The sequence below is a fragment of the Dysgonomonas sp. HDW5A genome (assembly GCF_011299555.1).
Taxonomy (GTDB): Bacteria; Bacteroidota; Bacteroidia; order Bacteroidales; family Dysgonomonadaceae; genus Dysgonomonas_A.
In genome coordinates, this window is record NZ_CP049857.1 from 3,171,933 (window position 1) to 3,229,603 (window position 57,671).

Annotated in this window: 50 protein-coding genes and 1 tRNA gene (2 of these 51 cut by a window edge); 32 read left to right on the forward strand and 19 right to left on the reverse strand. The window is 36.2% G+C overall.

Annotation, left to right across the window (positions count from 1 at the left end; genetic code table 11):
• Both dnaJ and G7050_RS13305 read right to left on the reverse strand, forming a co-directional pair.
• Positions 1-165: the 5' end (the start) of a molecular chaperone DnaJ gene (dnaJ, locus tag G7050_RS13300; protein ID WP_166116215.1), read on the reverse strand. 978 nt of this gene lie to the left of the window's left edge; 165 of the gene's 1,143 nt are visible here — the first part of the coding sequence; its start codon is at positions 163-165; its stop codon lies beyond the left edge, outside the window.
• A 27-nt stretch (positions 166-192) separates the two neighbouring features.
• Positions 193-738 carry a nucleotide exchange factor GrpE gene (locus G7050_RS13305; protein WP_166116218.1) on the reverse strand — a complete coding sequence of 182 codons (546 nt, stop codon included), beginning with the start codon at positions 736-738 and terminating at the stop codon, positions 193-195.
• Between the two features lie 438 nt (positions 739-1,176).
• On the opposite strand from G7050_RS13305, the gene G7050_RS13310 reads away from it, so the two are divergent.
• Positions 1,177-3,006, forward strand: a complete 1,830-nt coding sequence (locus tag G7050_RS13310) for an SLC13 family permease (protein ID WP_166117727.1) — start codon at positions 1,177-1,179, stop codon at positions 3,004-3,006.
• Between the two features lie 49 nt (positions 3,007-3,055).
• Here G7050_RS13310 and G7050_RS13315 read toward each other — a convergent pair whose 3' ends face one another.
• Positions 3,056-4,591: a TlpA family protein disulfide reductase gene (locus tag G7050_RS13315; protein WP_166116220.1), complete on the reverse strand. Its 1,536-nt coding sequence runs from the start codon at positions 4,589-4,591 to the stop codon at positions 3,056-3,058.
• Positions 4,592-4,754: 163 nt separating this feature from the next.
• Between G7050_RS13315 and G7050_RS13320 the strand changes: the two genes are divergently transcribed.
• From G7050_RS13320 to G7050_RS13330, 3 genes are read left to right on the forward strand one after another with little or no spacing between them, the layout of a single operon-like run.
• Entirely contained in the window at positions 4,755-6,119 is a 1,365-nt protein-coding gene (locus tag G7050_RS13320; protein ID WP_166116222.1) for a nucleobase:cation symporter-2 family protein, read from the forward strand.
• Between the two features lie 50 nt (positions 6,120-6,169).
• Positions 6,170-6,739, forward strand: coding sequence for a xanthine phosphoribosyltransferase (xpt, locus tag G7050_RS13325; protein ID WP_166116224.1), 570 nt, complete (start codon positions 6,170-6,172; stop codon positions 6,737-6,739).
• A gap of 16 nt (positions 6,740-6,755) precedes the next feature.
• A complete protein-coding gene (locus G7050_RS13330; RefSeq protein WP_166116226.1) occupies positions 6,756-8,153 on the forward strand; it encodes a DUF6056 family protein in 1,398 nt (465 codons plus the stop codon).
• Between the two features lie 81 nt (positions 8,154-8,234).
• Here the strand turns inward: G7050_RS13330 and menA are convergent, their stop codons facing one another.
• Both menA and G7050_RS13340 read right to left on the reverse strand, forming a co-directional pair.
• A complete protein-coding gene (menA, locus tag G7050_RS13335) occupies positions 8,235-9,140 on the reverse strand; it encodes a 1,4-dihydroxy-2-naphthoate octaprenyltransferase (protein ID WP_166116228.1) in 906 nt (301 codons plus the stop codon).
• Between the two features lie 48 nt (positions 9,141-9,188).
• Entirely contained in the window at positions 9,189-11,624 is a 2,436-nt protein-coding gene (locus G7050_RS13340) for a DUF5686 and carboxypeptidase regulatory-like domain-containing protein (RefSeq protein ID WP_255499148.1), read from the reverse strand.
• Between the two features lie 478 nt (positions 11,625-12,102).
• On the opposite strand from G7050_RS13340, the gene G7050_RS13345 reads away from it, so the two are divergent.
• From G7050_RS13345 to G7050_RS13400, 12 genes are all read left to right on the forward strand, one after another.
• Positions 12,103-13,488, forward strand: a complete 1,386-nt coding sequence (locus tag G7050_RS13345) for an aspartate kinase (RefSeq protein ID WP_166116233.1) — start codon at positions 12,103-12,105, stop codon at positions 13,486-13,488.
• A 498-nt stretch (positions 13,489-13,986) separates the two neighbouring features.
• Positions 13,987-14,793 carry a MotA/TolQ/ExbB proton channel family protein gene (locus G7050_RS13350; protein WP_166116235.1) on the forward strand — a complete coding sequence of 269 codons (807 nt, stop codon included), beginning with the start codon at positions 13,987-13,989 and terminating at the stop codon, positions 14,791-14,793.
• 75 nt (positions 14,794-14,868) lie between these two features.
• Positions 14,869-15,486: a biopolymer transporter ExbD gene (locus G7050_RS13355; RefSeq protein WP_166116238.1), complete on the forward strand. Its 618-nt coding sequence runs from the start codon at positions 14,869-14,871 to the stop codon at positions 15,484-15,486.
• Positions 15,487-15,515: 29 nt separating this feature from the next.
• Complete coding sequence (locus G7050_RS13360; RefSeq protein WP_370521976.1) at positions 15,516-16,169, forward strand: ExbD/TolR family protein; 654 nt, start codon at positions 15,516-15,518, stop codon at positions 16,167-16,169.
• 23 nt (positions 16,170-16,192) lie between these two features.
• Positions 16,193-17,023, forward strand: a complete 831-nt coding sequence (locus G7050_RS13365) for an energy transducer TonB (protein ID WP_166116243.1) — start codon at positions 16,193-16,195, stop codon at positions 17,021-17,023.
• Between the two features lie 104 nt (positions 17,024-17,127).
• On the forward strand, positions 17,128-17,364 hold the full coding sequence (locus tag G7050_RS13370) for a hypothetical protein (RefSeq protein WP_166116245.1): 237 nt from the start codon (positions 17,128-17,130) through the stop codon (positions 17,362-17,364).
• A 37-nt stretch (positions 17,365-17,401) separates the two neighbouring features.
• Positions 17,402-18,349 (forward strand): PstS family phosphate ABC transporter substrate-binding protein, encoded by a 948-nt coding sequence (locus tag G7050_RS13375; protein ID WP_166116247.1) that lies wholly within the window; start codon positions 17,402-17,404, stop codon positions 18,347-18,349.
• 78 nt (positions 18,350-18,427) lie between these two features.
• Positions 18,428-20,059, forward strand: coding sequence for a lipopolysaccharide assembly protein LapB (locus tag G7050_RS13380; protein WP_166116258.1), 1,632 nt, complete (start codon positions 18,428-18,430; stop codon positions 20,057-20,059).
• A 216-nt stretch (positions 20,060-20,275) separates the two neighbouring features.
• Entirely contained in the window at positions 20,276-21,544 is a 1,269-nt protein-coding gene (metK, locus tag G7050_RS13385) for a methionine adenosyltransferase (RefSeq protein ID WP_166116260.1), read from the forward strand.
• 134 nt (positions 21,545-21,678) lie between these two features.
• Complete coding sequence (locus G7050_RS13390) at positions 21,679-22,572, forward strand: DUF4271 domain-containing protein (protein WP_166116262.1); 894 nt, start codon at positions 21,679-21,681, stop codon at positions 22,570-22,572.
• Positions 22,569-23,321, forward strand: coding sequence for a uroporphyrinogen-III synthase (locus tag G7050_RS13395; protein ID WP_185154964.1), 753 nt, complete (start codon positions 22,569-22,571; stop codon positions 23,319-23,321). Before G7050_RS13390 ends, G7050_RS13395 begins: the two co-directional genes overlap by 4 nt.
• 157 nt (positions 23,322-23,478) lie before the next feature.
• Positions 23,479-24,174 carry a M48 family metallopeptidase gene (locus G7050_RS13400; RefSeq protein WP_166116266.1) on the forward strand — a complete coding sequence of 232 codons (696 nt, stop codon included), beginning with the start codon at positions 23,479-23,481 and terminating at the stop codon, positions 24,172-24,174.
• Between the two features lie 76 nt (positions 24,175-24,250).
• Here G7050_RS13400 and cdd read toward each other — a convergent pair whose 3' ends face one another.
• Entirely contained in the window at positions 24,251-24,733 is a 483-nt protein-coding gene (gene cdd, locus G7050_RS13405) for a cytidine deaminase (protein ID WP_166116268.1), read from the reverse strand.
• A 141-nt stretch (positions 24,734-24,874) separates the two neighbouring features.
• On the opposite strand from cdd, the gene G7050_RS13410 reads away from it, so the two are divergent.
• The 6 genes from G7050_RS13410 to G7050_RS13435 all read left to right on the forward strand — a co-directional run bounded on the left by G7050_RS13410 (position 24,875) and on the right by G7050_RS13435 (position 32,968).
• Positions 24,875-25,822, forward strand: a complete 948-nt coding sequence (locus tag G7050_RS13410) for a glucosaminidase domain-containing protein (RefSeq protein WP_166116271.1) — start codon at positions 24,875-24,877, stop codon at positions 25,820-25,822.
• A 223-nt stretch (positions 25,823-26,045) separates the two neighbouring features.
• Positions 26,046-26,759: a hypothetical protein gene (locus tag G7050_RS13415; RefSeq protein WP_166116274.1), complete on the forward strand. Its 714-nt coding sequence runs from the start codon at positions 26,046-26,048 to the stop codon at positions 26,757-26,759.
• Positions 26,760-26,800: 41 nt separating this feature from the next.
• A complete protein-coding gene (gene ettA / locus G7050_RS13420; RefSeq protein WP_166116276.1) occupies positions 26,801-28,486 on the forward strand; it encodes an energy-dependent translational throttle protein EttA in 1,686 nt (561 codons plus the stop codon).
• A gap of 241 nt (positions 28,487-28,727) precedes the next feature.
• The gene (locus tag G7050_RS13425) at positions 28,728-31,247 is read left to right on the forward strand and encodes a DUF5686 and carboxypeptidase-like regulatory domain-containing protein (protein WP_166116278.1); all 2,520 of its coding nucleotides are present in this window, start codon (positions 28,728-28,730) and stop codon (positions 31,245-31,247) included.
• A 375-nt stretch (positions 31,248-31,622) separates the two neighbouring features.
• Complete coding sequence (locus G7050_RS13430; protein WP_166116280.1) at positions 31,623-32,432, forward strand: threonine/serine exporter ThrE family protein; 810 nt, start codon at positions 31,623-31,625, stop codon at positions 32,430-32,432.
• Positions 32,433-32,443: 11 nt separating this feature from the next.
• Complete coding sequence (locus G7050_RS13435) at positions 32,444-32,968, forward strand: threonine/serine exporter family protein (RefSeq protein WP_166116282.1); 525 nt, start codon at positions 32,444-32,446, stop codon at positions 32,966-32,968.
• 83 nt (positions 32,969-33,051) lie between these two features.
• Here the strand turns inward: G7050_RS13435 and G7050_RS13440 are convergent, their stop codons facing one another.
• The 13 genes from G7050_RS13440 to lon form a co-directional block, all read right to left on the reverse strand.
• Positions 33,052-34,428, reverse strand: a complete 1,377-nt coding sequence (locus G7050_RS13440) for an aminopeptidase C (RefSeq protein WP_166116284.1) — start codon at positions 34,426-34,428, stop codon at positions 33,052-33,054.
• Positions 34,425-35,474 (reverse strand): acyltransferase, encoded by a 1,050-nt coding sequence (locus tag G7050_RS13445; protein ID WP_166116286.1) that lies wholly within the window; start codon positions 35,472-35,474, stop codon positions 34,425-34,427. The genes G7050_RS13440 and G7050_RS13445 overlap by 4 nt, the downstream gene beginning before the upstream one ends.
• A gap of 17 nt (positions 35,475-35,491) precedes the next feature.
• Positions 35,492-37,288, reverse strand: a complete 1,797-nt coding sequence (locus tag G7050_RS13450) for a hypothetical protein (RefSeq protein ID WP_166116288.1) — start codon at positions 37,286-37,288, stop codon at positions 35,492-35,494.
• Positions 37,289-37,416: 128 nt separating this feature from the next.
• Positions 37,417-38,139: a DNA repair protein RecO gene (recO, locus tag G7050_RS13455; protein ID WP_166116290.1), complete on the reverse strand. Its 723-nt coding sequence runs from the start codon at positions 38,137-38,139 to the stop codon at positions 37,417-37,419.
• A 108-nt stretch (positions 38,140-38,247) separates the two neighbouring features.
• Positions 38,248-38,919: an OmpA family protein gene (locus G7050_RS13460; protein WP_166116293.1), complete on the reverse strand. Its 672-nt coding sequence runs from the start codon at positions 38,917-38,919 to the stop codon at positions 38,248-38,250.
• Positions 38,920-38,945: 26 nt separating this feature from the next.
• Positions 38,946-39,275, reverse strand: a complete 330-nt coding sequence (locus G7050_RS13465) for a hypothetical protein (RefSeq protein WP_166116296.1) — start codon at positions 39,273-39,275, stop codon at positions 38,946-38,948.
• A gap of 96 nt (positions 39,276-39,371) precedes the next feature.
• The gene (topA, locus tag G7050_RS13470; RefSeq protein WP_166116298.1) at positions 39,372-41,810 is read right to left on the reverse strand and encodes a type I DNA topoisomerase; all 2,439 of its coding nucleotides are present in this window, start codon (positions 41,808-41,810) and stop codon (positions 39,372-39,374) included.
• Positions 41,811-42,082: 272 nt separating this feature from the next.
• Positions 42,083-43,033 (reverse strand): glycosyltransferase family 2 protein, encoded by a 951-nt coding sequence (locus tag G7050_RS13475; protein ID WP_166116300.1) that lies wholly within the window; start codon positions 43,031-43,033, stop codon positions 42,083-42,085.
• 3 nt (positions 43,034-43,036) lie between these two features.
• Positions 43,037-43,555, reverse strand: a complete 519-nt coding sequence (locus G7050_RS13480) for a DUF4199 domain-containing protein (protein ID WP_166116303.1) — start codon at positions 43,553-43,555, stop codon at positions 43,037-43,039.
• A gap of 140 nt (positions 43,556-43,695) precedes the next feature.
• Positions 43,696-44,784 carry a GyrI-like domain-containing protein gene (locus G7050_RS13485; protein WP_255499149.1) on the reverse strand — a complete coding sequence of 363 codons (1,089 nt, stop codon included), beginning with the start codon at positions 44,782-44,784 and terminating at the stop codon, positions 43,696-43,698.
• Between the two features lie 99 nt (positions 44,785-44,883).
• Complete coding sequence (locus G7050_RS13490) at positions 44,884-45,153, reverse strand: zinc ribbon domain-containing protein (RefSeq protein ID WP_166116305.1); 270 nt, start codon at positions 45,151-45,153, stop codon at positions 44,884-44,886.
• Between the two features lie 131 nt (positions 45,154-45,284).
• On the reverse strand, positions 45,285-45,737 hold the full coding sequence (locus G7050_RS13495) for a GNAT family N-acetyltransferase (RefSeq protein ID WP_166116308.1): 453 nt from the start codon (positions 45,735-45,737) through the stop codon (positions 45,285-45,287).
• 71 nt (positions 45,738-45,808) lie between these two features.
• Positions 45,809-48,292, reverse strand: a complete 2,484-nt coding sequence (gene lon, locus G7050_RS13500) for an endopeptidase La (RefSeq protein WP_166116310.1) — start codon at positions 48,290-48,292, stop codon at positions 45,809-45,811.
• Positions 48,293-48,466: 174 nt separating this feature from the next.
• Here lon and G7050_RS13505 point away from each other — a divergent pair, with 174 nt between their 5' ends.
• The 10 genes from G7050_RS13505 to G7050_RS13550 form a co-directional block, all read left to right on the forward strand.
• Positions 48,467-49,180: a tRNA1(Val) (adenine(37)-N6)-methyltransferase gene (locus G7050_RS13505; RefSeq protein WP_166116312.1), complete on the forward strand. Its 714-nt coding sequence runs from the start codon at positions 48,467-48,469 to the stop codon at positions 49,178-49,180.
• 91 nt (positions 49,181-49,271) lie between these two features.
• A complete protein-coding gene (gene uraH, locus G7050_RS13510) occupies positions 49,272-49,691 on the forward strand; it encodes a hydroxyisourate hydrolase (RefSeq protein WP_166116314.1) in 420 nt (139 codons plus the stop codon).
• Between the two features lie 276 nt (positions 49,692-49,967).
• Positions 49,968-50,726, forward strand: coding sequence for an SDR family NAD(P)-dependent oxidoreductase (locus G7050_RS13515; RefSeq protein ID WP_166116316.1), 759 nt, complete (start codon positions 49,968-49,970; stop codon positions 50,724-50,726).
• An 89-nt stretch (positions 50,727-50,815) separates the two neighbouring features.
• Positions 50,816-52,324, forward strand: a complete 1,509-nt coding sequence (locus G7050_RS13520) for an NAD(P)H-hydrate dehydratase (RefSeq protein WP_166116318.1) — start codon at positions 50,816-50,818, stop codon at positions 52,322-52,324.
• 173 nt (positions 52,325-52,497) lie between these two features.
• Positions 52,498-52,569: transfer RNA gene (locus G7050_RS13525), tRNA-Glu, on the forward strand.
• A 42-nt stretch (positions 52,570-52,611) separates the two neighbouring features.
• The gene (gene rpsT / locus G7050_RS13530) at positions 52,612-52,863 is read left to right on the forward strand and encodes a 30S ribosomal protein S20 (RefSeq protein WP_166116320.1); all 252 of its coding nucleotides are present in this window, start codon (positions 52,612-52,614) and stop codon (positions 52,861-52,863) included.
• A gap of 234 nt (positions 52,864-53,097) precedes the next feature.
• Positions 53,098-53,316, forward strand: coding sequence for a hypothetical protein (locus G7050_RS13535; protein ID WP_166116322.1), 219 nt, complete (start codon positions 53,098-53,100; stop codon positions 53,314-53,316).
• A 233-nt stretch (positions 53,317-53,549) separates the two neighbouring features.
• Entirely contained in the window at positions 53,550-55,508 is a 1,959-nt protein-coding gene (gene gyrB / locus G7050_RS13540; protein WP_166116324.1) for a DNA topoisomerase (ATP-hydrolyzing) subunit B, read from the forward strand.
• Positions 55,509-55,647: 139 nt separating this feature from the next.
• Positions 55,648-56,556 carry an LD-carboxypeptidase gene (locus tag G7050_RS13545; RefSeq protein WP_166116327.1) on the forward strand — a complete coding sequence of 303 codons (909 nt, stop codon included), beginning with the start codon at positions 55,648-55,650 and terminating at the stop codon, positions 56,554-56,556.
• Positions 56,553-57,671, forward strand: partial view of a potassium/proton antiporter gene (locus tag G7050_RS13550; RefSeq protein WP_166116329.1) — the 5' portion only. Its footprint extends 381 nt past the window's final position; the window shows 1,119 of its 1,500 coding nt (coding positions 1-1,119); it begins with the start codon at positions 56,553-56,555; its stop codon lies off the right edge, out of view. The genes G7050_RS13545 and G7050_RS13550 overlap by 4 nt, the downstream gene beginning before the upstream one ends.

Genomic DNA, 57,671 nt, shown 5'->3' on the forward strand with positions numbered 1-57,671 from the left:
ATAAGCTTCGGCTGCCTCTTTAAATTTGTCTTCAGCTGTAGTATCTCCCGGATTTTTATCAGGGTGATATTGAATTGCTTTCTTTTTATACGCTTTTTTAATTTCCGTTATTGTCGCAGTTCGGGAAACTTCTAGTACTTCGTAATAATCTCTTTTCTTAGCCATCTTTTTAGTTTTCTAAGGTATTCAACCTTATTTTGCAACAATTACTTTAGGGAAACGAATTACTTTGTCGTTCAGTGTGTACCCTTTCTGTATGCAGTCTATTACTTTGTCTTTTTGATCTTCGCTTTGAGCCGGTACAGTAGTAATCGCTTCGTGCTTCTCTGTATCAAATGTTTCTCCTAAAGCATCTATTTCTTTTACGCCGTTTTGAGCTAAAAAATTCAAGAATTTGCTGTAGATAAGCTCTACACCTTCTCTTGCATCATCAGGTATATTAGGTAGTGCTCTTTCGAAATCATCTACAATTGTAAGAACCCCTAAAATGGCTTTTTCATTGCCCGTCTTCAGCAGATCGGCTTTCTCTTTCATGGTTCGTCTGCGATAATTGTCAAACTCGGCATGCAGACGCAAGTATGAATCATTTAAATCTTCAAACTTTTTTTCGAAGTCTTCCGCCAGATTGGCACTCTCTTTCTCTTGATCTATGTCATTAATCTGTTCATTTGTCACATCCTCAATGTTTAAATCATTTTCTAGTGACTCTAGCTCTTCGTTTCTATTAGTATCCTTCATATCTTAATTACTTTCTGTTTGCTGTTATATAAATAAGTTTACATATCTATCTGTTGCAGTGGTAACCAAAACAAAAATAGATGGTTACATGTGTTGACTGTTTTATTAAATACTTCGTTTTATTTAAGTGAGACACATATCTTCTTATAAACAGATCGTGTCTTTTATATCATTCAGTATATACTCTTACAAAATCTTTGCCAAAGATAGGAAATTTAGCGAATTTTAAAGATTAGAGGGTTTCTAAGACAAATACAAAGTTGTTATCTTTGTGTACTTCTCGATCTGTAAAGAGTTGTTTAGGGAAATTTATGTTGGAGACCTCTTTGTCTTAACCAACAATTTTAATTAAGCTCTGTTATTATTAAAATAATATAGCAGTATTTACAAGATATAATATATATAGTTGATATGGCATTGAATGAGATTTTTACACCAATGAGTATTACGTTGATAATACTTTTTGTTTCATCGGCATTCTTTATGAGCGGTAAAGTGAGGTCAGATCTGGTTGCGATGTGTGCGCTTCTGGCATTGGTGCTTACGAATATAATAACACCGGCGGAAGCATTGTCGGGCTTTTCGAGTTCTATTGTCCTCATGATGGTGGGACTGTTTATTGTCGGAGGAGGTATCTTTCGTACCGGGCTTGCAAAACTGATAAGTTCCAAGATACTTCGTTTGGCAGGGGAAAGCGAAACCAAGCTGTTTGTATTAGTGATGTTGGTGACTGCTTCGATAGGTGCTTTTGTTAGTAATACAGGTACTGTAGCTGTGATGATGCCTATTGTTGTGAGTATTGCTGTGAGTGCTAATATCAGCCCCCGACGATTTTTGATGCCTTTGGCTTTTGCTAGTAGTATGGGTATATTGACCTTAATTGCAACTCCTCCTAACTTAATTATCAGTGAAGAATTGCAGAAAAACGGATTCGAAGCTTTGAGTTTCTTTTCGTTTACCCCTGTAGGTTTAATCTGTTTGGGGATAGGAATTATTGTCTTATACTTTTTAAGCAAAATTTTCCTGTCAAAAGATGATAGAGTAGATGATGATAAAAGTAAAGGTAAAACACTCGATGATCTGGCAGATGAATATCAGTTGCATAAATTAACGCATTTGAGTATTCCCGAACATTCGGATATGATTGGAAAAACTTTGAGAGATTTGAGTATACCTAGTTTTTACAACATAAGTGTAGTAACTGTTGAAAAGATTGTAAACGCATCCCGATTCAATAAGAGTGTGAGTGAAGTTGTGGCAGGGCCTAATACCGTTATCGAAAAGGGTGATATACTTGTCTGTTACGGTAAAAAAAGCAACCTGACTCGTTTTATCGAAGAAAAAGAATTGTCATTGGTTGAAAAAGAGGGGACTGGCAAAGATATCTTTGACTTTAAAGACATCGGTATTGCCGAGGTTTTCATTATGCCTAATTCGAAGCTTGTAAATCGCACAATTATAGATGCTCACTTCAGAGACGAGTTTAATGTGAATATACTCGGTATTCAACGAAATAATGAGTACAAAATGAGCGATCTACAGAAAGAAAAACTTCATTCGGGCGATGCTCTACTTATACAAGGTACATGGGGCGATATTGCGAGTCTGGGAAATCGTCAGGAAGATCTGGTACTCGTAGGTCAGCCTTTGGAAGAAGCTGCAAAAGTTACCTTGGATCATAAAGCACCCGTGGCAGCTATTATAATGATACTTATGGTAATTGCTATGGTGAGTAATATTGTAGCTCCCGTAATTGCTGTATTGACGGCTGCCGTGATGATGGTTATAACCGGTTGCCTTCGTAATATGGAAGAAGCATATAAAAATATAAATTGGGAGAGTGTTGTACTTATTGCAGGGATGATGCCTATGGCAGTTGCTTTTGAGCAGACAGGAGCGGCAGGTATTATATCGGGTACTCTTGTTAATGGGCTGGGACCTTATGGCCCTTATGCTTTGTTAGCCGGAATCTACTTTGGAACTTCTACTTTAACTATGTTTATAAGTAATACGGCAACCGCTTTGCTTTTTGCTCCTATTGGTATGCAGGCGGCGGTAAATATGGGTGTAAGCCCTTATCCATTTATGTTTGCGGTAGCAGTAGCGGCTAGTATGTGTTTTGCTTCGCCATTCTCCACAGCCCCCAATGCTTTGGTGATGTCGGCAGGTAAATATAAGTTTATGGATTATATCAGGGTTGGATTGCCTTTGCAAATAATTATGGGAATAGTTATGATTCTGGTATTGCCATTATTATTCCCGTTTTAAAATAAAACCAAAAAGGCTATTACGAAAATAGCCTTTTTGGTTTTGTAAATTATTTCTTTGGAAGTATTTCATCTATTATTTGTTGCATCTTAATATTTCCTGGATAACCTGTAATTTGATCTTTCAAAATACCGTTCGCATCATAGAGTTGGTAAGTCGGTATTCCACTAAAATCGAAACTATCTAGCAAATAATCCCATTGCTCACCTGATAGATAGTATTGCTCTCCTCCTATGCCTTTTATTTTTTCTTCCCAAAGTTTTAGAGGCGATGAAGTATTGGTTGTATATACAAATACGATGTCTTTATTTTTATAATTTCTTTTTACTTCTCTGAATTCTTTCATTGCCGATAAGCAAGGTCCGCACCATGTAGCCCAGAAATCAACAAAAACAGCTTTTCCTTTATATTGGGAGATAATAGTATTCATCAGTTCTTTATTTTCGACGCTAGGTGTATTCCTTATGATAGGGCTTGTTGTTTGCTCTGCTAATCTTATAATCTCTTCATTTCTTTTTAATAGAATCTTTGAGAAGTCTTTGTTCTTGAAATAGTTCTTAATATTTGCTATTTGTTTTTCGGATAAAGGCTTTAACTCATTTTCGAACTGGGAGATATAGGTATTAACAGCTAGCATATCATAAAATAAGCCGTTGTCAGAACCTATTAGTGTTGCTAGTATAGTTTTTACTCCTTTAAGCCATTCGTCTATCGGGGTATCTTCGATTTTGGGTATATTTAAAGTATTGTCAAAAAGTATTTTTTGAAATACTTCGGAATAGGTTGTATTATATATATACTGAGGGTTGTTGAGGTCAAAATACTGAAGAAAGCTATAATATGATATATCTGGTTTTTGCGGAGTGAAGTTATCCGGTTCTTCTTTTGTTTTGAAGTTCTGATAATTTAATTCTATATAGCCTGCATAATCAAGGAGACATCCGGATAGGTAATATAATTTATACTCATTCTTAACGAAATTTTTTGTGCTTAGGGATAAGGTTGTATCATTGGCTGCTATATTTAAAATTTTCTCCATATTTTTAATGGCAACAGATGCAAAATCTTTTGGAGCCATTTTATAGTAAGTGGAGTCGGCTGAAGGTGTAGTGTACATTTGAGTCAAAACTTCTCCCAGATTTAATGCATCTTCCGTAGTTAATCCTATTGGATTAGAGAGGATAATACCAATATTCCCATTTTTATTATCAATTATTGTAAGCTTTGTTTCTTTAGCTGTGCCTAATCCGATGATTAAATTTTTATTAAGAGCTTCTATATTGATAATGCCAATCATATAATCCGCTTCCAGCGGAACATCGAATTCAAAACTGCCATCTTTGTTTAAAGATGTTTCCAGTCTAAAAGGGACACCACTAACAGGATTGGGTACAAACAGTTTAACTATAGCTTTTTCTTCTCCCTCTTTAAATTCAAAATTCTCAATTATACCACTAACTTTAGTTGTACCCGATTTTATTTTAGGTTCGGGAAATGTATTTTTGTCTGTAGATACACACGAGAGAATGAGTAGATTCATTAGTATAATGAACATTATTCCAAGATAAAGAGGTTTGTTTTTCATGAGCTATTAGTTTTAATAAGTAAGTTAATTTCTTGAAAATAGTGAAAAATTATCATAAACTGTATTTTTAGTGATGAAATAGAGAAATAAACCTTTAACAATACGGAAACTACTTAGAAAAATATTTATTTTAGTTATCTTTAGCAAATTTTTCAAATCAACTATGTCTGCAATCACCGAAGAAGGGTTAGATGAAACGATTCTACCTATCCAGAAAACTGATCTGATTTATCAGATCGAAGACCGTCCGCCTTTTAAAGAAGCTGTCTTTATAGCCTTCCAGCATTTACTTGCTATTTTTGTCGCTATTGTGACCCCCCCATTGATAATTGCTGCCAGTTTGGGACTGGATAAGGAGACGACGAGCTTTTTGGTGTCTATGGCTCTTTTAGCATCGGGAATCTCCACCTTTATTCAATGTAGACGTATAGGACCTTTTGGTTGTGGCTTGCTCTGTGTACAAGGGACAAGCTTTTCTTTTATAGGTGCGTTAACTGCCAGTTTTCATGGTATGGGTATAGCAGCCCTGCCTGTTATATTCGGTGTGTGCATTGCAGGGGCTCCGGTGGAAATGATTGTCAGTAGAATATTAAAGTACACACAAAAAATTATTACTCCGCTAGTATCGGGTATCGTTGTTACAATGATCGGACTGAGTCTTATTAAAGTAGGTATTACAGCTTGTGGAGGTGGATTCGGAGCTATTCAAGACGGTACATTCGGCAGTTATCGTAATTTAGGATTAGCCGGTATGGTTTTGGTTTCTATTTTGATTTTCAATAGTTTCAGAAATAAATATATACGTATGTGTTCCATCGTATTGGGACTTTTGATAGGATACGTTGTTTCGTATTTTATGGGATTGATCGATTTTTCTCAGCTAGGAACTCTCGGAATGGTTAATATACCTACGCCGTTTAAATATGGATTGGGTTTTGATCTTTCGGCATTTATAGCCGTAGCACTCATTTATTTTATAACTTCTATCGAAGCGATGGGCGATATTACGGCTAACTCTATGATCGGTGGAGAACCTATCAAAGGAGAGAAATTTGTAAAACGTGTTCAAGGAGGAGTTATGGCCGATGGATTCAATTCCATGCTGGCAGGAGTTTTCAACTCGTTTCCTAATTCTATATTTGCTCAGAATAACGGATTAATTCAACTGACAGGAGTAGCCAGCCGTTATGTTGGTTATTATATTGCAGGATTCCTGATTTTGCTGAGTGCCTTTCCTTTTATCGGAGGACTTTTCTCATTGATGCCCGAACCGGTTCTGGGAGGTGCTACCTTGTTGATGTTTGGAACTGTTGCCGCATCGGGAGTGCGTATTATTGCATCTCAGAATATAGACAGAAAAGCAATATTGGTACTGGCTGTAAGCTTTGCTTGTGGGTTAGGCGTGGAACTTGCTCCTGACATTTTAATCCAGATGCCCGATTGGGTGAAGGGTATATTCTCTTCGGGAATTACTACGGGCGGACTCGTGGCTATTACAGCAAATATTGTTATCAGAATAAAGGAATAAGGTATCAGACCTATTTATAAAATACTTTCATTAAATATAGAGGAAAGACCATGAAATTATTAAAAGACAGAATACTCAAAGACGGAAAAAGCTTTGATGGAGGAATATTAAAAGTAGATAGCTTTATAAACCATCAGATGGATCCTATATTGATGAAGTCGATAGGTGTGGAGTTTGTACGCCGTTTCGGTAATCTTCCGATCAATAAAGTAATTACTATCGAAGCCAGTGGAATTGCTCCGGCTATCATGCTAGGTTATTTGCTCGAATTACCGGTTGTTTTTGTAAAGAAAGCAAAGCCAAAGACAATGGAAAAGATGATTACTTCGCAAGTATACTCATTTACTAAAGATATAACTTATGATGTCTGTGTGAGTAGCGATTTTTTGACTCCCGATGATACTGTTGTTTTTATTGACGACTTCCTTGCAAACGGACATGCTGCTGTTGGGGTGAAAGATTTGGTTGAAAAATCGGGTGCAACATTAGCAGGAATGGGCTTTATTATCGAAAAAAGCTTTCAGGATGGAGGCAAACGCCTTCGTGAGCAGAATATTCATGTAGAATCATTAGTCAGAATAAAAAGCTTAGGTGATAATAAAATAGAGTTCGAAGAGTAAAAATAGTACTGAATAGATGAAAAGTATAATGAATAATGTATCCTCTTTTTTATCACGAAAAGGTGTCCAAAAGATATTGCTATATCTTGCTGTTACATTATTCTTTGGTTTGGTTTACATCCTTAACATTCTGTTTCCCTTACAGGCTGATGATTGGGGGTATTCCTTTATTGTTGATGCAGCTAATAACAGCACTGTAAGAGTACATAGTATATTTGATATTTTTGTATCTCAATACAATCATTATTTCGAATGGGGCGGTAGATCTGTTGTTCATTTTATAGCACAGTTTCTCCTCTTTATTGATATACGTATCGCTAAGCTATTAAACAGCTTTGTTTACATAGGCTTATTTTTTATGATATATGCCATTATAAATAAAGGGAAAAAGCCAAATGCAGGTTTGTTCATTTTCCTGAATATTATTATGTGGCTCATACAGCCGGCCTTTTCTATTGTTATTTTATGGCTAACCGGTAGTGCCAACTATCTATGGGGTGCCTTATTACTTATCTTATTTATTTATCCGTATTATTTATTTTTTCTCAAAAAAAGCTCAAACGACCCATTTTTCAAAAGTATACTGTTTCTCTTTGCAGGTGTGATTTGTGGATGGACAAACGAGAATTCATCTTTAGCGATGATCGCTTTGCTTGTTATGCTAATGGGATATTTGAAGTATCAAAAGATAAAACTTCCTAATTGGGTTATTTGGGGTATAATAGGTGCTTGTGTCGGTGCTGCAATGATGATACTTGCTCCCGGTAATGCGGTAAGAGCTTCGATGCTTTCTGATAATTTGGGACTTTCGGAGGTTTCAAACTTTAAGCTGTTAAAGATAAGGCTTTATAACTTATACAACGCGGGAGCACTGCGGCTATCAGTTTTTACTGCCATTTATGCCGTTTTCTTATTTTTATTCCTGAAGATTGGAGAAGTGAAAAATCGAATGGAGATTTTATTCCTTTCCTTCGCTTTTTTCGTATCCGCACTTGTTGGTTTTGTAGTATTATATCCGGTACCTTATTTCCCACGTGATGTATGGACCGGAATTCATATATTCTTTATTATGGCCATTGGTCTATTGTATGTCAATATTCCCTTTGATAATCTCTTTATGAAAGTTTGCCGTTTGGTAGTCTTTTTGGGCTTGGTTGCTGCTTTCATTAATCATTATACGATATTATATAAAGAGGTTGATTATTTTTCTGTGAAATCTAAAGAGCGGGAGCTTTTTGTTGAGCAAGAAAAAGCTAAAGGAATAAAGGATGTTATAGTTTCAGATCAGATGGTTTTTCCTTCAGGTTCGTTACTCGGTGAACCCTTGTCTTATGATAAGGGCTATTGGACGAATGTATTGTATGCACGCTATTACAATCTTAATTCGGTGCGATTAAAATGGACAGATGAGTGATGTGAAATAGTGCATCGATTACAAAAGAACTAATCATTATACTCTCCATTTTAATATATTGCTTATGCTGTTATCAGACTTTTAGATATTAATGCATATTGCAAAAGCTACAGACAAAACAAAAGCCGATAGAGATGTAAATTTCAGATAAGGATCTAATAATCGGTTATCTTCCGTTTTATATATATTACGAAGTATAATCAAGAAAGGAATAAAAAAGATCATGTATAAATAACTATACCATTGGCTGCTATATATGAGGCTGTATGCAATGAAACAAGCTATTCCACCAATGGAAAGAAACGAATGGTATAACTTTGCCTTTGCTAGTCCTAAATGAATAACGAGTGTCATTTTACCTGAGTTTCGGTCGTTATCCATGTCCCGCATATTATTAACATTGAGTACCGCAGCCGTAAACAAACCGAGTCCGATTGCTGGAAGCCAAGGTTGAAAAGTCATTTTGTGTACATGTAGAAAATAAGTTCCTACCACAGCAACGGGACCAAAGAAAATAAAAGAAAAAATATCTCCGAATCCTTTGTATCCATAAGGGTTTTTTCCTGCTGTATATTTAATAGCTGCCCAGATAGCTGCTGCTCCCAAAAATAAGAACAAAACCATATAGACAATATTCATAAATTGTGATGCTTCATAAATCAAAGCAGCACCTATGAGCATTGAACAAAAAACAGCAACCGAAATGGCAATCTTCATTTGATGTGGTGTAATTGCACCACTTTGTACCGTACGAGTAGGGCCTACACGATGTCCTGTAATATCGGTGCCGTGTTGGTAATCGCCCAGATCGTTTGCCAGGTTAGAGAGTAATTGAAGAAATGTTGCAGTTAATATCGTCAGGATACATACACTCACATTAAATCGTCCGGTACTGTATGCCATACCATTTGCACAAATAGTAGAGGCTACTGCTAAAAATAAAGTGCGTGGACGTAATGCGGATATCCAGTGTTTTAAAGAAGCCATATTTTAATATTTTTGCAAAGATAAAAATTTAAACCCGAACAAATCTGATCAATGAAGAATTGCTTTCAGATTGAAAGACAAACGTAAGCCGAAAGCATCGAAGTTGCCTTTACGGAAAGAGCTGAATGCTCCCACATTGAGCAGTTCGATTAAATCGACAGAATACCCCAGCTCCGTATACAAATTGAAATCGGGTGTATAAAGAGTCTTGAGATGCAGATTTTCGGTCATGGGTAATGCTTGCATAAAGGACAAACGTTTCAACAATAGATACTGGCTTCGGTAATTGATCCGTGTATTGATCCAGTACCTATCGGTAGATGCTTCGTAATTCCCCAAGAGAGTATATGTATCAAATGGAAAGTCTGTCAGAGAATATTGTCGGGATGTATTAAATTGTTGGTAGTCGGCAAAATGAGTTCTGCGTGTGCTACCTAAAAAGCTACCTCCTTCTACTTTGTAGTCTATATTGTTAAAATAGCTTAGCTTAATCTTCTGAGATATACTTCCTTGTAATTTTCGGTATCTTGAATTATTGGTAAGCCATGAAGAAAATCCCTCACTGTATGCTAATGTAAATGTAGGAGAGGTGATTTTGCGATATACTTTTTTTCCGTTTTGTATGGAATAGTATGCGTATGGAGAATAAGATAGTTTGATAGAGTAGGAGACTGCATCGAACCGATCGTTAGCATATAAGTTCGGTTTTATTTTATCGGGATTTCCCCAAATGCCCCATTTGCTATGATTATACAGACCTTGTCGTTTAGCAATTTCAATACCTGTTGTCAGTTGTAATCCGTTTGCCAGATCAATACTATTTCGTGCCGAAATAAAATCTTTTTGATAAAGAGCATTATCGCTTTTTCTAAAAAAAGCAGAACTGAAAGTATTATCGAGACGTGAAATTCCATCAGGATTAAAATCTTCCGAAACCGATGCTGCCGAAAGGTTTAACTGCCCAAGCTTTAGCGGAGCATAAGTATATTCAAAATCGCTGCCGTAAAGAATTCTTTTTCTTCCTGTTGTATAATACGCATATGGAGATACCGTCAGTTTTCTCTTTTTGTTGAAACGGATATTCATTGTTACTGTTTGCCCAAGCCATGCACCATCTACAAAATTGTATTCACGAAAAACTCGTATCAATCCTCCGTATTTCAGATCAAAGCTTGCCGTATCACTGCCCAAACGTCCCCCCATTACTATATCCATAGGTTTGAATTTAGGCGAATGGAATCCTTTCTTTGCAGAATCAACATATTGCTGTATTGAGTCTCGCTTTTCGTAACTTCTTATCTCCATGCTATCTAAAGCAATGGTTCTTATCTTATTCCAATATGCTGCCTCTCTTTTTGTTGCCAAGCTATCGGTTACTTTGGTGTAGAGGGTATCTGTCTTGATTTCGAAGTTTCGTTTAGGTGATTTCTTTTTGGTCAATTGTTTTATAATTTCTTTGTTGACTTCAATATCAGTGTATTTTAATGATGAAAAATAATTCATGCCGCCACTTGTTCCAAGTATATCAAATTTTCCGGTCAATGAATAAGACATGGGTAAGTATACTTTGGGTGAAATTTCTTCGTATGAAATGACAAAGTTCTGCTTGACACCAAATATGTCTTTCGAGAGTTCTGCATATTGTACATGCCATGTCTCATCGGCTATATAAAGGTATCCGTCAATTAGTTGAGGATTTTTATATTTAGCCTCGAATTTTATTTTGTTGATTATTATTCCATTTTCTTCGTTAAATCCTTCGTATTTATATTTATAGTATTTAAAAGCATCTTTATTTAGAGGTGATATATTATCGTTTATCTGAGGAGCATATACCGAAGCATTCATAATTCTGAAAGACTCTTTCGGGTCAAAATTATCAGGGATAGTACTTGAGAAAGCTTTTACAGTTTGTGTGTATTTATCGGGAGCCGTAAATTCGAGCTGATTAAAAGACTCTTGCAGGAATACATTATTTTTGAAATCCGAAATTTTCAGACCTTCTTCCTTGGATAATTTATCTACAAGCTTTGATACTGTAAACAATTCCATGTTGGCTTTAATATAAACATCGGCAGTGTATTTGTTTACAGCATTCAGATAATTGGGAGCTTCAGCTATTGCTTTACGAATGATTGCATATGCAGGGTCTTCGGTATTGGTTATGGTAACCTCTTTCAACTCATATGATTCTTCTTGCATCTCAATTAGTAAATCTACCTGATTGTTTTTTATTTCGATTGTACGTGAAACCGGTTTAAAACCCAGACAACGAAACATGATAGAATATTTACCATTACTCAATGTAGTCTGAAACTCTCCTTTGTCGTCACAGATAAGCCCTTGATTTATTTCTTTGATGTATATATTACTTCCATATAAAGGCTGTTGTTTGTTGTCGGTAATTTTTCCTCTAAAATTTTGAGACAAACAATACATCGGGAGAATTAATAAGAAGGAAATAATGATAGTTAGTTTTTGCATATAAGTCATAAATCAAGGTAATTCAATAATATAGATTAGAAGTATGAAATCTTTACTTGTTATAAGACGAGAAAAGCTTACAGTCTTAAAATAGTTGTTAATTAACGAAAGCATTCGAAAGCGAATCAATACAAATATATAATGATTTTTAATTAGCTCTACTTGTTTGCTATTGAAAACTGTAAATTAATTGACAGATAGTATTACAACTGGTTATTTATTATTATTTTTGTGTCATAAAGATTAAGATCTCAGACCTTTTTATTGCTTTCGATAATCAGAGAATAAAAAGAAATTATTTTGATGAAAAACAGCAAAGAATACCTGCTGTTACTTATAAAGTAATGAAATAGTTCTGCGATCTGCTTGTTTTACCATTTTAGAAATTTATAAATAAATTTTGTTAATGTTTCAAACAAGTCAATAATTGAATAATTGTTTAGAATACTTAAAAACAAAATAGATCTAAAAAATAAAAATGCTCACTGTCGAAAAAATTGGAGGCACTTCGATGTCTCAGTTTCAGGATGTTTTGGCTAATATCATCAAAGGAGAGCGTACTCCCGATGATTATTACAATCGTATATTTGTAGTTTCAGCTTATAACAATGTAACTAACTGGTTGTTGGAGCATAAGAAAACCGGAGATCCCGGAGTATATGTTCAATTTCTTAGAAACGAAGATTATAGCATTGGTCTTGATGGCCTTTGCCAGCGATTGGTGCATATTAATAAAAGCTTTGCCGAGATTGGATTGAATCAGGCAGAAGCGAAGGAATTTATTGAATATCGGGTCAAACAGGCAAAAGTGATGCTATACAGCCTTAGTAAGGTTTTGGCTTCGGGCTATGTAAATACAGAAGACATATGCTTGGCTGCCCGTGAAATTCTTGCATCGATAGGTGAAGCTCATTCGGCATGGAATTCGGTGAATATATTAAATAATAATGGGATAACAGCTCGTTTTGTTGATCTCTGCGGATTTAATGACTCACTCCCTTTGACTATTGATGAGCGTATAGCTAAAGCTTTTGACGGTATCGAATTTGATAAAGTTTTGTGCATTGCTACCGGATATACCAAAGGAACAGAAGGTATTATGAGAGCGTTTGATCGTGGGTATACCGAGGTGACTTTCAGTAAAATAGCTGTTCAAGTAAAAGCTGACGAAGCTATTATACATAAAGAATACCACTTGTCGAGTGCCGATCCGGGTATTGTAGGCATAGATAAAGCTGTGCCTGTGGGGCATACCAATTATGTAATAGCCGATCAGCTTGCCGATATAGGTATGGAAGCCATTCATCCTAAAGCTGCTAAGCCGCTTGAATTGGCGGGGATAAATATTCGTATCAAAAATACATTTGAACCTAATCATCCGGGAACGCTTATTACCCGTGAATATATTTCGCCTGATGCTAAAGTGGAAATTGTTTCGGGAACAACCAAGGTAATTGCTGTAGAGATACATGACCCTATGATGGTCGGTGAGGTTGGTTTTGACTTACGTATTATGACTCATTTCGCAAAATATGGAGTGAGCTATATTTTAAAGTCTACTAATGCCAACTCTATCACAATGATTGTCTGGGAGAATGCTAAGTCGAAAGAATTGATTTTGGATCTAAAACAAAATTTTTACCAAGTAAGGACCGAAGCAGTTGCCATTGTTTGTGTGATGGGAACTAATATTGCTATGCCGGGCTTTTTATATAAGGCCTCTAAGGCTCTTTATGAACAAAATATAAATATCGAGAGTTTCGGTCAGTCGCTCCGTCAGGTAAATATGCAGTTTGTTATTCGTCGAGAGCGATATAATGATGCAGTTATAGCTCTTAATGAAGCTTTATGCTTTCATAAATAACGGAAACATGTTATAAAGCATGCTTTTTGATTAAGATTAAATTAAGATAGAATTAAGTTTAGTTAATTTTAGAAAGAAATTATTGAGCTTTCTTGTATAAAAGAATATAACTGTTACTTTTGCAAAAGTATAATTGAGTCGTAGAAAATAAGAATTTGATACCAAAGAGAGCCTTGATGTATAAACTGACAATTGTGTTGGGTGCAGAATACCGTTTTAATCAATACACTTCTCTAAATAAGCTAATAAAGCATAGTTTGAGTTTACTATTGTTGACCAAAAAGAGTATTGGTTAGATTTTGTTGTGTTTTGGATAAAAATGGCGGTTATAAAGCGTTTTTTTAGGTAAAAGATTGCTATCAATGAATCAATTTATATATTTGTAGTTAGATATGGTCATAATAATGTCTGTCTGAATACTAAAACATCTAAGGATTTTTACAAAAATTAAATATTTGAATATTACTAATTAATTTAAACAATTTATTTATTACTATTATGGAAACTAAACCACAAAAAACAAAATCTAGATCTAAAGGGGTATCGGCAGGATTGGTGATCGTTGGTTGTGCTATCGTTGCTTTCTGCTTTTTCTTTTTTGTCTGCGGAAATCCTTCAGGATTTGATGAAAAAGGACATCCACATCCAGGTAACGTATTTGCAACTCTATACCAAGGAGGTTATGTAATTCCTATCGTTATTACTCTTCTTTTAACTGCATTAAGCTTATCTGTTGAAAGATTTTTTGCACTAAACAGAGCTAGCGGTAAAGGTAGCGTGCCTAAATTCGTAGCAGAAGCTAAAGCTAAATTAGAAGCTGGTGATATTACCGGTGCTGAAAAATTGTGTGATGCACAAAAAGGTTCAGTAGCTAATATCCTTAAAGCTGGTTTAGTTAGATACAGAGATGTAGAAACTTATACTGACATGAATAATGATGAAAAAGCTCAAGTTATTCAAAAAGAAATCGAAGATGCTACAACATTGGAACTTCCATACTTGGAGCAAAATCTATCAGTAATCGCTACTATCTCGACTCTAGGTACATTATTCGGACTATTAGGTACTGTACTAGGTATGATCAAATCGTTCCAGGCTATGGGTAACGAAGGAGCTCCAGACTCTACAGCTCTTGCGGTAGGTATCTCTGAGGCACTTATGAATACAGCTATGGGTATCGGTACAGGTGCTGTTGCTATTATTTTCTATAACTATTTCCAAGGAAAAGTGAAAGATGTAACAGATGCAGTTAATGAAGTTGGTTTTGCAATTGGTCAAACTTATACTTCTAAGCACGGAAAATAATTATCATTTTTTATGATGAATGATTGTGGAATCTAATAAAAGATCCACTCTAATAAGTAAGAAAAACAAGAAGAAATGAGTAAAGTAAAAGTAAAAAAACAGGATACGTTCATCGACATGACTGCGATGAGTGATGTGACTGTTCTCTTGTTAACATTCTTCATGCTTACTGCTAACTTCATACCTAAAGAACCAATTCAGGTGATGACACCTGCTTCGGTATCTGAGGTGAAAATTCCTGAATATGATGTCATGACAATTTTGATTGACCCTCAAGGACAGGTTTTTATGAACTTAGACAGACCCGATGATAAAAGGAAAGTGCTAGAAAGTATTGGACAGCAATATAATATAACATTTACTCCAAAGCAAATTAATTCTTTTGTAAACCAGACTCACATAGGCGTGCCTATCAGTCGTTTACAGGCATTTCTTGACCTTCCAATGGATGAACAAGATGCGTTGATGAAGAAATTTGGTATCCCTACTGATACAATTATCAGTCCAAACAATCAATTGGCAGTATGGGTAACTACCGCAACGGAAGTGAATGAAAATTTGACTATTGCTATAAAAGCTGATCAAGGCACTCCTTATTCTTTGGTGAAGAATGTAATGTCTACGTTGCAAGACTTAAAAAAGAACAGATATAGTTTGATAACAACTCTTAAGACAATGCCTGAAGGGGTTTAAGGGTAGAACTTTAATATTAAAACAGTAAGATTATGGCAAGTGTTGATAGTGGCGGCGGCGAACATAAAAAAGGTCAGCCCCAGAAAATCAATCTACGTGTAGACTTTACACCGATGGTTGACATGAACATGCTTTTGATTACTTTCTTTATGTTCTGTACAACTTTGAGTAAGCCTCAGACGATGGACATTGTAATGCCTACAAAAGATAAAGACCTTACAGAAGAGGATAAAAACCAGGTAAAAGCTTCTAAGGCTATTACTGTGATACTTGGCGAGAATGATAAAATTTATTATTATGAAGGTGAGCCTGATTATAAGGATTTTAATACTCTAAAAGCAACAAACTATTCTCCTGAAGGTTTTAGAGCACTTTTGTTGCAACGCAACGCAGATGCTGTGGCTAAAATACGAGAACTAAGGATTGATAAAGCAAAGAAGAAAATTACAGAAGATGAATTTAAAGAGCAAACTAGTGAAATAAAAAATGCGAAAGATGGTCAGGTAGTTGTAATAAAACCAACTAATGGAGCTTCGTATAAAAATTTAGTAGATGTGCTTGATGAAATGCAAATCTGTAGTATTGGTAAATATGCTATTGTAGAGATGGCTGATGGAGATAATTTCCTTGTACAGAATTATGAATCCAAAGGCGCATTGTCAGCTCAGACAGGAGGAAAATAAATCACATATTTAATAACATAAAAATGGGAAAAGATATTAATTTGAACTCCTCTGAATGGCGTGATATAGTATTCGAAGGCAAAAATAAAAGTTATGGAGCGTATGAGTTACGCAAGTCCTCTTCAAAAAGACACGTTGTTGCATTTATTGTAGTATTAGTGTTTGTTGGAGTTGTGGCTGCATTACCTGCATTCCTTGATGCTGTGAAAGCTGGTCAACACCAAGCTGGAATAGATGAGGCTTTTGAATTGTCGAATATTGCCAATGTAGAGGAACAGGTTCCGGAAGAAAATATTATACGTCAGGAAACCGCACCACCTCCCCCCCCTTTGAAGGCGACTATTCAGTTTACACCTCCTGTAATTACAGAAGACAGTAAAGTGAATGAAGATAAAGAAATGAAATCTATCGAGGAGTTAAACGAAACGAAAGTTCAAATCTCTATCGCAACCGTAGAAGGTACAAATGACAAAAACGCTGTAGATATTGCAGAATTGAAAGAGCATAAAGTGATCGTTGAAGATAAGGAACCAGAAAAACCTTTCGTCAGCGTAGAGCAAATGCCTCAATTCCCTGGTGGAGATTCTGAATTGATGAAATTCATCGGAAGTAATCTGAAATACCCAACTATCGCAGCAGAAAATGGAATTGAAGGACGTGTAGTAATTCGTTTCGTTGTCGGAAAAGATGGTAACGTATCTGATGTACAAGTAGTGAGATCTCTAGACCCTTCTTGTGATAAAGAAGCGGTAAGAGTTGTAAAAACAATGCCTAAATGGGTTCCAGGTAAACAAAATGGACGTAATGTGCCAGTGTATTACACTCTACCTGTATTGTTTAAATTACAAAAATAAGATATGTATGTCTTCAAATAAGAAGTTTACATAAAACATAATGTAAAAGAGAGAAGTTGATGATATTTATATAGATTCACTTCTCTTTTTTAAAATATAAGCAAATGAAAGAAGATAATAAAAAAGGCAGTACTTTTAAGCTAATCTGGAATGCCCTGATGTTCTTTATATATCTAGCTATAGCTTATTTAATTATATTTACTCCAATGCTCTTACCTTATAATTATAGAGCAAACGATCCGGGAACTGATGATTTTGTAATTCCCCGTATTATTTTAGGTGCTGGAGTTACCATTTATGCTTTTTTCAGAGGGTACAGGGTGTTAAAAGACAAAAAATGATTTACTTAGCGAAGTTTTTATTTAATTATCAAAATTTATGAGAAAAGTTGGTTTATTTTGTGTGTTGTTATTGATGATAATTTTCTCAGCGTGCAACAACGGACAAATCAAAGTTACACGAACTGATACTCTTACCAGTGGCGTAGCAGAAATAGCCGTAGATGATTGCTTTGCTCCGATAATTCAAGAACAAATTGATGTATTTGAGGCTTTAAATGACGAAGCGTCAATCATTCCTATTTTTGCAAGTGAAGTAGATGTTATAAATTTACTTTTAAAAGATAGCGTCAGACTAGTTATCGCTGCACGTGATCTTACTGATGCGGAAAAACAAGGTTTGCTGAATAAGAAATTGCAACCTCGTTCACAAAAAATAGCAATAGATGGTATTGCATTAATAATTAATCAAGAAAATACGGATTCACTTATTAGTGTATCTGCACTGAAAAAGATTATGACAGGCGAGATTGATTCTTGGAAATTGATCAATCCGCATTCTAAATATGATAAAATATCGGTTGTATTTGATAATCCAAACTCAAGTACAGTTCGTTTTATCAAAGATTCGATTAATAGAGGAGAGCCTCTAGCCGAAACACTGAAAGCTATGGATAATAATAGAGCAGTGCTCGATTATGTTGCTAAGACTCCTAATGCGATGGGTGTGATAGGTGTAAACTGGATTAATAATCCGGGAGATACGACAAACTTGAGTTTTACAAATAAAATTAGAGTAATGTCTGTCAGTAAAAGTGATGAACCTACTATTCAAAATAGTTTTCAACCATTTGCTGCATATTTGGCGTTAGGAGAATATCCTTTGAGACGGGATGTATATATTATACTATCAGACTTAAGAGGTACGTTACCTGCCGGATTTACAAACTTCGTAGCGGATGACAGAGGTCAGAGAATAATTTTGAAAGCTGGATTAGTACCAGCAACAAGGCCTATGAGGCTGATTTCGGTACAAGAACATTTCTAATTGAACAAAAGCTCTACTTCAAGATAGAGTTTCTATGCAATCGGTGAAAGTAAATAAACTATATTATAAGATTTAAAGATGAAAAAAAAGTATTTATTAGGAGCTTTCCTGGGTTTATTACTTAGTTCTCCAATTTTTGCACAAAGCAATATTGGTGCAGACTATTTGAATACCGGAGAGCTAAAAGTGGCTAAAGAAATTTTTGAAAAGCAAATAAGTCAATCTCCGGCTGAAGCTTATTATTACTTAGGTGAAGTAGCTTATCGTGAGGGAAATATGGCAGAGGCTAAAGCTAATTATGAAAAAGGATTGGCTGCATCACCTGATTTTGTACTTAATAATGTTGGCTTAGGTAAACTTTTGTTGAAAACTAATCCAAAAGAAGCAGAAGATCAATTTTCTATAGCACTGAAGCAAGATAAGAAAAATGTAGCTGTACTTGTTGCCATAGCTCGTGCTTACTTCGATAATAATATGAAAGAGAAAGGTGATGCGAAGTTAGCTGACGCAAGAAAAGCTGATAAAAAAGCACCTGCTATTTATATCTTGGAAGGAGATTTAAAGGCTAAAACAAATGTTGGAGAAGCTGCAGGAAGCTATGCGCAAGCATATACTTTCGACCCTGCTTCTGCTGTTGCTTACATTAAAACGGCTCAGGTTTATGAAAATGTAAACCCAACACTAGCAGTTGAAATGTTACAAAAAGCTATTGAGATCAATCCAAACTATACATTAGCTTATAAATACTTAGGAAGTATATATTCGCACGGTGGACAATATGAACAAGCTATTGATGCATTCCAAAAATATTTTGCACAAGGATCTTATGATGTAAATGATTTGACCCGTTATGCTGCTGCCTTGTATTTTACAAAAAAATATGAAGAGGCTAAAAAACTAATCAATGAAGGTATATCTAAAGAACCAAACAACTTCGTATTGAACCGTCTTTTGATGTATAGCTACCTTCAGTCTAAAGATTATGTGGATGGATTGGCTGCAGCTGAGAAATTCTTCTCTTTAGATAAAGGTGATAGCGAGTACATTGTACAAGATTTTATGACTTACGGTGAATTGTTAAGCAAAAATAATCAGTTAGATAAAGCTTTATTGCAATACGATGCAGCTATTAAATTAGATCCATCGAAATCAGCTGTTTATAAAGATATAGCTATTGCTTGTGCAGATGCAGGTCAATATGCAGATGCTGCTAAATATTACCAAGAGTATGTTGACAAAGCAGATGCTGCTGTATTAGAAGCTACAGACTTCTTTACATTAGGTCGTTATTCTTATATGTATGGTAGTGCTGCTCTAAAAGATGCAGATCCAGCTATTTCAGCTGCGGGTAAAGAATCTTTGCTTAGAGCAGATAAAGCTTTTGCTACAGTAACAGAAAGAATCGCTGATAGTTATTTGGGATATTTCTGGAGAGCACGAACAAATGCTTTGCTAGATCCTGAAACAACTCAAGGATTGGCTAAACCATATTACGAACAAGTCGTAAATATAATAGTAGGAAAAGCTGATGGAAGCAATCCAAGTGAATTGTTGGAAGCTTACCAGTACTTGAGCTATTATTATTATTTATTGTATGATAAATCTAAGAGTGCATCTGATAAAGAACAAGTGAAGCTATACAGTGAAAAAATGTTGGAGTTAGATCCTGCAAATACAGTTGCTCCTCAATTGTTAGAAGCTATCAAATAAGATTTATTTATCTTAATATATAAAAGATTGATACATAATTTTGTATCAATCTTTTTTGTTTCAAGAAATAAACATATCTTTGTATCAGTTTACGGTGGATAGATTTGTACGATTGCAACCACAAGAAAAAATGCTAAAATAAATTATTCTTCATTTTTTTCTGCAACACTACATTTTGCTCCTCTTTTATTTTAATCAAAATAAAACTTAAGAGATATGAGTTATTTATTTACATCGGAGTCCGTTTCTGAAGGACATCCAGATAAAGTAGCAGACCAAATTTCGGATGCATTATTAGATGAGTTTTTGGCTTACGACCCCAATTCGAAGGTGGCGTGTGAAACTTTGGTAACAACCGGTCAGGTAGTACTAGCCGGAGAAGTAAAATCCAAAGCATACGTAGATGTGCCGGAAATTGCACGTCATGTAATCGAGCGTATTGGTTATACCAAAAGTGAATATCAATTTGAAGCCAAATCATGTGGTGTGCTTTCTGCAATACATGAGCAATCAGATGATATCAACAGAGGAGTTGATAAAAAAGCTGACCCAATGGATCAAGGTGCAGGTGATCAAGGTATGATGTTTGGTTATGCAACTAATGAAACAGATAACTATATGCCGCTGGCTTTAGATTTATCTCATGCACTATTACTTGAATTAGCTGCGATCCGCAAAAATGAATTGGCTTTGATGCCATACCTTCGTCCGGATGCAAAATCACAGGTTACCATTGAATATGACGATAACGGAACACCTTTGCGTATAGATACTATTGTTATCTCTACTCAGCACGATGATTTTGGCAGTGATCAGGAAATGCAGGATTTGATTCGTAAGGATGTGATCAACATATTAATTCCCCGAGTTAAAGAAAAATATAAATTCCGTGAAGATATAATCAGTCTTTTTGATGAAAATATTACCTATCACGTAAATCCTACAGGTAAATTTGTAATTGGAGGCCCTCATGGCGATACCGGATTAACAGGTCGTAAGATTATTGTTGATACCTACGGAGGTAAAGGTGCTCACGGAGGAGGGGCATTTTCAGGAAAAGATCCATCGAAAGTAGACCGTTCGGCTGCTTATGCTAGTCGCCACATCGCTAAAAACTTGGTCGCAGCAGGTGTTGCTTCAGAAGTATTGGTTCAGGTGTCTTATGCTATTGGAGTAGCTAAGCCTATGAATATATATGTAAATACTTATGGAAAAGCCAATGTTAAGCTTTCGGATGGTGAAATAGCTAAGATTGTAGATCAATTGTTTGATATGAGGCCTAAAGCTATAGAAGATCGTTTGAAGCTTAGAAATCCTATCTATTCTGAAACTGCTGCATATGGTCATATGGGACGTGAACCTCAAGTGGTAACTAAAACGTTCAAATCAAGATATAATCCTGAGCCAATGGAAAAAGAAGTTGAATTATTTACCTGGGAAAAACTTGATTCAGTAGATCTTATTAAAAAGGCTTTTAAACTGTAATATCTACAGCGAAATAAGATGATCGAAGCCTTTAGGCAACTTTAGGTCTTAATAATAGTAAAAATGTAATGCATCCTTGATGATTTTATCTCAAGGATGCATTGTTATAACTATCTTTGTGGCGAATTTAAAATTTGATACGATTGGATCCTGAGTTAGCAACATATTATGTGATAGATAGCTTAAAGATTGTAGAAGCCAAAAAGGATTCTGCAATCCATCAGTCGCTATTCGGATTCGAAAAAGATACGAGTCTTTTTTTCTCAAAGACTCATGTAGAGGCTCGTCAGAAATTGACAACAGAGCGCCTTCAATTAAACAATGGCCATGCAGGTGTAAGCAAGGTATTTACTTTAGAACAAGATGATGGAGTACTAGCTCTTTTGGTGCTTTGCTTTCTTTTATTTACACGTATATTTAAAGGTGGCTTTACTTTTTTTAAAGAAAATAGCCGATTGTTATTCTCTACGCGTGAAAATCTGAATTTATTTAGTGAAACTACAGTGACTGAGTTCTGGTTTAATTTCATTCTTATTTTTCAGACAATATTACTTTCATCTATTATTCTATTTGATACTTTTTTGGAATCGGATGAGTATAAACTGCCACAGCACAGCTTTTATACTATTGTTCTGTTTATGTTAACTATATTTGCATTTCTTCTTTTTAAGTATCTATTATATAAAATATTAGGCTATCTATTCAATTCTCAGGACCAAGTCAAAATCTGGCTGAGAAGTTGTACGATAGTTTTGTCGATGATTGGTATTATTGCTTTTGTGCCTACCTTGATGATGGTATATTCGCAGAGTTTCCATAATTATTTGCTGATATTTTTTCTTATACTGTTCATTATATCACAGTTGATACTTTTTTATCGCATTATTACTTTTTTTTTACGAGAGGATGTTAATTTTTTCTTTTTGATTGCCTACCTTTGTGGCGTGGAAATTATACCTTATATTATTTTGTATCAGGTATTGGTTTATTTGTATAAAGTTGATCTAATTGGTTTATTATGGCTTTGAAAGTAAAAAGAGTGCTGATCTCTCAACCGAAACCAGCAACAGAAAAGTCGCCTTATTTCGATATTGCAGAGAAATATAATCTTACAATCGATTTTAGGCCTTTCATAAAAGTTGAAGGTCTTGATGCTAAAGAGTTCAGGCAGCAGCGTATTAATATTCAGGATTATACAGCAGTAGTCTTTACTGCTAAAGTGGCTATTGATCATTTCTTTTCGTTATGTGAAGAGTTGAGAATAACAATGCCCGAAACAATGAAATACTTTTGTATTTCGGAGGCTGTAGCTCTTTATTTACAGAAATATATTGTATATCGTAAACGCAAAATATTTTTCAGTACTACAGGTAAAATGGACGGTTTGGCTCCTTCGTTAGTAAAACACAACAAGGACAAGTTCATAGTACCCGTATCGGATATGCATAACGACGAAATGACTAATGTCTTAGATGATAAAAAAATAGCTTATACCAAAGCTGTTATGTATCGTACAGTTAGTACCGAATTTACTCCTGACGAAATTAAGCAATATGACATGCTTGTGTTCTTTAGTCCGCTAGGAGTATTGTCTTTATTTAAAAACTATCCGGAGTTTGTACAAGGTGATATTGCTATCGGTAGTTTTGGTGCCACTACAGCGAAAGGTGTACGCGATGCGAATTTAAGACTTGATTGTGAAGCTCCCTTACCCGGTGTTACTTCTATGACAGCTGCTTTAGAGGCATTTATAAAAGAGAACCATAAGAAAAAATAAAAATTTCAGTCTTTTTTATTGCTAGGATCGGTATAGCATTCAAACAATAGTTGTGATGCTACGACTTTGCGAAAAATAGATTAATATAAAGAGAAGAGCTTGATTTTTTAGTATAAAAGATCAAGCTTTTTTAATAATAGCGATTTATTAATAGAGAATGAGTGATGAATTTATAGATAAAGAATTGGGGCGAATCTCGATAGTTCGAAATGTTCGTGCAAAAAGTGTCATTGCCCGTCGTAAATCGGATTTTATCCAGCTTACCGTACCTGCCAGATTTTCAATGAAGCAAATATTGGAAGTCTTTGATAAGATGAAGCCACGTCTTGAATCTTTACCTCAGAAACCCGTTATAACCTTTTTCCCGCAATCTACTTTTAAAACTTTCAGCTTTTCTTTAAATCTTGAACTTCGAAAAGTACAAAACTATTACATGAGTCTTAAGGATGGAATATTACATATAGCATGTCCCGAAGGTATTGATTTTAATGATAGCCAAGTACAGGATACAATCAAGAATTATGTGGAAAAGGCTATGAGATACGAAGCCAATCGGTTGTTTCCTAATAAATTAGCAGCTTTGGCAAAGCAATATAACTTTACATATACTGACCTTAAAATAAACAAGAGCAGGTCACGATGGGGGAGTTGTTCTTCCAAAAAATCAATTAATCTCTCTTATTTCTGTAATCTCTTACCCGAATATCTTATTGATTTTGTTATACTTCACGAGCTTTGTCACACCATCGAAATGAATCATGGTGAGAGGTTCTGGAAACTATTGGATAGTGTAACAGATGGAAAAGCCAGACAACTAACTCTTGAGTTGAATAAATCGCATGTACATTGGTAAAACTGTAAACCTTTTAGGGAAACAGTGTTAGTGATCATGAAAAAGACTTATAAATTAATATTTTTACATCCTACTTTTATCCGTTCAAAGAATCTTTTCCAAAACAAAAAGGTAACAGATCGCGTATAGAATCTACCTCATATATATGATTTTCTCCATACATGATTATTTGAATAGGCGTGTTGTATCTGTTTTCTACTTCAACAAGTACTTGTCTGCACGAACCACATGGAGCACAAATGTCTTTCGTGAAGTTTCCTTTTGTTTTAGCAGCTATGGCTATTGCTTTAACCGCCAAATCAGGATAATGGGCATTAGCATAGAATAACGCAGTTCGTTCGGCGCATAATCCCGAAGGATATGCAGCATTTTCTTGATTGCTACCAGTGACTATAGTGCCATCCTCAAGAAGCACTGCAGCTCCAACATGGAAGCCTGAATAGGGTGCATATGCTGAATTTGAAGAATTTTTAGCTTTTTCTATTAAATCTTTCTTCTCATTTGAGCATTCTATTAAACTATAAACTCTTACTTTTGTAAGTAATTCTAAACTTTCCATCAATTATTAATGTTTATTGAGTAACAGTAAGTATTTAATGCAACATGGTTCAATGGTAGATGCCAGTTGTACTTTACTACTTACCAAAGTAATAAAAAGGTCAGAGACCTTATATAGTAATCAAAGATATAAAAAATAGAGATGTCATACATATTTGAAAGAAAAGGTATTTTAAAATTACTGGTTTTAGGAATATTACTAGTATTATTTCCGTACACCACGATGGCTGCGGATAAAAAGAGGAATACACTATATGATGATTATATTGAGAAATATAAAGACTTAGCGATAAGTCATATGAAAAAATACAGAGTTCCGGCTAGTATTACTCTAGCTCAGGGATTATTGGAATCGGGTGCGGGCAGAAGCTCATTAACTGTGAGATCGAATAACCATTTTGGAATAAAGTGTCACAACGGATGGAAAGGAGAGTCTGTTATTGCTGCCGATGATACTCCAAACGATTGTTTTAGAAAGTATAAGAAGGCAGAAGATTCTTTTGATGATCATTCTCGTTTTTTGAGTGAGAAAAATCGATATAGCCAATTATTCTCTTTGGATATTACTGATTACAAAGGGTGGGCTAGAGGTTTGCAGCAAGCCGGTTATGCTACCGATAGGGCTTATGCAAATAAGTTGATAAAGCTTATTGAAGATTATGAGTTATATAAGTATGATCAAAAAGGGGGAGGAAAACGCCATGTGGAGAGAGAAGATATTCAAATAGTTTCACCCGTATCAACAGGTGTAAGACATACTCCTTACAAAACTAATGGATTGGTATATGTTATAGCTCAAAGTGGTGATACATATGCATCCATAGCAAGTGAATTTGGATTCAAACTCAAAGATCTGTGCGAATATAATGAGGTGCCGGCAGATTTTCCATTACAAGAGGGGGATCTGATTTACTTCCAGAAAAAGAAGAAGAAGGCCGATAAACCCTACTATGAGCATGTTGTGCAAGTGGGTGAGTCTATGTATAGTATCTCTCAATTATACGGAATGAAGGTCGAAAATCTATATAAAAAGAATAAAAAAGATTTTGAATATGTACCTGTTGAAGGTGATATTTTGAGATTGAGATAATATCCAATTGCTAGATTAAATAAAAATAACCGTTCAATAAATTATTGGGCGGTTATTTTTATTTTAAACAGAATGAGTCGTATCTGCTTATTCAAACTTATTAACAGATTCGAATATTCATTGCTATAAAATGTTGGAAATTCTCTTGATAGGACATATTTCATTATATTTGCAGCCACTAACTAGAGGTGTGATTATTAAATTAAAAACTATATAAAAAGGAATGTCAGTAATTTTTATTACCTATAACAGACGTTTACTGGATCAGGTAGAATTAGATGCTTCATTTATTTGTCCGAAATGTGGTTCCGATAAATGGCTGCTGGATACTGTAGAAACAAAAACTTCTGTTTTATTAGGAAGTATGACGCTCGTGAAAGCTGTTGTTGTATGCAAAGGGTGTTCAAAAAAGATAGCAAAAAAATATCACAATACAGATATCCTTCAATTAGCAGCCAGTAAGGAAAAAGAATTTAAACCTTCTTTTTTGAAGAGATTTGGACTTATTATTCTATTGCTTACTCTTTTTATAGGAATAGTATCTTATGCGACTATTGATGCGGTTTTAGATCATAATAAAGTCGTAAAAGATGCTAAAGAGAATTTTTCTAAAGCGTATGGTGAGGAGGCCAAAAAAGCATGGTTAGAGAATATTCAACAGGGAGATTTTATCCTTTGTAATAATAATTACTATGATCCGGCGATAGTTTTTCAAATAAAAGAATTAATGCCCGATACTCTTATTTTGACTGAGTTTGAACAAACCGTATCTAGGGATGATTTTGAAGACCTAAACAAGTTGAATCAATTAGAATTAGGAACGGGTAATTCTCGTGAGATAAAGATAAGTAGAAGAAATTTTAACCGAAATATTATTGAGTTAGATAACGATAGTCGTAATAACTTGATGATACAGCAAATAAGAAAGAAAAAGTAGGAAGTAAAGCAAATAGTTCTGAGAAATTAAATATAAAATATATGTCAGTAGAAGATAAAAAAATTATTTTTTCGATGATTGGGGTAAATAAAATTTACCCTCCTCAGAAACAAGTATTGAAAAACATTTACCTGTCGTTTTATTATGGAGCCAAGATTGGTATTATCGGTCTCAATGGATCAGGTAAATCGAGCTTGCTTAAAATTATAGCAGGTATTGAAAAAGAATTTCAAGGCGAGATCGTTTCTGACAAAGGATATAGTGTAGGTTACTTGGAACAAGATCCAAAGTTGGATCCGACTAAAACCGTAAAAGAGATTGTACAGGAAGGCGTTCAACCCATAATGGATGTTTTGGCTGAATATGAGGCTATCAATGAAAAATTTGGTTTGCCCGAATATTATGAGGATGCCGACAAAATGGATGCTTTATTTGCTCGTCAGGCTGTTCTTCAAGATCAAATAGATGCATCTGATGCATGGAATCTTGATAATAAGCTGGAGCGCGCTATGGATGCTTTACGTTGTCCGCCCGAAGAGCAATTGACCGAGAATCTTTCGGGAGGAGAGAAACGTCGTGTGGCACTTTGTCGTCTGTTGTTACAAGAGCCCGATGTATTGTTGCTTGATGAGCCTACCAACCACTTGGATGCAGAATCTATCGACTGGTTAGAACAACACTTACAACAATATAAAGGTACAGTTATCTGTATTACTCACGACCGTTATTTTTTAGATCACGTAGCAGGTTGGATTCTTGAATTGGATCGTGGTGAAGGTATTCCTTGGAAGGGTAACTATACTTCGTGGTTAGAGCAAAAGACCAAACGTATGGAGCAAGAAGAAAAGCAAGTGAGCAAACGCCGTAAAACCTTACAACATGAGTTGGAATGGGTTAGGATGGCTCCTAAAGCCCGTCAGGCTAAAGGTAAAGCTCGTTTGAACTCTTACGAAAGACTTTTGAATGAAGATCAAAAAGACAGGGAAGAAAAATTGGAGATTTTTATCCCTAATGGTCCACGTCTCGGAAATAAAGTAATAGAAGCTCATGGTGTATCTAAAGCTTATGGCGATAAACTACTGTTTGATGATCTGAATTTCTCGCTTCCACCTAACGGTATAGTTGGTATTATCGGACCTAATGGCGCCGGTAAAACAACTCTTTTCCGTTTGATTCAAGGATTGGAAACCGCTGATAAAGGTACTTTTGAAGTGGGTGAAACAGTCAAAACGGCTTATGTAGACCAGGCACACGAGTCGATAGATCCTGCTAAAACTGTTTATCAGGTAGTATCAGACGGTTCTGATTTTATCAGAGTCGGAGGTAAGGAGATAAACTCAAGAGCTTATCTGTCGCGCTTTAACTTTGCGGGTGGAGATCAGGAAAAACTTTGCGGTGTATTATCGGGTGGTGAACGTAACCGATTGCATCTGGCTCTTACTTTAAAAGCTGAAGCTAACGTATTGTTACTCGATGAGCCTACCAATGATATAGATATAAATACATTACGTGCTTTAGAAGAAGGTCTGGAAAACTTTGCCGGATGTGCGGTGGTTATTTCCCACGACCGTTGGTTCTTAGATCGTATTTGTACTCATATTCTTGCTTTTGAAGGGAATTCGGAAGTATTCTATTTCGAGGGATCGTATAGCGAATACGAAGAAAATAAGAAAGCTCGTCTAGGAAATGTTGAGCCAAAACGTGTGAGATATCGTAAATTGATGTAATCACATTTCTAAATTGTATTGCATTGAAGTTGTTGCCGAAATTAAAATCTATTTCTGGAGCAGCAAATAAAAAGGTCTATGACCAACCCAAAAACAGGAGATCTGTTTCTAAGTAATCTATATAGGAAGAGAGGAAGGGGCTTAAAGCCCCTGTTCTCACTATTAAAGATTGGAGTTTAGGTAAAATGAAAAGATTCGAATGAGGATATCCATCATATATAACTTAAGAGTTTTCCGTTTCATGATGATAGTACTTTTGGTGCTGTTCTCTAACCTCGCAATATATTCACAAAACACATCTGTGCAGGGAATTGTAAGAGACTCTGTAACTAACGAACCTATCGAATTTGCAACCGTACGCTTTGATGGAACCGATGTCGGAAAATTGTCAGATGAAAATGGAAAGTTTTCGATAAGTAACAACAAAGGAAGTAGTATAGTGGTTGTTTCACTCATGGGATATGAATCCCGAAAGATAACTGTTCCGCCACAACAAACGACTAAAATCGATGTAAAATTGAGAGCAGAGGGTGTGCAACTTAATGAGATAGTCATAAGACCCGAAAAAGAGAAGTATTCGAAAAAAGATAATCCCGCAGTAGAACTTATCAAAAAAGTAATAGAAAATAAATATAGTTATCTGATTACTAATCAGAATTATTATATGAATGATGAGTATGACCGCCTTATGTTTGCCATAAATGAATATAAAGCCGATAAGGGAATACTAAAAGGGCTTAAGTTTGCTTCGAAATATGCCGATACCTCTAAAATAGATAATAAGCCGATATTACCGATTTCGATAAGAGAGACACTTTCGAATGTTTATTATCGAAAGAATCCACAGGGAACCCGTAGGGTAGTAGTAGCACATCAGCGAGAAGGTCTTGATGAGCAAATGAATACCGAGTCGATGGAAACTATCATCGAAGAGATTTTCAAAGATGTAAATATTACCGATAATAATATAAATATGCTTTTTCAGGATTTTGTAAGTCCGCTAAGCAGTACTTCGTCCGTAAACTTCTATAAATGGTATATTATTGACACGGTGATGATAGACCAGAAGAAGTATGTGAATCTGGGTTTTGTACCATTCAATACACGCGATGTTGGTTTTATCGGGAATATTTATGTTCAACCCGAAGCTCCTTATGCCGTTAAGCGAGTATCTTTTCGTGTCCCTTCAAAAATTAATGTGAATTATGTGGAGAATATGCTTATAACTCAAGAATTTGAAGAGATGTCTCCTAACTTATGGATTCCGTTGAGATTTACTACGGCTATAGATCTGTCAATGTATGGTGCAGCCAAGTTTTATGTGGAAAAGGAAAGAACTTTTGAGAATTTCATGTTTAATCTTCCCGTTGATGCTGCATTTGGTACATCCTCTCCGATTGTATATTTGTCCGATTACAAAAAACACGATAAGAGTTACTGGAATTCTTCCCGACCTAAGATTGTAAATAAGGATTACCGTCTGGGAGAGATGATGGACGAATTCAGAGCTAATAAACTCGTTGATATTACACTTAAGACAATAGATATTTTAACCAGTCAGTATCTTCCGACAAATAGTAACGAGGAGAAAAATAAGGTCGACCTTGGAACGACTTTAACCTTCTATAGTTTTAATCATCTTGAAGGAAACCGTTTCAGGCTGACAGCTTCAACTACAAAAAACTTGCATCCTCACTTTTTTATGTATGGATATTTGGCATATGGAACAAAGGATGGTAAATGGAAATATTACGGAGAAGCTACTTGGTCTTTTAATCAAAAGAAATATCATAAAGACGAATTTCCCAGACATAACCTCTCGATTGCTCACAAATATGATGTAAATCCCTTAGGGCAAAGATTCTTGCAAGCTGAGCGTGATAATATACTTCTTTCGTTCAGGGCTAGAAAATACAATAATATGACCTATGACAGGATGACTGAGATAGATTATCTCCACGAATATCATGGAGGTTTCTCGTATAATATATATGGAAGAACGCATAATGAACAAGCTGCTGGAGAACTGAGGTTTCAGAGACGAAATGAAGAGGGGCTGTTGATTGATATGGGTAATCTTAAAACCACAGAAGCAGGAATAGATATACGATATGCTCATGGAGAGAAATTCTTTCAACAAAAACGCAGGCGTCAGGCCTTACCCTCCAAAGGATATACTATAACTTATTCTCATATAATGGGTTTCAAAGATGTATTGGGTGGGCAATTTAAATACAATAAGAGTTCTCTTTCTTTTGATAAAGAGTTATGGATTGCTCCTTATGGAAGGCTTGGATTAACATTGAAAGGTGAAAAAATTTGGGGTTCGGTTCCATTCCCATTATTATTATCGGCTAATGCCAATAGTTCGATTACTATTCAACGAGGTTCATTCTATATGCTTAGTCCTTTGGAATTTTTAAATGACTCGCAATTAACCTGGGATATTGATTATCGTATGGGAGGATGGCTTTTTAACCGTATTCCGGTTATCAAATCACTTAAATTAAGGGAGGTTGCCGGTTTTAGAGGTTTCTGGGGACATTTGACCAATGACAATAATCCCACTTATAACAAAGACCTTTTAGTATTTCCCGATAATGTGTATTCGATGGGAAGTACTCCTTATATGGAATATAGTGTTGGTATTGAGAACATATTTAAGTTCTTTAGAGTTGATTATGTGAAACGAATTAACTATCTGGATAATCCTGATATCGAGAAGTCAGGATTTAGAATAAGTTTTGAGTTTTCTTTTTAAATAAAAGATATAAGAATAAGAGCGGCAGTAATAAAAAATTACTGTCGCTTCTTTTGTCTTAAACTTATAGAGTGAGCTATACTTGACAGATAAGCTTATCGATTGTTATATTAAAGTAGCAATCTTGATTGTTTTTTATGGATGAAAACCCACTTTTTAATATCTTTGTGATGATTTTAGGGAGATCAGATTTATTGATATCTTTTATAACTGTAAATAGAGTATATAACTTAAGTTCGCATAACTATTTGTTGCTTCGGCAAGTTAAATAGCGATAGTTAGTTATATTCTTAAAATATATCATTGAATACTTTCTGTTACTTGATTAGATAATACAATATTAAATTCCGTCTTTTATTTAAAGTATATTTTGATATGCCAGATACAAAATACGATTGTGCTATAGTAGGGAATATTCCGGTAAAGCGTTTTGCTGATCTGATATTGGATATCGGAACATTCTTATTGGCATCGGGAGCTCATAGCGGGCGTGTGGAGAGCAATATCAGGCGTATGGCTCTTACCTGGGGATTTGATGTGAATCTTCAGCCTACATTTAAAGGTTTACTGGTAACAGTACGCAGTCATTGTCGCGAGGACGATACGATAACCATGTTTAAAGAATCGCCAACGCATGTGGTTCATTTTGAAGTGTTAACCAAAGTGAGTCATCTAACATGGAAGGTATATGAAGAAAACCTGTCTATTGATGAAACTGAAAAAGAATTTGATAAGATAAAGGCAATGCCTCACTACAATCCGTGGATTGTATCTATCGCAGTAGGATTGTCTTGTGCAGGGCTCTGTTTTTTATCTATGGGCGATGTCCTGAATGGCTTAACGGCTTTGGTTGGTGCATTTTTCGGTTCACTATTCAGATATAAAATTGCAGCTTTACGTTATAATCAGATGATCTCTATCAGTATTGCCGCTTTTATAACTACTACCATTACAGGGTTAGGTACTGTTTATAATATTGGAGATAATCCGCAATCGGCTATGGCAACCGCAGTGCTTTATCTTATTCCCGGAGTACCACTTATCAATAGCGTTATTGATCTGATCGAAGGATATCTTTCGTCGGCGGTAAACAGGGCTTTGTTTGCAGGTTTCATTCTGCTTTGCATTGCTGCGGGAATGACCTTGAGTATTACACTTATGGGGATTGATAATTTTAAGTTATAATCGAAAAAACTATGTATACAGATATACTACTATCCGTAATTCGCGATTTTGCAATAGCATGTGTCGTAGGAGTTTGTTGGGGTATTCTCTTTGGTACTCCCAAAAAGGTACTTATTGTTGCCGGATTATTGGGCGGAATGGGGCACTGTCTTCGTTTTATCCTTTTACAGATGGATTTCGGTCTTATTATGGCGACGCTGACGGGTTCGGTAGCTATTGGTTTTATTGGGATAGTTGCAGCACATCGAGTTGACAATCCTCCAGTGGTATTTACTATGCCTGCTTGTATAACCATGATTCCCGGAATGTATGCTTATAAAACGATGTTAGCAGGAATTAAGATTACCGATCTGAATGTTGCCAATGAAGATCCGTCTATTATTATTTCTATGGCACATAACCTTACGCTTACCATGTCATTGTTATTTACTTTGGCTATCGGTATTTGTATAGCAGCACTCTTATTTCGTAAGACGAGTGTCAAAGAGATGGAATTTGCCAAGAAGATCGAGCGAATAACGCATTTTACCAGATAATGAGTACAGAGATTGATCTGTTATTAAGATAAATAAAGCCGATTCATTATGAATCGGCTTTATTATTTAAAAAGTCAGAGACTTTAATTCATATAATCCCACATGGGTAATTGTATGGGTTTTTGATTCAAACTTTCGATTGCTTTTGCATCCAAATATCTACGATGAATAACCAAGCGGAACATATATTCGTTAAACCAATTATCAGTAAAAGTCAGGTATCCGTTATTTCCGGCATTTGCTCCCCAGCTATTTTCAAACTCCCATTTTATCGGATTATCATTATTATCCGTATCGCAACCTATGAGGAGCATGGCGTGGCTCGATCCGCTTTGGCGAGTCAATATACGTGCCTTTTTATCCATATTGATTTTTACACCGAATAACGATTGGTAGTCATACATGTCAGGATCCATTATACCTGTCTCTCTGTTATGCTGTTTGCCTACATCGCACGAAGCATACATTGCCTCATTATTCTTAATGGAAGCTAAGGCTGCTTTCTTTATATCCTCATTCGGTAGATTTAGATATACCCAATTGATGCCTTCAACGGTATTTCTGTAATTTTTGATCTCATATACTTTGTAGTATTTGCGAGTTGGGTCATTCATAATCATGATATAATTCTCAGGACTATAATCAGCAGGAGTTATTTCATTATAAAACTCTTTTGGTGTATATTGTTTTTCTTCAATCTTACCTGTTTTAGTTTTATATCTCCATGTGAATTGTGTAGGAGGCTCACCTAGGCATAAAGCCAGCATGCGATACACATCTTTGAGGATAGCTTGTTTTTCTGATCTTAACTCTTTCTCCTTCTTGCCGCTTGCTGCCAGTTCTCGGAGATTATATCCCCCCATGCGTAGTCTCTCATTAATCAGAGAAATCATCTGACCGGTACTGTTCGAATGGGCCGTTTCGGGCATAACGGCATCCGGTACAACCCCGTATTTCAGGGCGGCATTATAGTATAAATTCCAAACACCACCATCACCTACAGGCGATTTGAAGAATTCAACAACCTCTCTGTCATCAATCGGATTCGATGCTGTTGCAATTATATTTTCGAGATATAAATTTGCTTTTTCGAATATATCCCAGAAATATAAGTAGTTGTGTGAAAAATCGAAGTTGTCAATATTATATTTCGCCATAATCGAAGGTCGAAGTACATTCATCGAAGTGAACATCCAGCAACGCCCCGAGCTTTTCTGATTGGTAATACCCTTTACCGCTACACGGTATTTGAATAGGTGATCTAACTGCGATTGTAGATCGTGATTCAGTGCATTATCTTTGATACTGCTTTGGGTGGTAAGGATGTTTTGAATGGCTGTAGTAGAAGCGTCTTTCTTGAAACTACCTCTGATTTCTTGCAAATCTTTTTCCGTTACAGTTTGAGAAAAAGCCGAAGCGGAGGTCAGAAACATCGCACAGGCGAGTAATTTTATTTTCATGATCGTATGTTTAGGTCGTATTTGCTTATTTTTTTTTCTATGATGTTTACTATAGGAGTACATATTAATTGACGTATTTTTTCTATGCCCAAGCATATCACAAAGACTGCAATAGAGAAGAGTATTAGTAAGCCTATCAATAATATATAATTTTCTCGATATAGATTGGTAAGGTTTTGTATAGCTTCCTCTAAAAAAATCTTGCGTATCAAATAATGATTGTGAATCAAATATACACCAAATGCAAGAGGTGCTAATGTATTAATCGCATTACTTGAAATTTTCAGATTCTTAAAAGTAAAGAATAAGCCAATGGCGGCAAGAATCAAAAATGGATTATTGTATCGGTTTCCGGGTTCTATCATTTTACCCATTTCCATATTAAAGAATAAAGTTACACCGAAAATAAGTAATGATGCAGCCAAGTATATTAAAAAGGGCTTTTTAATGAGGATTTGATATTTGTTGATGTAGCGAGCCAGAACATAAATGGTTATAAAGTTATAGATCGAATAACCATCTCCCGAAATATATGTATTATTGAATATAAAGCCGGAGAAACAATTGAGAAATAACATTCCTGCCAGAATTATAGTCATTTGTTTTTTGTTGAAATACTCTATTGAATGATTCAGCAGAGGGGCAATAAATAATAACGCAATATAAGCAGTGAGGAACCACCAGGTTCCATAGGTAAGACTGCTCGATATGGGGAAAACAGCTTCCACATAATCACGAATCTCAGGTTTATAGCCCAATAATATGGCAATGATTAAAATACCAACAGAATAAAATAATGCTTGTATGACTAATGATATTATAGTCTTGGATTTGAATCTCACGCCGAAATACCCCGATATAAAAACAAAACAGTTTACACCTACAAAAAACAGGCTGGTTAACAATAGTTCGGATATGTACAATCCGGTGTTATTTATATTATTATGCAATTCGAGCCGAAATACATGCAGCATTACGATCATAAGCATGAGAACCAACCGGAGTAGTTCGATATTCGAAGAACGTGTTTTTGTATCCGTATTCATATTTTTGGTTTTATGCCTTATAGTCCGGTAATACCCATTTTTTTCATCAGGAAGCAAGCATTCATGTTCTGAGCTACACCTTCACGTATTTTATAGGAGAAGGTCAATTGATCGTTGGTTATATCTGCTTCAAAGCGGTAATCTTTTACATTGTCAGGATATTCCTGTTCCAGGTTTCCAAGCAGTAGATCGTGAGTGGCTATGATACCATTTCCGTTGAGCGATATCAGCTGCTTCATCAAAGCCATCGAGCCCTTTTGCTTATCCTCCGAATTGGTTCCTTTCAGTATTTCATCTAAAATAATAAATAATTCTTCACCTGCTTGCAAACGGTCTATAATCATCTTCAAACGTTTCAATTCGGCAAAGAAGTAAGATTCATTATCAGCCAGAGAATCGGCAGTGCGAAGATTAGTTACCAACCGACATGGGTAAAAAGTCAATGATTCGGCACATACAGGCACTCCTGCACAAGCCATCGTATGATTGATACCGATGGTACGCAGGTAGGTACTTTTGCCTGCCATATTGGCTCCTGTGATTACTAAAAAGAAAGGAGTCTTGGATATATTGACATCATTGCGTACACAAGTATCTCTATGCAACATGGGATGTCCCAAAGCTTTGCCTTCGAATATAAATTTATCGGCAACTTGCGGATAGGTATAATCGGGATGGTTAAATGCGAAAATCCCCATAGATACGAGCATATCAAATTGGGCAATAGCTTCGAACCATTGTGCTATTTCCGATTTATACTTTTCAGTCCATTGCTCCACTTTAATTGCATATTTCACATTCCAAAGCAGATAGGGATTGAACAGCATCAAGACTGGAAATGTATATGATACTGTCAGATTATTATGGTATGATTTCAGTTGATTTATAGCATATGAGGCATTGGCCACACCTTTTAATTGAGATTGAATATTCTTCAGCTTATCAGATTGAACGTTTTCATCTTCAATGATTTTGAATAGCTTGGAATATGTATCCAATACTTTCGATTTTTCATTGAAAGTTTCCATAATCTGCATCACTTTTTTGCCGGGAACGAAGCTTATTCCTAATGTGAGGATATATACTATCGAATAATATCCGCCTGCCATCATATCGAAATATACAAGTAATCCAAATAGGATATGGATGAGGGGCATGATGTAAACCATACTTTTCCATAAGATACTGTTCTTTAATATGGGAGCACGTTTAAATGATGCCGAAAAATCTTTCGAGTTTAGGCTGTCGGCTTCGCTCATTTGACCTATTGCTCTGAAATGAGACAGTAGCTTACCTTTTTGTTTAAGCTCTTTTACTGCTTGCTGTTGGTCTAAGATATCTTTCTTATTTTCGAAAGGATGTATGAATATATTGGCAAGTGTATCTTTTCCGAATGAAGTAACGGTGCGATTTATAGACTGAAAGAAGGATCTTTTACCAAATAAATCGAGATCGAGACTAAAACTATGTTCAGCATCTGTTTTTTCGGGAGCTCCATCGAATGCTGAAAAGTCGTAATTAATACCTTTCAACTCGTTTTGAGCATTTGTTATTTGTTGTTCGCAATAACTCTTTTTTATGAACAGTCGGTTATGGTATTTCATCAATGCCAGAAATGCAACGAAAAATATAATAATAGAAGCAATAACGATTGAAGTGTCTCCCCATAAAATATATGCACAAACTACGGCAGCTATCGCAATAATCAATCGTATGGTTCCTACCCAAAATATTACTTTCTTTAATTGGTCTGATTCTCCTTGATATTTGGTGATAATATTAGAATAATAAGATTCTATTTCGTTGATATTCATTGTGTAATTTGTTTATATCTTTTTGTTTTTTTTATCAGATGTTTATTTAAGTATCTTCAAGTATCTTTTATAGTTATATCTGTCTCTTATTGTCATTCTCAGCCAAAGCTATAAAAAGCTCGATGAGTTTAAAATAATTCGTGTAAAATATCCAGTGATTTGAGTGGCTGAAAATCATGTAAATGAATACGGTAATATTCGAGCATACGGTTTATAATGTTCTGACGATCTTGTCTCGAAAATAAAAATAGGTGCATATTTTCGTATCCTATTCTTGATAAAAGCGATAGAACTTGGCTGTCTACTTTATTTACATAGTGATTGTGTAACGGCTGATGGGTTACAAATATACCGTTCAGCATGTCAAAGTAATCATTGGGGTGATAATCTTCCAGATTAGGATAGAAACCCAGAAAGCGTGTCAGCTTCAGCATAAATACCAGATGATAATTTGCCAGACCTTTTTCGCTCTCTTCCAATACCTGTATCGAATGGCTCAGATAATTATATATGATCTCGTACTCATCAGTATCTCTTAATATTCGGCTTAGGAATTCTGATAAAAACAATACAATGGATGTTTTAACCATATTTCCTGAAATTGAATACAAAGGGTATAGTATATGAGCCTCTCGTATACGCTGAATATCGCGTGATGCCTGATGCTCGGTCTCCATATCGAGTATCGACAAGGGGGCGAAAAGAGACTTCTGTACTTTGGTCGATTTGCTTCGTGACTTGGGAACCATGTATGTAACCCGGCCAAAAGCATTCGTATATACGGTGGCAAGCAGATACTTGTCGTTGTAATTAATTGTACTGAGTACTATGGCTTGGGTCTTATGCAGCATGGACTGAAAAAATACTTATCTTACAAATTTACTCATTTTGGTAGACGAAAAAAATCCCTGATGTAATTAACATCAGGGATTTTGTATTATTGTGTGATAAATATCGAATTATTTACCTGCTTCAGCGTCTCTAATCATTTTTTCGTTAGGGTGGATGTATACTTCCACACGACGGTTTTGAGCTCTTCCATCAACTGTACTATTGCTGGCTACCGGATTTGAAGAACCCATACCTGCCGAAGTCATACGGTTTCCGGCAACACCTTGTTGTAAAAGGAAGTTGTAAACGGCTTGAGCACGTTTTTCAGATAATGGATTATTTATTGCATCAGAACCGGTATTGTCAGTATAACCAGTAATTTGTATGTCTGTATCAGGGTGAGCTTTCAATGATGCAGCAAATTGGCTAAGTGAATTTTGAGATGCAGAGTTTAATGAGCTAGAGTTAGTTGCAAATAAAATACCCGATTCGAAAGTAACTTTAATTGCTTGTCCGTCATTAACAGACTCTACCTGAGCTCCGTTTATAGATTCTAATTCTTTTTTCTGTTGATCCATTTTGTTTCCGATGATAGCACCTGCTCCACCACCAACAACAGCACCTATACCGGCACCCCAGGCAGCACCTTTGCCACCGCCTATAAGAGCTCCAATACCAGCACCTAGTGCACCACCTGCGCCTGCACCTACACCTGTTCCTTTAACTGTATTACTAGCACCGCAGCTTGATAATAATAATGCTGCAGAAAGAGCTAATGCTCCAAAAACGTTTCTGTTCATAATCAAAATATTTTATTTTAATTCTTTTATTCGAAAAGGTTGATAGACTCGCAATATGCAAGCTCTCCCTGTATAATAAAGGTTATCTCATCTGCTGAGAACTCCTTTAACTTATCCTTTTTAGTGTTTTTTAAAACAAATTCGGTCAATTCGTCTTCATCAATATCTATAATTTCATCATCAGACGAACTTTCGTTAAGTAGCCCTTTGTCTTCGTAAAACTCGTATATAATATCAATGATATAATTTATTTCATCATTTGAAAATTTGCCTTTGAACTCTTGAGGAAGAAAGTTCTGTATAAATTTTACAGCATCATCTTCGTCATAACCAATTGGATCTACTTCAGCACTCATGTGATAGTTATGTTTTAATTTTTAATCTCTAGTATTATAATAACAATTGATAATAGTCAATGTTCATTTAATAGTAATATTGCCGAAGTACGAAGCTTACTTTTTAGCCGCTTTAGTTTTTTTCTCTTTCGCTTCTTCTTCCAATACCTTTTTTTTCTTCTCCGAAACTTTGGTCTTTTTCTTTTCTTTCTTTTCTACCTTAGTTTTGGTTTTGCTTTTAGTAGTTTTAATTATTTCCATACACTCTTTTAGTGTAAGAGCGGCTGCATCTACTGTTTTTGCTATTTTGTAGTTTTTATCCTTATACGCAATGTACGGACCATAACGACCATTCAGTATCTGAACTTCGTCTTTACCGTCTTTGCCTTCTTTACCTTCGAAAATTTTGATAACTTTTTCTCTGTCTTGTTTTCTTTTTTCTTCGATAATGGCAATAGCTTCCTCCTGCGTTACCGTATATGGATCGACATCTTTTGGTAATGATATAAATTTACCGTCGAACTTAACATAAGGTCCGAATTTACCGATTGAAGCCAATAATTCCTTCTCTTCGTATTCACCGATAAAACGAGGTAAGTCAAAAAGTTTAATAGCTTCTTCTATCGTAATTGTTCCTAATGACTGTCCTTTACGAAGTGATACAAATCGGGGCTTTTCTTCATCATCCTGAGTTCCTAGTTGAATCATTGGACCAAAACGACCTATTTTTGCCGAAATTTGTTTACCTGTTTTAGGGTCTGTACCCAAAACACGCTCACCTACTTTATGATCTTCGTGTGTGTTGAGTGCCTCCTCTACTACGGGGTGAAATTTCTTATAGAATCTATCTATAAGGTCAGTCCACACTTCTGCACCAACAGCCACATAGTCAAATTCTTTTTCGACATCAGCCGTAAAGTTGTAATCGAGGATACGAGGGAAAAATTCGGTCAGATAATCATTCACAACCATTCCTGTATCGGTTGGCTTCAGTTTGTTTTTATCTGCTCCCGTTTTTTCGGTTTTAATCGCATCGGTAATTTTGCCTTTCTTCAATTGCAAAACATTAAAATTGCGATCGGTACCTTCTATATTTGTTTTTTCAACATATTCTCTGTTCTGAATAGTAGATATCGTAGGGGCGTAAGTCGATGGGCGACCAATACCCAGTTCTTCGAGCTTTCTAACCAAAGATGCTTCCGAATATCGGGCAGGACGCTGTGTAAATCGCTCGGTAGCTGTCGATTCTTTCAAATCCAATATGTCTTTTCTCTTGATTGGAGGTAACAGAGTATTTTCTTCTCCATCCAGAGATTCATCATCTGTACTTTCGAGATACACGCGAAGAAATCCGTCAAAGGTGATAACCTCACCGCTTGAAACGAATTTTAAATCTTCGTCATCAAAAATATTTATGGTAACAGTTGTTCTTTCTAGTTCGGCATCAGCCATCTGAGAAGCAATTGTTCTTTTCCAGATAAGTTCGTATAATTTTTGCTCTTGCGAAGTGCCCGTTGTTTGGTGGGCATTCATATAAGTTGGACGTATAGCCTCGTGAGCCTCTTGTGCACCTTTAGCTTTGGTCGAAAATTGTCTGGTTTTTATATACTTTTTACCATATGCATCTCCAATCTCAGCTTTTGAAGCATTGATAGCCAGACTCGAAAGGTGTACCGAGTCGGTACGCATATAGGTAATCTTTCCAGATTCGTATAATTTTTGTGCTACCGACATCGTTTGCGCAACAGAAAAGCCTAATTTACGGGCTGCCTCCTGTTGAAGTGTAGATGTGGTAAATGGGGCTGCAGGCGATTTTTTTGCGGGTTTAGTGATAACACTATCTATCGTAAAATCTTGAATGCCTTTCAGCCTGTTTAAAAACTCAAGAGCTTCTTCTTTTGTTTTTAAACGTTTATTTAGTTCTGCATTTATTTGATAAGGCGTGTTATCAGCTTCTTTTTTAGAGAAGGTTGCCTGTACGCGGTACGAAGCCTCGCTTTGGAATGCATCGATTTCACGTTCCCTTTCGGTAATTAGTCGAACGGCTACCGATTGTACACGTCCGGCCGAAAGAGCCGGTTTGATTTTTCGCCACAATATAGGCGATAATTCAAAACCAACAATACGATCGAGTACACGACGTGCTTGTTGAGCGTTTACTAAATCTCTGTTTATTCGACGGGGATTTTCTATTGCATGGAATATTGCATTCTTGGTTATTTCATGAAAAGCAATTCGGTGATACTGCTTGTCACGCAATCCTAATGTTTCGTATAAATGCCAAGATATGGCTTCTCCCTCGCGGTCTTCATCGGATGCCAACCATACAACGTCAGCTTTATTTACCGCAGCTTGGAGTTCGGATACCAATTTTTCTTTATCTGCCGGTACTTCGTATAGAGGTCTGTAGCTGTTAGCTAAATCAATACCCAAGTCTTTTTTCTTCAGGTCGCGGATATGTCCGTAACTGGACATTACTTTGTAATCCTTGCCTAAAAACTTTTCTATTGTTTTGGCTTTAGCCGGAGATTCCACTATAACTAAATTTTTCTGCATTCGTTGTTATTTTTTTGTATTCATACAATCAAACGGCAAAAGTAATCAAATTGTTTATTATATAAGCCGTTTTTTCGTTTTTGTAAAAGACCTGCGTGCCATCCCTGCCTATTAACATCATTTTGTTTTCATCAATCAGGTAGTGTTTCGGTATACATTTACAGTTCGGTCAAAGATCTGTAATGTGAGCTGTTTATCGCTGTATTTCTCATGTGAGAATGGCGTAATTGCTCTGTTATTTCAGTTATCGACGCAATAAAATATAGGCGACTTTATAATATCTCGGTTTCTATTTTATAATCATTACGTCCAGCCGAATTGCGAGAAATCAGTTCACCAATAAATCCGGCAAGAAATAGTTGAGTACCCAATATCATTGTTGTAAGAGATATATAAAAGTAAGGCGAATCGGTTACTAACGAATAGGGATGCCCATGTGTCATTGCATACATTTTAGATGCTCCGATTGAAATAACGGTAATTAGTCCGATAAAGAACATAAAGCTTCCCAATAATCCGAAGAAGTGCATCGGTTTGCGTCCGAAAGTAGACAGGAACCACAATGTGAGTAGATCAAGGTAACCGTTAAAGAAACGGTTTATACCGAATTTGCTACTACCGTATTTACGTGATTGATGTTGTACTTCCTTTTCTCCTATACGTTTAAAACCTGCAATCTTAGCAAGGTAGGGTATGTAACGATGCATATCGTTATATACTTCTATGTTTTTAACGACGTCTTTTCTATAAGCTTTCAACCCGCAATTAAAATCGTGTAATTGAATACCCGATACTTTGCGTGCTGTGGCGTTAAATAATTTGGTGGGTAATGTTTTGGTTATCGGATCGTATCTTTTCTTTTTCCATCCTGATACCAAATCGTATTTTTCGTTGATAATCATGTCATACAGTGCCGGAATTTCTTCGGGACTGTCTTGCAGATCGGCATCCATGGTGATGATAACATCTCCCTGTGCAATTTCGAAGGCACAGTGCAGAGCCGGCGATTTGCCATAATTACGACGAAATTTAATACCCTTTACGTGTGGTGACTTTTCTCTCAATTGAGTAATTACCTGCCACGATGTGTCTGTACTCCCGTCATCCACAAATATAACTTCGTACGAAAAGTTGCGTTCCTGCATTACACGTTCTATCCAATTGTATAGTTCGGGTAACGATTCATCTTCGTTATATAAAGGGATAACAATCGATAAGTCCATAGATTATATATTTTGATGTGGATTGTTTTTCTGGCGTGAAGCAAAATAGCCGAGTACTAAAGCCAGAAACATTCCTATGATCATATTTTGAAAAACAATAGCAAAGATATAATAGAGCCCTCCATAAGAAAGAACTGTTTTTGAGTATATATCGGGCAGATGCATTTTGCTTATTACATCATATATTTGCTCATTCATTTGTGTAACTAACCCGGGATTGATGACCAAGAGGTGTAGGCTGGTTATTACCGATTCGATGAGTGACGCAAGTAGAAAAATCAAAAGAATGAATAGAATTGCTTCACCGTAGAGAATGTTTCCTCCTTTATCCTTATCTCTGTATCTGCAAATTAGCATATAGGTGAGCACGGGAGTTACTATACCCAAAATGCTATTGATATATTTACTTATTTCGGTGTATTCGCCGCCTATGACAAACAAATATTTGAACACCCAGAATAATCCCAATGGGATAGCATAATTCATGGCAGTAGATACCATGCTGTTTTTATTTTCGCTCATAATCTTTGTTAACCATCCATGTAATGACAGTGCGAAAGTAGCAAAAAAAGAGTAGATACAAACAAAGAGATATTTTTCGTTTTACTTTTTTAAGGTCTCAGACCTTTTTATTGCTTTGAGAAGCGTAGCGGTAATCTTATTTATTTTAGTGATACAGGTATGTATATTTCGGTAACGGTGTCTTCGGCTTTTACCTTATCGGGGTCGCTTACATATTTTTCAAAGAAAGTTGCTTGTCTTAAACGGTAATCGGAAGAGGGTAGCCACCCGAACCATATATTTTTATAGTATTCATTTAATCCGCTGTATGATCCCATGTGCGTAAAGATGGCGTATAATCCGCCTTTTATATTTTTGCAGCCTATTTTTCCTATGGGACCGATTGGTTTGTCAATTGTCAAACAGGCATAGAAGCGGCATTTATTGGTTTGTGTTGTATTAGGATCATCAAGGCTAATGCCTAGCCATTCGTTTGGCTTTTGTAGCAGATCATTATCTGCGGCAAAATGATTCAGTTCGCTCCATGCTTTATCGTACACTTCTTTGGTTCCATAGGGAGCAATAACTCTTATGTAAATAATGTTTTTGGGTGCGATCTCACAAATCTGAGGAGATAGTTGGTTCTGACTGTAATCTCTTGTTTCGGTTGATGCCAGTTTATACATACTGGGAGGTGTTCCAAAATGTTTCTTGAAAGCTTTAGATAAGGCCTGTTCAGAGTTGTAACCTGTTTTTTCGGCTAGTATATTGAGGCTTAAATCTGTTGTTTTGAGCTTTCCGGCTACATATTCCAACCGTAAACGCTGTACATATTCGCCCAGATTTTCGCCAATGATGGCTTTAAATATGCGGTGAAAATGAAAAGGCGATACATTGGCTATTTGGGATAGGGTAGCGAGGTCGGGTTTTTCGTTCAAATGCTCATTGATGTAATCGAGCACTTTATTGATCGACTTATGATATTCTTTTTGCGTGTTTTCTTTTTGTGCCCACCGTTTCAGTGTGGGAAGTTTTTGCCTCAGATGCGTTACGGCTTCATTCTGGGAAATGTCGGTCATATATTTTGCACAAAGCTCAACCATTTCGTCCATTGTTGAATCGGATGTGAATTGACCGTCTTTAAAACAGTACTGGCAGTAGTCTTTTACTCTGATACCTTTTTTATCGGTTCCGAATTCATTTAATTGATGCAGTGGCATTCCACAACTTTGGCAAATAGTATATTCCATAGAATTTCAAAAAATAAAAAGTATCATCTATACAGTAGGGGCGTATAATTATACGCCCACTCATTTCTCGTGCGAATGATTATTCGCATTTACTTTTATTTAGCTTTTCCAGCGTAAAAGGGTAGGGAAGTGCTGCTTCATGCCGGCAATAGCTTCTTCTTTTGTGTATTTGATATCTGAGTCTTTGTTAAACTCATCTACATACTCAGCACATTTCAAAATCATTTCATCCATCGTTACATCTGCTGTAAATTCTCCGTCTTTATAGCAATAACTGCAATAGGTAGTATTTACTGATCCGTCTTTGTTTGTGCTGTTAAATTCTGCAGACATTGGCATACCGCAGCTTTGGCAAAAAGTTTGTTCCATGATGTTAATTATTAGTTGTTTATATTCGAAAGCAAAGATAGGGATATCTTGTTTTGGTTTACTTATCCAATCTTGCTAAAAAAGAAAAAGGCAGATGTTTTACTATCTGCCTTTTGTCTGTTATCTGTATTTTATTGTAACGATTTACTCATACAAATGCTTTCGGGATTGTCTGCATATTGTCCGTAATTGGGTATCTGGCTGTAGCCCATCTTTTTGTACAGATGTATGGCTTCAATCATTTTATAACCTGTTTCGAGAACCGTATCCAAAAAACCTTTCTCCTTAGCCCACGATTCTATTTCCGAGAGCATCTTTTGTGCAATACCATTTCCTCTGTATTCAGTATCTAGGTACATCCGTTTTACTTCTACCGTTTTATTCTCAAATGCTTTGAAACAACAGCATCCCACTGCTTTGTCGTTCCAATAGGCTATTACAACGGTTTCGATAAAAGGTATCTTGTTGTAAATATTATACTGAAATTGTGTATCGCCATTGCGAATGCTTAATTCACTATCGAGTTTACAAATCAGTTCTCTGAAATCGCTGTTTTCGCTATCGGTTCTTACCAGTTCAAGCATACTTATAGATACTGTATTTCAATGTGACAACAATACTTACCAAAGTATATGAAATAAAAAGGTCTGTAATTTTAATTGCTTTTCTTCTCAGTTTCTTTTATTTCGAAACTTAGAGGATTTTTTACTTTATCCTTAAGAAGAGCAATATCCAAAACCTCCGATATATCAGAAACATAATGAAAAGTAAGTCCTTTCAGATAAAGTTCTTTTATTTCCTCTATATCCTTTTGATTCTCTTTACACAGAATGATCTCTTTGATGCCGGCACGTTTAGCAGCCAATATCTTTTCGCGGATACCACCCACAGGAAGCACTTTTCCCCGAAGGGTAATTTCGCCTGTCATAGCCAAATTAGATCTCACCTTACGTTGTGTAAACGCCGAAGCCAGAGATGTTACCATCGTAATACCGGCAGAAGGTCCGTCCTTAGGAATAGCACCTTCGGGTACATGCACGTGTACATTCCAGTTTTCGAGCACACTATCGTCAATGCCTAATCTTTGATTATGAGAATGTATGTATTCGAGAGCCAGCATTGCCGATTCTTTCATTACATCTCCTAAGTTTCCGGTAAGAGTCAGTTTGCTGCCTTTTCCTTTGCTTAGCGATGTTTCTATAAATAGAATCTCACCACCTACTGAAGTCCAAGCCAAGCCGGTTACAACCCCTGCATAATCGTTGCCTTGATATTCGTCTCTCGAAAATCTGTTTGCTCCCAGATAATCTTTCAGATTGGCTGCTTCTAGAATTTTAGGATATTCTTCTTTTAAAGCCACCTTCAGTGCTACTTTACGCATTATCTGAGCCAGAGTCTTGTCTAAAGATCTCACTCCCGATTCGCGTGTGTAATTTTCTATAATTTTCTCAATAGTCTTTTTAGGAATATCAATATCTTCCTTTTTCAGACCGTGATTTTCCAATTGTTTTGGTATAAGATGCTTACGTGCAATCTCTACTTTTTCTTCCATAATATATCCGCTGATATCGATCAACTCCATACGGTCGAGCAGAGGTTGTGATATTGCCGAAACATTATTGGCTGTTGCGATGAACAGAACTTTCGACAAATCGTAATCGATATTCAGATAATTGTCATGAAAAGCCGAGTTTTGTTCGGGATCAAGTACTTCCAGAAGAGCCGATGCGGGATCACCTCTAAAGTCGTTACCGATTTTATCTATTTCATCCAATACAAATACAGGGTTTGATGAACCTGCCTTTTGTATATTCTGAATGATACGTCCGGGCATAGCACCTATATAAGTACGGCGGTGTCCTCTGATTTCCGATTCGTCATGCAATCCGCCAAAAGATACTCTTACATACTTACGGTTGAGAGCTTCGGCTACAGATTTACCTAAAGACGTTTTACCTACTCCGGGAGGGCCGTACAGACAGATGATCGGAGACTTAAGGTCGCCTTTCAATTTCAATACCGCAAGATGCTCAATAATACGTTCCTTTACTTTTTCGAGTCCGAAGTGGTCTCTGTCGAGTACTTTTTGTGCATGTTTCAGGTTGAAGTTGTCTTTGGTATATTCGTTCCAAGGCAATTCCAACAGAGTTTGCAAATAAGTATATTGTGTAGAATAATCGGGTGACTGAGGGTGCAGACGTTCCAATTTCTTGATTTCTTTGTCTACGCTTTCAGCTACTTTCTCATCCCACTTTTTAGTCTTGATCTTTTCTTTCAGATCATCTATATCTGCTTGCTGAGGGTTGCCTCCCAATTCATCCTGAATAGTTTTGATCTGTTGTTGAAGAAAATATTCCTTTTGTTGCTGATTCAATTCCTCACGGGTTTTCATCTGGATATTCATTTTCATTTCCAGCATTTGAGTTTCCCTGTTCAATATCATCAACAAACGGTAAGCCCTGTTTTTATCATCATCGATATTGAGTAACTCTTGTTTCTCAGAACCGGGTACAGGCAGGTTTGTACAACAATAATTTACCAATAAAGGCGATTTCGAATTTTCGTTGAGCTTACTTACTAAATCCTTTGGAGGATCGCCGTACATACGTAGCATATGTATAGTCAAGTCGCGGATCGATTCTAAAAGTACTTGGTACTCTTTATCGTCTTTTTCGGCAATAGTTGTTTCCTTTAATGTATATTTAGCTTTCAGAAAGGGTTCGGTAGTGGTTATCTGATCTATTCTGAAACGTTTTTTACCCTGTAATATAACCGTAAGATTAGGATCGTTAGGTATATCTATTATGCGGATAACTTCTCCGATGACACCAATGTCATATAAGTCGTTTTGTTCGGGATCTTCCGTTTCTGCATCTTTCTGACAAACCAATCCTACTATGCCTTTTCCGTTTTTCAGGCTTTTTAGAGCCTTCAAAGATTTGGAGCGTGCTACAGTAATAGGAAGGCTGGTTCCGGGAAAGATGATTGTGTTTCGAAGAGCCAGAAGCGGAATTTCTTCTTTCAGATACTTTTCGTCAATATCAAAATCGATATTGCCTAATTCATCCGAAACGATAGAAATTACAGGCTCAGAGTTCCCGTCCATACTAAAAAAATCTCTGTCTTTATTGTCAAACATTGTATGTTATTTCGTTTTATCCTGTTATATTTCTTGTTTTTTGAGGTTTACAAAGTTAATAATAATGCCTAACTTTGTTTTACTATTTTTACTTTTACAAATACTGTGCCACTATAGTTTTAGAGAGCTGTTTCGGGCATTGGTGTTGCCAATTTGTCTTTAAGTTATTTATATATGTCCAATCCATACTTCAGTTTTAAAAAATTCACAGTTTATCACGACATATGTGCCATGAAAGTGGGAACTGATGGTGTATTGTTGGGGGCGTGGGTTAAATTAGGTAAAGTCAGGAGAGTTTTAGACGTAGGTACGGGCACGGGTTTGATTGCTCTAATGTTGTCTCAGCGTTCCGAAGGTTTCATATCAATTGATGCTATCGATATAGACGAAGATGCTGTATTGCAAACATCGGAAAATGTGGAGAGGGCATCTTTTCAGAATGTAAAGGCTATTCATTCTTCATTACAGGATTATGTTGAGAAATGCGATGCGAAATATGATATGATTGTTTCTAATCCTCCTTATTTTTCGTCTTCACTGCATTCGCCTGATGGGCAACGCACACTTGCAAGGCATACAAACTCGCTGCCAATGGTCGAATTTATGAATATTTCAGCTCGTTTATTATCTTCGGATGGTTATTTGTCACTTATATTTCCCTATGCTGAGAAAGATGTATTGATTGGTTTGGCTGAAAATGCAGGTTTATTTGTTTCCCGAATAACGAATGTTTATCCGATGCCTCATTTAAATGCTAAAAGAGTGTTACTCGAATTTTCTAAAGTGAAGCAGGACACTGAAATTGCAGATTTAATTATAGAGAAAGAACGTCATGTATATACTGATGATTTCACCGAGTTGGTGAAAGATTTTTACTTGAAATTATAATGAGTTCTTAAACTATATCAGTTAATCGTTGTTATGCTTGGATGTATAAAATAGTTTTAAGTTTTTAATCGATCAATTAAATAGTTCAATTATGAGAAATATCTTAGCTTTTATTTCAATATTGTTTTGTAGTTTTCAGTTATCAGCCCAAACTCAAAAATATCAATTGAGTACACATATTCTTGATATTACAACAGGTACGCCAAGTGCAAATGTTTTAGTGATGCTCGAAAAGCAAAATGACGAAGGCTCGGGATGGGAAAAGTTAGATGAGAAGAAAACAGACGAAAATGGTCGTATAGGTACATTTTTACTTTTGGATGAAAATTCAAAAGATAAAAATACAGGTGTATATCGTCTTACTTTTTTTACACGATCTTACTTTGAAAGTCGTGCCGTTAAGACTTTTTATCCTTTCGTGCAAGTGGTTTTCGAAATAGACGGTAATAGTCATTATCATGTTCCGATAACATTAAGTCCTTATGGATACTCTACTTACAGAGGTAGTTGATTGGTTGATCTGTATATGAATAAGTCCTTGATGTTGTAAAATGTCAAGGACTTTTTTTGTAGTATTTGTATTGAAGTCAATATTTTAGCGGATAGCTAGGTGAAGTTTGAATGTGCGTTTGTTTTTTTTATAGAATAGTTTTTCAGCCTGACGTCAAAATATCTTACCTTTAAGGGTTAGTAAGTATAATGAAGTACTTGTGCTACTATTTACAGATGTTTTGTTTATCAAAGTAATAAATAGTTCTGCGAACTTAGAATAAAAAAATAAGATTAGATGAAAAAGATTGCACTAATAACCGGAGCGACTTCCGGAATAGGAAAGGCTACAGCCGAAGTATTGGCTAAAAATGGTTTTGATATTATTATCACCGGACGTAGAAAAGAAAAACTGCTTGAGCTGGAAAAATTACTTCAAAATGAACATAAAGCCGAAGTGCTTTCTTTGGGGTTTGATGTACGTAATTATGCTGATGTTGAAAAGTATCTCGGCAATCTCCCCGAAAGATGGAAAAATATTGATGTACTGGTTAATAATGCTGGTCTTGCAGTTGGATTAAATTCTATTCAGGAAGGAGTTGTGGATGATTGGGAGCGGATGATTGATACGAATATCAAAGGTCTATTGTATGTGACACGTATCGTTTCGCCCGGTATGATCGAGCGTAAATCGGGGCATATTATTAATATAGGTTCTATTGCATCCCGAGAGGTATATGCCAATGGTGGAGTGTACTGTGCGACCAAACATGCTGTTAAGGCATTGTCTCAAGGTATGCGTTTAGATATGGTTAATTACGGTATTAAAGTGACCTTGGTTTCCCCGGGAGCTGTGGAGACCGAATTCTCTGTAGTTCGTTTCAAGGGAGATCAAAGTCGTGCAGATAAAGTCTATGACGGTTTTGTTCCTCTTCGAGCAGAAGATGTGGCAGATGCTATTTACTATGCAGTATCGGCTCCCGATCATGTGGATGTACAAGATGTATTGCTGATGGCAAAAGCACAAGCTTCGGCTACTGTGTTTCATAAAGAATAGTTTTCTCTGGAATTAGATCTGAAGAATAATAAGGTGTGAAATAGATTGGAATACTTTAATCGGTTTTGATCTTTTATAAAAACGTAGTTATGGTAAAGATTTTTGATGTAGCTCAGATAAAGAAAATAGATGGATGTACCGTTGTTAATCAGGGAGTCACATCTGTTGATCTGATGGAAAGAGCTTCGCTTGCAGTTTCAGAAAAACTTATTCGTGTTTTAGATATCAATCAGCCTGTTCTTGTTTTTGCAGGAATGGGTAATAACGGAGGCGATGCTCTTGCCGTAGCTCGTATATTGTTGTCTAAGCATTATAAGCTGGATGTATATATAGTTGCTCCTGATGATCGATTTTCAGACGATTGCCGTGAAAATAAGGAGCGTTTGGAACGTTTGACAAATGTTTCCATTATAAAAGAAAAGAAAGATATCCCTCATATATATCCTGATTGTATTGTAATTGACGGATTGTTTGGTTCGGGATTGAACCGTCCCTTGGATGGGGTGTTTTTGAATGTTGTTGAGGCGATAAATTCGTCTAATAACAAAGTGTATTCTATTGATATGCCATCGGGGTTGTTTGTTGAGGATAATCTTAATAATAACCAAGAGGGTATTATTCGAGCCGAAAAAGTTTTTACTTTCCAATTTCCCAAATTATCATTGCTTTTGCCCGATAGCGGCGATTATTGTAAAAAAATGATCGTTCTTGATATTGGCTTGTGCGATAAGTGTATCAACGAAGAGCATACCGATCTGTATTTTACAGAAAAAGCAGATGTGGCAACATTACCATTGTCAAGAGGAGCTTTTTCGCATAAAGGTACTTATGGAAAGGCTCTGATAATTGCCGGTTCGTATGGTAAAATAGGAGCGGCAGTTTTGTCAGCTCGTGCCTGTTTGAGAACGGGAGTGGGGCTTCTTACCATGCATGTGCCTCGTTGTGGAGTCGATATATTGCAGACTGCTGTTCCCGAAGCGATGGTTGATGCCGATGAGTTTTCGGAAAATGTAAGTAAGGTAGAGTTGGATGTTAATTCGTTTACAGTAGGTATCGGACCCGGTATTGGAACCGGAGATAAGGCAAAATATTTATTGCACGATTTGTTTGATCGCTATCATAAACCGATGGTAATTGATGCCGATGCGCTTAATTTAATAGCAGAGGATGATGTGCTCCGCAGTAAAATACCCCCTAAAAGTATTTTAACGCCACATCCTGTCGAATTTGATCGACTATCAGGTGCTGTTTCCAAAAATGGTTACGAACGGCTCAAAAGGGCTCGTGATTTTGCTAGGAGCCATGATGTTTATATTATACTAAAGGGTGCATGCACTGCTGTTGTTACTCCGGAGGGAAAAGTATTCTTTAACTCCACGGGAAATCCGGGGATGGCGACAGGTGGAAGCGGTGATGTTTTAACGGGAATGATCACTTCTTTGTTGGCACAAGGATATTTTCCGCAAAATGCAGCGATTTTGGGAGTATATCTACACGGTTTATCCGGGGATTTAGCTGCAAAATCAAAATCTCAACAAGGAATGTTGCCCACCGATATGATCGAATATATCGGAAAAGCATATCGAGCTTTGAAATAATGAAAAAAAGTTGTATTTTTATATTCCTGATTTCTAATTTTTTAGATCAGAATGCTTATTTTTTTTGAAAAAAAGTGTTGGGAATGTTTGCAGGAATAGAAATATCCACTACCTTTGCATCCGCAATCGAGAGATAAGCAACGCTTGAAAAGTCAAGCATTAACTCGAAAATTGGTCCATTCGTCTATCGGTTAGGACGCCAGGTTTTCATCCTGGAAAGAGGGGTTCGACTCCCCTATGGACTACAAGTAATTAAGAAACAAACAAAATAACAGAGATTAGTCATTATGGCAAATCATAAATCATCGATAAAAAGAATACGTCAAACAGATGTGAAGCGTTTACGCAATAGATATGTTGCTAAAACGGCTCGTAACTCAGTTAAAAAGCTTCGTGCTTTGACTGATAAAGAGGAAGCTCAAAAGTTGTATCCATCTGTATCTTCAATGTTAGATAAATTAGCTAAAAAGAATGTTATTCATAAGAATAAAGCTGCTAACTTGAAATCAAAACTTGCTCATCACGTGAATTCTTTATAAGAAATCACTCAAGAAATAATATGAAAGGTTGAACTGAAAAGTTCAACCTTTCTTGTATTTGGGTGGTTTCTATTCACTTTTTTGTTAAAATCTTTTATGATGGATGGTTTGTGGAGGTGAAAGTATTAATTAAGACTAATAAGGATGCTGTTTCGAACAGTTTTCTGTGATATCTGTTATATTTGTGTCTTTCTAATGTTTAGAAAAGAATAACACAATAAATTGTTTTGAATTATGAGAAAAATAGCATTGTCACTAGTTATGTCTTGTGCTTTATTAGCATCAACAGCAGTTATGGCTCAGGATGCAAAACCTGCAAAAGCAGAAAAAGCTAAAACTGAAACTAAATCATGTTGCTCAAAAGGCACAGATAAAAAAGCCGCTTGCACATCGAAAGGTGAGACAAAGAGTGATGCGAAAAAATCTGCTCCTGCAAAAGCAGAAAAGAAGTAAGCAGGAAATAAATTCAGATCTTTATCTGATGGATGCGCTAGTAGTCATTTCGTTGATTATTAGCGTATTCTTTTATATAGATACGTCTGTTTTTCCTTCTCCCTGTTTTGAAATTATGATATGTAAATTTGCTTGTTTGTACGGGTAATTTTTCGTATATTTGTTTGCTTTTTTAAGGAGGTTTGTGCACCATTGCTTGAAATAACTTGAAGATGCACGCTAAATGAAATAAAATGACAGATAACGAAAAAAATCTAGCAAGCGGCTCGTATTCCGCCGACAATATTCAAGTATTAGAAGGTCTTGAAGCTGTTAGAAAGAGACCCGCCATGTATATTGGTGATATAGGTGAAAAAGGTTTACATCACTTGGTTTATGAAGTCGTCGATAACTCTATTGATGAGGCTTTAGCTGGCTATTGTAATGATATTAGAGTAACTATCCTGGAAGATAATTCTATCTCCGTATGGGATAACGGGCGTGGTATTCCTGTGGGAATCATGGAAAAGGAGCAGAAATCGGCTCTAGAGGTAGTTTTAACCGTTCTTCATGCCGGAGGTAAATTCGACAAAGGAACTTATAAAGTTTCCGGAGGTCTTCACGGAGTAGGGGTATCTTGTGTGAATGCACTTTCTACTTATCTGAAAGCCGAAGTACGAAGAGAAGGCAAAATACATATGCTCGATTTTTCGTGCGGAAAACCACTGCATGAGATTCAAATATTAGGAGACTCAACAGAAACAGGTACAACCATTACATTTACACCCGACAGCAGTATATTTATAACTACAGAATATAAATACGATACTCTGGCTTCTCGTTTACGTGAACTTTCGTTCCTGAATGCGGGTATTAAGTTGTCATTGACTGACCTGAGACATAAAAAAGACGATGGTTCTTACAAGTCGGATACTTTCTTTTCAGAAAAAGGTCTTGAAGAATTCGTTAGATATATAGATGCAGCTAAGGAGGCTCTGATTGAGGATGTTATACATATAAATACCGAAAAACAAGGGGTTCCTGTAGAAGTTGCCATAACATATAATACATCTTATAATGAGAATGTATATTCGTATGTAAATAATATCCATACAATAGAAGGTGGTACTCACTTAACCGGTTTCCGCAGAGGATTGTCGCGTACTTTGAAGAAGTATGCCGATGATATGAAGATGTTGGATAAAGTGAAAGTGGACATCAGTGGTGATGACTTCCGTGAGGGGTTAACTGCTGTTGTATCTATTAAGGTTGCTGAACCTCAGTTTGAAGGACAGACCAAAACTAAATTGGGTAACAATGAGGTGATGGGGGCTGTAGATCAGGCAGTAGGTGAGGCCTTAGGTTATTATCTGGAAGAACATCCGAAAGAAGCCAAAATAATTGTAGAAAAAGTAATTCTTGCCGCTACAGCTCGTTATGCAGCTCGTAAAGCTCGTGAGATGGTACAACGCAAATCGCCGCTTACAGGTGGAGGATTGCCCGGTAAATTGGCTGACTGTTCGAGTAAAGATCCTGTTGCTTGTGAAATATTCCTTGTCGAAGGGGATTCTGCGGGTGGTACGGCAAAACAAGGTCGCGACCGTGGTTTTCAGGCTATTTTACCATTGAGAGGTAAAATTCTGAATGTAGAGAAAGCGATGCAACACAAAGTGCTCGAGAGTGAAGAAATTAGAAATATATATACAGCTCTTGGAGTTTCTATTGGTACCGATGATGATACTAAAGAATTGAATTTAGCAAAACTTCGTTATCATAAGGTGGTTATCATGACCGATGCCGATGTTGACGGTAGTCACATTGCAACTTTGATTCTTACTTTTTTCTTCCGTCATATGAGACCCCTTATTGAGCTGGGATACATCTATATTGCTACGCCTCCTCTTTATTTATGTAAAAAAGGTAAAGTTGAAGAGTACTGTTGGGATGAAAGACAACGTCAGGCATTTATCGATAAATATGGCGAAGGAAATGAAAGCGCTGTTCATACTCAACGATACAAAGGTCTTGGAGAGATGAATGCTTCTCAGTTATGGGATACAACCATGAATCCTGAGCATAGAACACTTCGTCAGGTAACCATTGAGAATGGAGCAGAAGCCGACCATATTTTCTCTATGTTGATGGGTGAAGAAGTTGCTCCGCGACGTGAGTTTATTGAGGAAAATGCAACCTATGCAAAAATAGATGCATAAATTAAACCTTTTATATTGAAGAGGGATACAATAATTTATTGTATCCCTTTTTTTATATATTTCCGAATCATAAAAAGATCGCTTTTCTATTCGTTTTTCTTAATAATTACTACATTTGTTTGAACGCAAATGATTCACGATGAATAAAACGATATATCCTCCTAACTTAAACAGTGGGGATAAAGCTATAATAATATCACCTTCGGGAAATATAGATCTCCAATATATAAACGGTGCGTGCCAAGTATTACAAAATTGGGGACTGGTAGTAGAGATTGCTACTCACGCCGAAGGACAATATGGTAGGTTTGGTGGTACGGTAGATCAACGAATTACCGATTTACAACAGGCAATGGACGATCCTGATGTGAGATTAATATTTTGTTCAAGGGGGGGCTATGGTATTGTCCATTTATTAGACAAACTAAACTTCGAGGGAATAAAAAAGTATCCTAAATGGATTGTTGGTTATAGCGATATTACAGCCCTACACTTGGCTTTACTGCAGGACGGAATTGTTTCGTTACATGCACCAATGGCTCGTCATCTCACCGAAGATAGTCTCGATATAGCTAGTTCTTACCTGAAAGATTGCTTGTTTATAGATATGCCGGAATATTCACTTGATTCGCACTCTTTAAATAGAGAGGGTTTGGTGAGAGGAAAACTGTTTGGTGGGAATCTGGCGGTTTTAAGTGGATTAATAGGAACTCCTTATATGGTTGTTCCCGAAAATGGGATCTTGTTTATCGAAGACATTGGTGAATCTCCTTATAAGATAGACCGCATGATGTGGCAATTGAAATTATCTGGAATACTCAGCCATATATCAGCTTTAATTGTTGGTCAATTTACCGATTGTCGGGAAGATCCATTAATGGGTTCAACAATTTATGAATCGATCAGAGATATAGTTAAAGACTATAATTATCCTTTAGTCTTTAACTTTCCAGTGGGACATGTCATAGAAAACTACTCTCTTTTGCATGGTGCTACTGTTGAGCTTGAAGTCAGTGAAAATAATGTCAAAATGAAAAACAGCAGATGATGTTAGAGACTATTTTATTGATATTGTCGATACTACTTTTTATCAGTATAGTAGTTGGTCGAATCGGGGGACGTTTAGGTATTCCGGTATTGGTTTTATTTTTGGCCGTTGGAATGATTTTCGGGTCAAATGGCGTGGGTATTATATTTAATGATCTCAGGCTTGCCGAAGGTATCGGTACGTTAGCTCTTTGTATTATTCTGTTTTCAGGTGGTTTAAATACCAAATTTAGTGAAATAAAGCCTATCATCAAGCAGAGTGTGATGCTAGCAACAATGGGGGTTATACTAACTGCTACTTTTACCGGATTATTCACATGGTGGTTATGTGGCGAGTTATTGCCTTCGTTGGGTATTTCTTTACTGACAGCTGTTTTATTGGCGTCGGTAATGTCTTCTACCGACTCTGCTGCGGTTTTTGCAATACTTGGATCTAAAAATGTACAGTTGAAGAACCATCTACGACCCATGCTCGAATTTGAGAGTGGTAGTAACGATCCGATGGCGTATATGCTTACCATTACCCTTATCGGTTTGATAAAGGCGGGAGGCGAACCTAATATCCCGATGATAATTTTGTCGATTGTGATGCAGATAATTGTTGGCACTACAATTGGTTACTTTGTTGGACGGTTTGCTGTATATGTATTAAATAGGATAAAGATAGGCAATGAGGTATATTACCCTATTATAGTGTTGACGTTTTGTATATTCATTTTTTCTTTTACTCATTTTGTGAATGGTAATGGATATTTGGCTGTATATATTGGAGGATTGATAATCGGTAACTCTAAATTTGTAACTAAGCGTACTACATTTAAGTTGTTTGATGCAATTTCGTGGCTGAGCCAGATACTTATGTTCTTAACTTTAGGTTTGCTCGTGAACCCGATAGAATTATTGCCAGTTGCGGTTCCTGCTCTTCTTATCGGTTTGTTTATGATTTTTATAGCACGTCCTTTGAGTGTATTTATTAGTTTATTGCCTTTTCGAAAGATGGGTTATAAGGATAAAGCCTTTATTTCATGGGTTGGACTACGGGGGGCTGTTCCCATTATTTTTGCCATATTTCCACTTACGGCAGGGGTTCCTCATGCTCAATTTATATTTAATATC

Coding starts and splice junctions, on each gene's coding strand:
- G7050_RS13350 (WP_166116235.1), top strand. CDS start 13,987: ATGGAAACTAAACCACAAAAAACAAAATCTAGATCTAAAGGGGTATCG.
- G7050_RS13475 (WP_166116300.1), bottom strand. CDS start 43,033: ATGGACTTATCGATTGTTATCCCTTTATATAACGAAGATGAATCGTTA.
- lon (WP_166116310.1), bottom strand. CDS start 48,292: ATGTTTGACAATAAAGACAGAGATTTTTTTAGTATGGACGGGAACTCT.
- gyrB (WP_166116324.1), top strand. CDS start 53,550: ATGACAGATAACGAAAAAAATCTAGCAAGCGGCTCGTATTCCGCCGAC.
- G7050_RS13445 (WP_166116286.1), bottom strand. CDS start 35,474: ATGAATACGGATACAAAAACACGTTCTTCGAATATCGAACTACTCCGG.
- G7050_RS13425 (WP_166116278.1), top strand. CDS start 28,728: ATGATGATAGTACTTTTGGTGCTGTTCTCTAACCTCGCAATATATTCA.
- G7050_RS13365 (WP_166116243.1), top strand. CDS start 16,193: ATGGGAAAAGATATTAATTTGAACTCCTCTGAATGGCGTGATATAGTA.
- G7050_RS13515 (WP_166116316.1), top strand. CDS start 49,968: ATGAAAAAGATTGCACTAATAACCGGAGCGACTTCCGGAATAGGAAAG.
- G7050_RS13370 (WP_166116245.1), top strand. CDS start 17,128: ATGAAAGAAGATAATAAAAAAGGCAGTACTTTTAAGCTAATCTGGAAT.
- cdd (WP_166116268.1), bottom strand. CDS start 24,733: ATGGAAAGTTTAGAATTACTTACAAAAGTAAGAGTTTATAGTTTAATA.
- recO (WP_166116290.1), bottom strand. CDS start 38,139: ATGCTGCATAAGACCCAAGCCATAGTACTCAGTACAATTAATTACAAC.
- G7050_RS13460 (WP_166116293.1), bottom strand. CDS start 38,919: ATGAACAGAAACGTTTTTGGAGCATTAGCTCTTTCTGCAGCATTATTA.
- G7050_RS13305 (WP_166116218.1), bottom strand. CDS start 738: ATGAAGGATACTAATAGAAACGAAGAGCTAGAGTCACTAGAAAATGAT.
- G7050_RS13415 (WP_166116274.1), top strand. CDS start 26,046: ATGTCAGTAATTTTTATTACCTATAACAGACGTTTACTGGATCAGGTA.
- G7050_RS13490 (WP_166116305.1), bottom strand. CDS start 45,153: ATGGAACAAACTTTTTGCCAAAGCTGCGGTATGCCAATGTCTGCAGAA.
- G7050_RS13505 (WP_166116312.1), top strand. CDS start 48,467: ATGTCCAATCCATACTTCAGTTTTAAAAAATTCACAGTTTATCACGAC.
- G7050_RS13375 (WP_166116247.1), top strand. CDS start 17,402: ATGAGAAAAGTTGGTTTATTTTGTGTGTTGTTATTGATGATAATTTTC.
- G7050_RS13355 (WP_166116238.1), top strand. CDS start 14,869: ATGAGTAAAGTAAAAGTAAAAAAACAGGATACGTTCATCGACATGACT.
- G7050_RS13400 (WP_166116266.1), top strand. CDS start 23,479: ATGAGTGATGAATTTATAGATAAAGAATTGGGGCGAATCTCGATAGTT.
- G7050_RS13330 (WP_166116226.1), top strand. CDS start 6,756: ATGAAAAGTATAATGAATAATGTATCCTCTTTTTTATCACGAAAAGGT.
- G7050_RS13440 (WP_166116284.1), bottom strand. CDS start 34,428: ATGAAAATAAAATTACTCGCCTGTGCGATGTTTCTGACCTCCGCTTCG.
- G7050_RS13310 (WP_166117727.1), top strand. CDS start 1,177: ATGAGTATTACGTTGATAATACTTTTTGTTTCATCGGCATTCTTTATG.
- rpsT (WP_166116320.1), top strand. CDS start 52,612: ATGGCAAATCATAAATCATCGATAAAAAGAATACGTCAAACAGATGTG.
- G7050_RS13435 (WP_166116282.1), top strand. CDS start 32,444: ATGTATACAGATATACTACTATCCGTAATTCGCGATTTTGCAATAGCA.
- G7050_RS13345 (WP_166116233.1), top strand. CDS start 12,103: ATGCTCACTGTCGAAAAAATTGGAGGCACTTCGATGTCTCAGTTTCAG.
- G7050_RS13545 (WP_166116327.1), top strand. CDS start 55,648: ATGAATAAAACGATATATCCTCCTAACTTAAACAGTGGGGATAAAGCT.
- G7050_RS13450 (WP_166116288.1), bottom strand. CDS start 37,288: ATGAATATCAACGAAATAGAATCTTATTATTCTAATATTATCACCAAA.
- G7050_RS13485 (WP_255499149.1), bottom strand. CDS start 44,784: ATGGAATATACTATTTGCCAAAGTTGTGGAATGCCACTGCATCAATTA.
- G7050_RS13380 (WP_166116258.1), top strand. CDS start 18,428: ATGAAAAAAAAGTATTTATTAGGAGCTTTCCTGGGTTTATTACTTAGT.
- G7050_RS13495 (WP_166116308.1), bottom strand. CDS start 45,737: ATGCTTGAACTGGTAAGAACCGATAGCGAAAACAGCGATTTCAGAGAA.
- G7050_RS13410 (WP_166116271.1), top strand. CDS start 24,875: ATGTCATACATATTTGAAAGAAAAGGTATTTTAAAATTACTGGTTTTA.
- G7050_RS13430 (WP_166116280.1), top strand. CDS start 31,623: ATGCCAGATACAAAATACGATTGTGCTATAGTAGGGAATATTCCGGTA.
- topA (WP_166116298.1), bottom strand. CDS start 41,810: ATGCAGAAAAATTTAGTTATAGTGGAATCTCCGGCTAAAGCCAAAACA.
- G7050_RS13315 (WP_166116220.1), bottom strand. CDS start 4,591: ATGAAAAACAAACCTCTTTATCTTGGAATAATGTTCATTATACTAATG.
- xpt (WP_166116224.1), top strand. CDS start 6,170: ATGAAATTATTAAAAGACAGAATACTCAAAGACGGAAAAAGCTTTGAT.
- G7050_RS13520 (WP_166116318.1), top strand. CDS start 50,816: ATGGTAAAGATTTTTGATGTAGCTCAGATAAAGAAAATAGATGGATGT.
- G7050_RS13465 (WP_166116296.1), bottom strand. CDS start 39,275: ATGAGTGCTGAAGTAGATCCAATTGGTTATGACGAAGATGATGCTGTA.
- ettA (WP_166116276.1), top strand. CDS start 26,801: ATGTCAGTAGAAGATAAAAAAATTATTTTTTCGATGATTGGGGTAAAT.
- menA (WP_166116228.1), bottom strand. CDS start 9,140: ATGGCTTCTTTAAAACACTGGATATCCGCATTACGTCCACGCACTTTA.
- G7050_RS13535 (WP_166116322.1), top strand. CDS start 53,098: ATGAGAAAAATAGCATTGTCACTAGTTATGTCTTGTGCTTTATTAGCA.
- G7050_RS13480 (WP_166116303.1), bottom strand. CDS start 43,555: ATGAGCGAAAATAAAAACAGCATGGTATCTACTGCCATGAATTATGCT.
- G7050_RS13320 (WP_166116222.1), top strand. CDS start 4,755: ATGTCTGCAATCACCGAAGAAGGGTTAGATGAAACGATTCTACCTATC.
- metK (WP_166116260.1), top strand. CDS start 20,276: ATGAGTTATTTATTTACATCGGAGTCCGTTTCTGAAGGACATCCAGAT.
- G7050_RS13340 (WP_255499148.1), bottom strand. CDS start 11,624: ATGCAAAAACTAACTATCATTATTTCCTTCTTATTAATTCTCCCGATG.
- uraH (WP_166116314.1), top strand. CDS start 49,272: ATGAGAAATATCTTAGCTTTTATTTCAATATTGTTTTGTAGTTTTCAG.